Annotated in this window: 53 protein-coding genes and 1 riboswitch (2 of these 54 cut by a window edge); of the genes, 35 read left to right on the forward strand and 18 right to left on the reverse strand. The window is 45.7% G+C overall.

From position 1 onward, the window contains the following. The 3 genes in view from ASV53_RS00150 to ASV53_RS00160 are tightly spaced (at most 56 nt apart) and all read right to left on the reverse strand, a layout consistent with a single transcriptional unit that may run on beyond the window. On the reverse strand, window positions 1–976 hold the 5' end (the start) of the coding sequence (locus ASV53_RS00150; protein WP_094955656.1) for a non-ribosomal peptide synthetase. The gene continues 9,068 nt to the left of window position 1, outside the view; the window shows 976 of its 10,044 coding nt (coding positions 1–976); its start codon is at window positions 974–976; its stop codon lies off the left edge, out of view. Further along, window positions 973–2,379, reverse strand: a complete 1,407-nt coding sequence (locus ASV53_RS00155) for a salicylate synthase (RefSeq protein ID WP_094955657.1) — start codon at window positions 2,377–2,379, stop codon at window positions 973–975. The genes ASV53_RS00150 and ASV53_RS00155 overlap by 4 nt, the downstream gene beginning before the upstream one ends. A 56-nt stretch (window positions 2,380–2,435) precedes the next feature. Further along, complete coding sequence (locus ASV53_RS00160; RefSeq protein ID WP_094955658.1) at window positions 2,436–4,061, reverse strand: (2,3-dihydroxybenzoyl)adenylate synthase; 1,626 nt, start codon at window positions 4,059–4,061, stop codon at window positions 2,436–2,438. 236 nt (window positions 4,062–4,297) lie between these two features. On the opposite strand from ASV53_RS00160, the gene ASV53_RS00165 reads away from it, so the two are divergent. Together ASV53_RS00165 and ASV53_RS00170 are read left to right on the forward strand one after the other, a co-directional pair. After that, on the forward strand, window positions 4,298–6,115 hold the full coding sequence (locus ASV53_RS00165; RefSeq protein WP_094955659.1) for an ABC transporter ATP-binding protein: 1,818 nt from the start codon (window positions 4,298–4,300) through the stop codon (window positions 6,113–6,115). Beyond that, window positions 6,105–7,859, forward strand: a complete 1,755-nt coding sequence (locus tag ASV53_RS00170) for an ABC transporter ATP-binding protein (RefSeq protein ID WP_094955660.1) — start codon at window positions 6,105–6,107, stop codon at window positions 7,857–7,859. Before ASV53_RS00165 ends, ASV53_RS00170 begins: the two co-directional genes overlap by 11 nt. Here the strand turns inward: ASV53_RS00170 and ASV53_RS25350 are convergent. The 9 genes from ASV53_RS25350 to ASV53_RS00215 all read right to left on the reverse strand — a co-directional run bounded on the left by ASV53_RS25350 (window position 7,856) and on the right by ASV53_RS00215 (window position 14,421). Next, window positions 7,856–8,155 carry a hypothetical protein gene (locus tag ASV53_RS25350; protein ID WP_189337792.1) on the reverse strand — a complete coding sequence of 100 codons (300 nt, stop codon included), beginning with the start codon at window positions 8,153–8,155 and terminating at the stop codon, window positions 7,856–7,858. The genes ASV53_RS00170 and ASV53_RS25350 overlap by 4 nt on opposite strands. Window positions 8,156–8,270: 115 nt before the next feature. Next, window positions 8,271–8,558 carry a ribosome hibernation promoting factor gene (gene hpf, locus ASV53_RS00180; protein ID WP_062689610.1) on the reverse strand — a complete coding sequence of 96 codons (288 nt, stop codon included), beginning with the start codon at window positions 8,556–8,558 and terminating at the stop codon, window positions 8,271–8,273. 38 nt (window positions 8,559–8,596) lie between these two features. Then, entirely contained in the window at window positions 8,597–10,078 is a 1,482-nt protein-coding gene (locus ASV53_RS00185; RefSeq protein WP_094955661.1) for an RNA polymerase factor sigma-54, read from the reverse strand. A gap of 51 nt (window positions 10,079–10,129) precedes the next feature. Beyond that, window positions 10,130–10,855 carry an LPS export ABC transporter ATP-binding protein gene (lptB, locus tag ASV53_RS00190; RefSeq protein ID WP_094955662.1) on the reverse strand — a complete coding sequence of 242 codons (726 nt, stop codon included), beginning with the start codon at window positions 10,853–10,855 and terminating at the stop codon, window positions 10,130–10,132. An 8-nt stretch (window positions 10,856–10,863) separates the two neighbouring features. Beyond that, on the reverse strand, window positions 10,864–11,376 hold the full coding sequence (gene lptA, locus ASV53_RS00195) for a lipopolysaccharide transport periplasmic protein LptA (RefSeq protein ID WP_094955663.1): 513 nt from the start codon (window positions 11,374–11,376) through the stop codon (window positions 10,864–10,866). Beyond that, on the reverse strand, window positions 11,357–11,920 hold the full coding sequence (gene lptC, locus ASV53_RS00200; RefSeq protein ID WP_094955664.1) for an LPS export ABC transporter periplasmic protein LptC: 564 nt from the start codon (window positions 11,918–11,920) through the stop codon (window positions 11,357–11,359). The genes lptA and lptC overlap by 20 nt, the downstream gene beginning before the upstream one ends. Continuing rightward, window positions 11,917–12,471 (reverse strand): 3-deoxy-manno-octulosonate-8-phosphatase KdsC, encoded by a 555-nt coding sequence (kdsC, locus tag ASV53_RS00205; protein WP_062689613.1) that lies wholly within the window; start codon window positions 12,469–12,471, stop codon window positions 11,917–11,919. The genes lptC and kdsC overlap by 4 nt, the downstream gene beginning before the upstream one ends. After that, window positions 12,471–13,442, reverse strand: a complete 972-nt coding sequence (gene kdsD / locus ASV53_RS00210; RefSeq protein ID WP_094955701.1) for an arabinose-5-phosphate isomerase KdsD — start codon at window positions 13,440–13,442, stop codon at window positions 12,471–12,473. Before kdsD ends, kdsC begins: the two co-directional genes overlap by 1 nt. Before the next feature lie 13 nt (window positions 13,443–13,455). After that, complete coding sequence (locus ASV53_RS00215; protein ID WP_094955665.1) at window positions 13,456–14,421, reverse strand: calcium/sodium antiporter; 966 nt, start codon at window positions 14,419–14,421, stop codon at window positions 13,456–13,458. A gap of 382 nt (window positions 14,422–14,803) precedes the next feature. Here ASV53_RS00215 and mlaF point away from each other — a divergent pair, with 382 nt between their 5' ends. Genes mlaF through murA form a run of 7 tightly spaced genes read left to right on the forward strand, consistent with a single transcriptional unit; the run spans window position 14,804 to window position 19,427 of the window. After that, window positions 14,804–15,613, forward strand: a complete 810-nt coding sequence (gene mlaF, locus ASV53_RS00220) for a phospholipid ABC transporter ATP-binding protein MlaF (protein WP_094955666.1) — start codon at window positions 14,804–14,806, stop codon at window positions 15,611–15,613. Window positions 15,614–15,625: 12 nt separating this feature from the next. Further along, window positions 15,626–16,402 (forward strand): lipid asymmetry maintenance ABC transporter permease subunit MlaE, encoded by a 777-nt coding sequence (gene mlaE, locus ASV53_RS00225; protein ID WP_062689617.1) that lies wholly within the window; start codon window positions 15,626–15,628, stop codon window positions 16,400–16,402. A gap of 3 nt (window positions 16,403–16,405) precedes the next feature. After that, window positions 16,406–16,882, forward strand: a complete 477-nt coding sequence (mlaD, locus tag ASV53_RS00230; protein ID WP_062689619.1) for an outer membrane lipid asymmetry maintenance protein MlaD — start codon at window positions 16,406–16,408, stop codon at window positions 16,880–16,882. 41 nt (window positions 16,883–16,923) lie between these two features. Then, entirely contained in the window at window positions 16,924–17,565 is a 642-nt protein-coding gene (gene mlaC, locus ASV53_RS00235) for a phospholipid-binding protein MlaC (RefSeq protein WP_439126475.1), read from the forward strand. 5 nt (window positions 17,566–17,570) lie between these two features. After that, window positions 17,571–17,888 carry an STAS domain-containing protein gene (locus tag ASV53_RS00240; protein WP_062689731.1) on the forward strand — a complete coding sequence of 106 codons (318 nt, stop codon included), beginning with the start codon at window positions 17,571–17,573 and terminating at the stop codon, window positions 17,886–17,888. 19 nt (window positions 17,889–17,907) lie between these two features. Continuing rightward, entirely contained in the window at window positions 17,908–18,162 is a 255-nt protein-coding gene (gene ibaG, locus ASV53_RS00245) for a BolA family iron metabolism protein IbaG (RefSeq protein WP_062689622.1), read from the forward strand. Between the two features lie 8 nt (window positions 18,163–18,170). Next, window positions 18,171–19,427, forward strand: coding sequence for a UDP-N-acetylglucosamine 1-carboxyvinyltransferase (gene murA, locus ASV53_RS00250; protein WP_094955667.1), 1,257 nt, complete (start codon window positions 18,171–18,173; stop codon window positions 19,425–19,427). A gap of 67 nt (window positions 19,428–19,494) precedes the next feature. Here murA and ASV53_RS00255 read toward each other — a convergent pair whose 3' ends face one another. The 3 genes from ASV53_RS00255 to lysC are packed head-to-tail and all read right to left on the reverse strand — an operon-like array spanning window position 19,495 to window position 22,217. Then, window positions 19,495–20,325 carry an IS3 family transposase gene (locus tag ASV53_RS00255; RefSeq protein ID WP_239928692.1) on the reverse strand — a complete coding sequence of 277 codons (831 nt, stop codon included), beginning with the start codon at window positions 20,323–20,325 and terminating at the stop codon, window positions 19,495–19,497. An 11-nt stretch (window positions 20,326–20,336) separates the two neighbouring features. Next, window positions 20,337–20,828 (reverse strand): helix-turn-helix domain-containing protein, encoded by a 492-nt coding sequence (locus tag ASV53_RS26465; protein ID WP_094955669.1) that lies wholly within the window; start codon window positions 20,826–20,828, stop codon window positions 20,337–20,339. A gap of 6 nt (window positions 20,829–20,834) precedes the next feature. Next, on the reverse strand, window positions 20,835–22,217 hold the full coding sequence (lysC, locus tag ASV53_RS00265; protein WP_189337794.1) for a lysine-sensitive aspartokinase 3: 1,383 nt from the start codon (window positions 22,215–22,217) through the stop codon (window positions 20,835–20,837). Window positions 22,218–22,322: 105 nt separating this feature from the next. After that, window positions 22,323–22,521: riboswitch (Lysine riboswitch) on the reverse strand. 222 nt (window positions 22,522–22,743) lie between these two features. Here lysC and ASV53_RS00270 point away from each other — a divergent pair. After that, window positions 22,744–23,862: a pyridoxal-phosphate-dependent aminotransferase family protein gene (locus ASV53_RS00270; RefSeq protein ID WP_094955670.1), complete on the forward strand. Its 1,119-nt coding sequence runs from the start codon at window positions 22,744–22,746 to the stop codon at window positions 23,860–23,862. 85 nt (window positions 23,863–23,947) lie between these two features. On the opposite strand, the gene ASV53_RS00275 is transcribed toward ASV53_RS00270, so the two are convergent. Together ASV53_RS00275 and uvrA are read right to left on the reverse strand one after the other, a co-directional pair. Continuing rightward, on the reverse strand, window positions 23,948–25,717 hold the full coding sequence (locus tag ASV53_RS00275; RefSeq protein WP_094955671.1) for a PglL family O-oligosaccharyltransferase: 1,770 nt from the start codon (window positions 25,715–25,717) through the stop codon (window positions 23,948–23,950). Window positions 25,718–25,817: 100 nt separating this feature from the next. Next, the gene (uvrA, locus tag ASV53_RS00280) at window positions 25,818–28,652 is read right to left on the reverse strand and encodes an excinuclease ABC subunit UvrA (RefSeq protein WP_094955672.1); all 2,835 of its coding nucleotides are present in this window, start codon (window positions 28,650–28,652) and stop codon (window positions 25,818–25,820) included. 254 nt (window positions 28,653–28,906) lie between these two features. Here uvrA and ASV53_RS00285 point away from each other — a divergent pair, with 254 nt between their 5' ends. Then, window positions 28,907–29,467 carry a single-stranded DNA-binding protein gene (locus tag ASV53_RS00285; protein WP_062689569.1) on the forward strand — a complete coding sequence of 187 codons (561 nt, stop codon included), beginning with the start codon at window positions 28,907–28,909 and terminating at the stop codon, window positions 29,465–29,467. Between the two features lie 102 nt (window positions 29,468–29,569). Here ASV53_RS00285 and ASV53_RS00290 read toward each other — a convergent pair whose 3' ends face one another. After that, window positions 29,570–30,457: a LysR family transcriptional regulator gene (locus ASV53_RS00290; RefSeq protein WP_094955673.1), complete on the reverse strand. Its 888-nt coding sequence runs from the start codon at window positions 30,455–30,457 to the stop codon at window positions 29,570–29,572. A gap of 212 nt (window positions 30,458–30,669) precedes the next feature. Here ASV53_RS00290 and csrD point away from each other — a divergent pair, with 212 nt between their 5' ends. The 24 genes from csrD to ASV53_RS00410 form a co-directional block, all read left to right on the forward strand. Further along, complete coding sequence (gene csrD, locus ASV53_RS00295) at window positions 30,670–32,649, forward strand: RNase E specificity factor CsrD (RefSeq protein ID WP_094955674.1); 1,980 nt, start codon at window positions 30,670–30,672, stop codon at window positions 32,647–32,649. A gap of 106 nt (window positions 32,650–32,755) precedes the next feature. Further along, window positions 32,756–34,243, forward strand: a complete 1,488-nt coding sequence (locus ASV53_RS00300) for a PilN domain-containing protein (RefSeq protein ID WP_094955675.1) — start codon at window positions 32,756–32,758, stop codon at window positions 34,241–34,243. Continuing rightward, entirely contained in the window at window positions 34,240–34,878 is a 639-nt protein-coding gene (locus ASV53_RS00305; protein ID WP_239928691.1) for an MSHA biogenesis protein MshJ, read from the forward strand. Before ASV53_RS00300 ends, ASV53_RS00305 begins: the two co-directional genes overlap by 4 nt. Next, a complete protein-coding gene (locus ASV53_RS00310; RefSeq protein WP_338091399.1) occupies window positions 34,871–35,227 on the forward strand; it encodes an MSHA biogenesis protein MshK in 357 nt (118 codons plus the stop codon). Before ASV53_RS00305 ends, ASV53_RS00310 begins: the two co-directional genes overlap by 8 nt. A 15-nt stretch (window positions 35,228–35,242) precedes the next feature. Then, the gene (gene mshL, locus ASV53_RS00315) at window positions 35,243–36,922 is read left to right on the forward strand and encodes a pilus (MSHA type) biogenesis protein MshL (protein ID WP_094955676.1); all 1,680 of its coding nucleotides are present in this window, start codon (window positions 35,243–35,245) and stop codon (window positions 36,920–36,922) included. 11 nt (window positions 36,923–36,933) lie between these two features. Continuing rightward, window positions 36,934–37,782, forward strand: a complete 849-nt coding sequence (locus ASV53_RS00320; RefSeq protein WP_094955677.1) for an ExeA family protein — start codon at window positions 36,934–36,936, stop codon at window positions 37,780–37,782. Beyond that, window positions 37,779–39,032 carry a tetratricopeptide repeat protein gene (locus ASV53_RS00325; protein ID WP_094955678.1) on the forward strand — a complete coding sequence of 418 codons (1,254 nt, stop codon included), beginning with the start codon at window positions 37,779–37,781 and terminating at the stop codon, window positions 39,030–39,032. Before ASV53_RS00320 ends, ASV53_RS00325 begins: the two co-directional genes overlap by 4 nt. A 4-nt stretch (window positions 39,033–39,036) precedes the next feature. Beyond that, window positions 39,037–40,752, forward strand: a complete 1,716-nt coding sequence (locus tag ASV53_RS00330) for a GspE/PulE family protein (RefSeq protein ID WP_094955679.1) — start codon at window positions 39,037–39,039, stop codon at window positions 40,750–40,752. A gap of 11 nt (window positions 40,753–40,763) precedes the next feature. Continuing rightward, window positions 40,764–41,984 carry a type II secretion system F family protein gene (locus tag ASV53_RS00335; RefSeq protein WP_094955680.1) on the forward strand — a complete coding sequence of 407 codons (1,221 nt, stop codon included), beginning with the start codon at window positions 40,764–40,766 and terminating at the stop codon, window positions 41,982–41,984. An 88-nt stretch (window positions 41,985–42,072) separates the two neighbouring features. Continuing rightward, window positions 42,073–42,444: a hypothetical protein gene (locus ASV53_RS00340; RefSeq protein ID WP_141226215.1), complete on the forward strand. Its 372-nt coding sequence runs from the start codon at window positions 42,073–42,075 to the stop codon at window positions 42,442–42,444. Between the two features lie 31 nt (window positions 42,445–42,475). Then, complete coding sequence (locus ASV53_RS00345) at window positions 42,476–43,066, forward strand: prepilin-type N-terminal cleavage/methylation domain-containing protein (protein ID WP_094955704.1); 591 nt, start codon at window positions 42,476–42,478, stop codon at window positions 43,064–43,066. Between the two features lie 36 nt (window positions 43,067–43,102). Continuing rightward, complete coding sequence (locus tag ASV53_RS00350; protein ID WP_094955682.1) at window positions 43,103–43,591, forward strand: prepilin-type N-terminal cleavage/methylation domain-containing protein; 489 nt, start codon at window positions 43,103–43,105, stop codon at window positions 43,589–43,591. Between the two features lie 28 nt (window positions 43,592–43,619). Further along, entirely contained in the window at window positions 43,620–44,087 is a 468-nt protein-coding gene (locus ASV53_RS00355) for a type II secretion system protein (RefSeq protein WP_094955683.1), read from the forward strand. An 89-nt stretch (window positions 44,088–44,176) separates the two neighbouring features. Next, window positions 44,177–44,692, forward strand: coding sequence for a type II secretion system protein (locus ASV53_RS00360; protein WP_094955684.1), 516 nt, complete (start codon window positions 44,177–44,179; stop codon window positions 44,690–44,692). Continuing rightward, window positions 44,682–45,350 carry a type IV pilus modification PilV family protein gene (locus ASV53_RS00365; protein ID WP_094955685.1) on the forward strand — a complete coding sequence of 223 codons (669 nt, stop codon included), beginning with the start codon at window positions 44,682–44,684 and terminating at the stop codon, window positions 45,348–45,350. The genes ASV53_RS00360 and ASV53_RS00365 overlap by 11 nt, the downstream gene beginning before the upstream one ends. Next, window positions 45,350–46,120, forward strand: coding sequence for a PilW family protein (locus ASV53_RS00370; RefSeq protein WP_094955686.1), 771 nt, complete (start codon window positions 45,350–45,352; stop codon window positions 46,118–46,120). Before ASV53_RS00365 ends, ASV53_RS00370 begins: the two co-directional genes overlap by 1 nt. Further along, window positions 46,110–46,535: a hypothetical protein gene (locus ASV53_RS00375; protein WP_094955687.1), complete on the forward strand. Its 426-nt coding sequence runs from the start codon at window positions 46,110–46,112 to the stop codon at window positions 46,533–46,535. The genes ASV53_RS00370 and ASV53_RS00375 overlap by 11 nt, the downstream gene beginning before the upstream one ends. Next, window positions 46,535–50,557 carry a DUF6701 domain-containing protein gene (locus ASV53_RS00380; protein ID WP_094955688.1) on the forward strand — a complete coding sequence of 1,341 codons (4,023 nt, stop codon included), beginning with the start codon at window positions 46,535–46,537 and terminating at the stop codon, window positions 50,555–50,557. Before ASV53_RS00375 ends, ASV53_RS00380 begins: the two co-directional genes overlap by 1 nt. A gap of 127 nt (window positions 50,558–50,684) precedes the next feature. After that, window positions 50,685–51,728: a rod shape-determining protein gene (locus ASV53_RS00385; protein WP_048899201.1), complete on the forward strand. Its 1,044-nt coding sequence runs from the start codon at window positions 50,685–50,687 to the stop codon at window positions 51,726–51,728. A gap of 40 nt (window positions 51,729–51,768) precedes the next feature. Next, window positions 51,769–52,629 (forward strand): rod shape-determining protein MreC, encoded by an 861-nt coding sequence (gene mreC / locus ASV53_RS00390; RefSeq protein ID WP_094955689.1) that lies wholly within the window; start codon window positions 51,769–51,771, stop codon window positions 52,627–52,629. Continuing rightward, window positions 52,619–53,107 carry a rod shape-determining protein MreD gene (gene mreD, locus ASV53_RS00395; protein WP_094955690.1) on the forward strand — a complete coding sequence of 163 codons (489 nt, stop codon included), beginning with the start codon at window positions 52,619–52,621 and terminating at the stop codon, window positions 53,105–53,107. Before mreC ends, mreD begins: the two co-directional genes overlap by 11 nt. 150 nt (window positions 53,108–53,257) lie before the next feature. Further along, entirely contained in the window at window positions 53,258–53,833 is a 576-nt protein-coding gene (locus ASV53_RS00400) for a Maf family protein (protein WP_094955691.1), read from the forward strand. Window positions 53,834–53,841: 8 nt separating this feature from the next. After that, window positions 53,842–55,311, forward strand: coding sequence for a ribonuclease G (rng, locus tag ASV53_RS00405; RefSeq protein ID WP_062689600.1), 1,470 nt, complete (start codon window positions 53,842–53,844; stop codon window positions 55,309–55,311). A 12-nt stretch (window positions 55,312–55,323) separates the two neighbouring features. Beyond that, window positions 55,324–57,671, forward strand: the 5' portion of a protein-coding gene (locus ASV53_RS00410; protein WP_094955692.1) for a YhdP family protein. The gene runs 1,570 nt beyond the window's last position; only the first 2,348 of its 3,918 coding nucleotides appear in the window; the start codon lies at window positions 55,324–55,326; its stop codon lies beyond the right edge, outside the window.

Here is a 57,671-nt window from a genome sequence, read left to right on the forward strand (position 1 = left end):
CCAGTGGAAGTTGGGGACCGGATGGCAGATCAGGCATGCGCTTTTTCCAATAGGCTTTGTCGGCAGCCATGTTGTCCTGGTGGCGTGCTTGCTCGGTCGCGAGGTAATGAGAAAAACGCCATTGGGGATCGGCTTTCAGTACTTCTTTGAGGGGGCGATCCGGGTCTTGTTCAAGATCGTTGCCAATTGCATGGTAAGTCGACGCTAGATCACGAAGCAGGATATGTAGGCTTTGGACATCGGCCACCAATAGGTCAATGTCAAAATGAATACGGGTACTGCCGTTGGCAAACAGAGTCAGGACCAGCCCCATAACCTGGCCGTTTTCAATATCTAGTCTGCGGTGTGACAGGGTGTCGCGTATCGCCCGGGCTCGCAGCTTGGCCTGTTGCGGTGTTAGCTGACGCAAATCATGGACGTTGAGTACAGGAAGCGAGGCACTGTCGGGAATGTACTGTTGACCATTGTCGTTGAACCGAGCTCGTAACATGCTGTGCTGGTTTATCAGAGCGTGCCAGGCCCGCTCAAGCCGCTTTGGTTCGACAGCTTGACCATCGATCTCCAAATACGCATGACAACCTACACCTCCCAGCTCTTGATCGTCCTGGCGCCCGATCCAATAAGCATACTGAACGTCAGTTAGTGCAAAGGGGTCTTCGGAATAATGGATACCCTGGCGGGTCTGTTCAGCCAAGATGTTGATGCTTTCTTCTTGTGGTGCATCTTGCTGTTGCTCGGGCAGCAGCAGTTCAAGCCAGCGCGATAATACTGGTTGTTCAATTAGTTTTGCAAAGGTAACCCGGGATCCCTGACGACGCCACTGATTGGATAGACGCATAATGTGTAATGAGTCAAGGCCGAGTTCAATCAGGTTGGTGTTAGGGTGTTGGGCCACATCGGACCCAATCAAGGCCTGGATAGAGGCGATCACGCTCTCGCGGTCGAGGGGTTTCCGGCTACGGGCAGGCTTGTTCATTTGTAAGTCTCCAGTTCCTTGTTCTGGTCCGCAGTGGTCTTTGATCTACAGTCGGTTGCGGTTGCGGTTGCGGTTTTAGCGACAAGGTTGGTCATGATGCAAGTTAGTTTTTCAATGGTTTCTTCTAGCTCTCGATCAGGCTTTGATTGGTCAACAATACCGGCACCGGCCTGGAGCCATTGCTGGTTGTGCTGGTTATAGATAGAACGCAGAACCAAGGCGGCGTCCATGGAGCCTTGGCTGTCGGTAATCATGATGCATCCGCTGTACAGCCCACGGTTTTGGTGCTCGAGGCGCTGGATAGCTTCGATGGCTGGCTTTTTAGGGATACCAGAGGCGGTAACAGCTGGGAACAGGGCCTCAAAAGCATCCCAGCAGTTTTTCCCCTCAGCCAGTTGGCCTTTGACCCGGGATGCTAGGTGCTGGACTGAGCCTCGTCGGCGGATTGCCATAAATTCGCTCACTGACAGGCTATTTGCATCACAGACCAATTCCAGTTCCTCTATGGCCAGCTTGACCGATATTGCATGCTCGGCAATTTCTTTGGTATCCGCCAGTAGCTCTGCTTTTAGGCGGGCTTCTTCTGCTTTATTAGCACCGATGGCGCGCGTACCGGCCAGTGGCTGGGTGCTGACCCAGCCACTGGCTCCGACTTCCACCACCGTTTCAGGGCTGAAGCCAGCGGCCATAAAGCCGCCCTGGCTATAGATGAAAGAGCGAGCAGGGGTATTATTACGCCGACCGGTCTGGTAGCTTTCCAGAATATCCACAGGTTGTTTGAGCGGGATCTGGCGTGACATGATGACTTTCTGATATCGATGTTCTTTAATATCTAGCACCGCTTGCTGTACTGCCTGCCGGTATTGATCTTGTTGGTAAGCGGCAATGTTTTGGTAGGCTAATGTCATTTGATTGAGTGATGGCCGGGACGGATTGGTATCAACCTGTTCGATAAGGTGTTGCAGGGCTTCCAGTTTCTGCGGAGTCGTTGCGCGTAGCAGTAGGTGCTGTTGTTCGATGCGGATTTCGCACTGAGGTACAAACAGCTCCAATAGGGGTTGGTCGGTCGCAATACGGGTTGACTTGATACCATGGAAAATGTGGGACAGTTCGAACTGGGCACAGCCGTAGAGACGCCAGTCTTTCACGGGTAATGCAGCAGTAGCCTCAGCAATGGCATCACTCAGGCGTGGGCGACTAAAACGTTGGTACTGATCTTCAGAGAATAGTGTCACAGTATCGGCTGTTGCCCGAATCGATGCCAAATTCCCCAGAGCCATGGCCCATTCATGGGGTTGTTCATAGAGGGTGTAGTTGGTGTATAAGCCGCTGCGGGCGATTGCCATCAATAAGTCTATCGCTGGTGTTTGAATGTAGAGTTTTCGCTCAATGTAACTGATCATGTGGGAACCCTATCGATAATGGATATGTTGGTACAATGTGTGGCTGTTCATCCTGGTTAGTCGTTTTCAATGGCAAGTTGGCTTAGGGCCTGTTTGTTAACTTTGCTAACCGTAGTTAGTGGCCACATGGCTATGTGTTCAAGCTGGTCGGGTTGCTTGTAGCGGGGTAGTCCGTGTTGGGTCAGATACTGTTGGACTTGCTGTAGATCGAACGCTGGGTTATCGCTGATAACAAAAGCACAGCTGCGCTCACCTAGCCGTTCATCCGGAACTGGGATGAGAATGCAGTCAATTACATCTGGATGCTCGACCAGAAGTTCTTCAATCTCGGCAATCGCAATTTTCTCTCCGGCGCGGTTTATTTGTTCTTTCAGCCGCCCTTCTACTATCAGGTAACCATTGGCAGTCTGGCGTACTAAATCGCCAGACTGGTAGAACCCTTCTTGGGTAAAGGCTTTTTTGTTGTGTTCTTCGGCCAGATAATAGCCCTTGATGGTGTATGGACCTTTGGTGAGCAGCTCACCAGCTTCTCCTGGGCTGACCGGACTGCCGTCTGGGGCTAGGATTTGGATTTGATCGGCAGTAGACAGAGGTTTGCCCTGTGTTGTTGCTACGGTTTCGATATCGTCGTCAAGGCGGGTATAACATAGCAACCCCTCGGCCATGCCAAAAACTTGTTGTAATTGGCATCCAAGGATTGGTGTGATCTGGCGGGCCACTTTTTCTTCTAATCGAGATCCGCCGATTTGTAATAATTGCAGGCTTGATATATCGGTTTCATCCCATTCTTTGGTTTCCAGCCAGAGCTTGGCTAGCGGTGGAACCAGAGCTGTGATGGTCACTTTCTCTTGCTCTATTAAGGAAAAAGCCTCATCGTCACCAGCGGTTTTGGCCATCACGACTTTACCGCCGACACTAAGGGTGCCGAGAATACCCGGACAGGCCAACGGAAAGTTATGGCTGATCGGCAGGGCAGCAAGGTAGACACTTTGCGGACTCATTCTACATACCTTGGCAGATTCTATGGCATTGAAGGCGTAATCGGCATGGGTGCGTGGGATCAGTTTCGGAGTACCGGTGGTTCCTCCTGAGAGTAGCAGCAAAGCGATGTTGGTTGGACTGGGCTGCGGGGTGTCAGGGTCAAGAGGAGCTGAGTGGAGAAACTGCTCGAAGGTGAGATGGTTAGCACTTTTACCATCAATAATGACGGTTCGGATGCATGGGTGTTGCTGCGAGATATGATCAGCCAGCACTTGGTAGTTAAAGCCTAAGAAGTGATCCGGCACTACATAGGCAACCGGTTGGGCCTGTTGACATAGGGCGTTAATGTCTTTTTCCCTATGGGCTGGCATGGCCATAATAGGCTTGGCACCAAGGCGAAATAGGGCAAAGCATAGAACAACAAAATGGTTGCTGTTTGGAAGCTGTACAAGCACCGTATCCCCGGCGCCAATGCCTTGTTGCTGCAACCCAGCGGCAACGTACTCTGCGCTCTCTTTGAGACCCTGGTAGCTTAGGTATTCATCTCCATCAACCAGAGCTGTGTGTTGATGATAGTTTCGATCCCAGATTTCAAGCCATTGCCATAACGTCAGGGGGGGCAGTACTCCGTCATCAATATATGACTGTTTAGCATCAGCCAGTGCCGCGATGAAGCCAGATTCATTCTTTTCTTTAACCATACCAGCCTTCTTTTATTGGTAATGATTTTCATTTCCGGATTGGCGAGGGTAGAAAAAGTCACGAGGCTAAGCCACTCCTATCGGGATAGAAATGTCCGTATCGGGTTGAGTTATCCTAATTCTTTAATCCATTAATCCGATTGGGGTCGGCGGCTACTGATCTGGGTAGCTTGTGGCTAGGCGGAAAATTTATTATCTGTCGCATTGTTTCCTGTTGATACGAAGGAATGACGACTATGTCTAATGTGGAAGATGACACCGGCTGGTTGACCTTATGGCGACTGGTCAAGGTTCAACAGGGGTATCTTTCTGCCTCAATGATATTTGCCTGTTTTGCAGCGTTGCTCGAGGTACTGCCTTTCTGGCTTATTTTTCATGCAATGGAAGCTGTGCTCGGATACTACCAGTATGATATTTCTGCCCCTGAACTGGCAGCCTCGCTTTATCACTCGGCGCTATGGATGATGGTGGCTTTGGTGGCAAAGACGGTGGTGTATGCGCTGGCATATGGACTGAGCCATAAGGCTGCATTTGGCATTTTGACTCATACTCGTCGCCTTCTTGTTACTCGCCTTGCCTGGGCGCCGGTACATTGGTTGCAAAAATACCACTCCGGCCAGCTGAAGCTAGCTGTGCTCCAGGACGTCGAGCGGGTAGAGAACTTCGTTGCTCACCATACAGTTGAAGTGTCGGTGTCGGCCATTGGCCCGGTGGTGGTGACCGGCTATTTGGTTTGGGTGGATTGGCGTCTGGCTCTGGCAAGTTTGCTGGTTGCGCCGCTGGCGGTATTCAGTTCAATGTTGGTGATGCGAGGAATGGATCAACTCTATGACGAATATCATCAGGCATCGGTGAACCTCAATAACACTACGGTAGAGTACCTGCGCAATATGCCGGTAATGAAGCTATTTCAACAAGACCGCAGTCGCTTTAAAGCGATGGTGGACAGTCTTGACCAGTATTACGGCATGGTGAGGAAGATTACAAAGGTGACTGTGCCTAGGTGGGCGTTGTTTACCTGCTTGCTGGGGGCAAACCTGTTGGTGATTTTGCCCGCTGCGATGGTGCTTTATCAGGCAGGTGAAGTGCATTTACTCGATATTCTGATGGCGGTACTGCTTGGCGCCGGAATGCTACGCCCCTTGCTTAAGGTCAGCAATTTCTTCACCGAAATTAAAGAGGTGTTGGCCGGGGTTAAACGACTTGCCCCAATCATGGCTGCGCCAACGACCGAGAGTGCATCTCTACCAACGGTGCTGGAGACTCCTTTGCAAGTGTCATTTAGAGATGTTTCGTTTGGCTACGGTGATCTGCCGGTGCTGAATGGTATAAACCTGACCCTAGCACCGGGGACAACCACAGTACTGATGGGGCGATCCGGTGGCGGAAAATCGACACTGGCCCAGTTGCTGGCTGGTTTGCTGGTACCTGATAGCGGAGAAGTGCTGATCAATGGGGTACCAGTCTCGGCACTGGATAACCAACAGCGTGCGTCATTGATCGCAGTGGCCTCGCAGGATGTGTTTTTGTTCAAAGGAACAATTCGAGACAACTTGCAACTGGCTCGTGATGGTATTTCCGATCAAGATATACACCAAGCCGTTGCTGTAGCCCAAGCGGAGGATCTGATTCGACGTTTGCCGGAAGGTTACGATACGCAATTGCAGGAGCTGGGCGTTCGCCTATCTGGAGGTGAAAAACAGCGTATTGCATTGGCTCGGGCGTTGCTTGCCGAAACGCCTATCCTTGTGCTCGATGAGGCTACAGCTTTTGCCGATAGCCTGACCCAAAAGGCATTCTACCATGCATTGAAAAAGCACTATAAGGAGAAGACGGTATTGGTGATTGCCCATCGTACTTACGGTCTGGAAAGCGCTGATCTCATCGGCATCGTTGAAGACGGATTTATTCAGTCGAAGGGTGACCATGCTTATCTTCTGAGTGCCAGTGATTATTACCGGCAGATCTGGCAACTGCAAAATGACAGTGACAATTGGTCTATCGGTGCTGTCAAACGCCAACCTGTTGTAAAGGAGGTGGTCCATGAAGGTTGATAGTATTTGGAGCGTTATTCTGCGGGTGATTCAACGTAGTGAGCGGTCACCTTTGCAGTTGTTCAGCGGAATGGTGTGGCGTATTGCCGAGCGTTTGCTGGATGTGCTGCCGATGCTGGTCTGTTTCTGGTGGCTGCAGGAGGTATTAATGAAAGGTGGTGCTGGCACTGATTTTGTTACACCTTCGATCGCGATGGTAACGGCGTTACTGGTTGGTATTTTTGCCCTTCAGCTATTTTGTGCAATACATGGACAGAAAAACAGCTTCCTCGCCAGTTATTCGATCATGGGAGGCTACCGGGAGAAGCTGCTTGATCGGGTGCACCAGTTGCCGTTGGGCACATTGTATCGTTATCGTACAGGTCAGCTGACCGAGATGGTGACTGATGATGTGTTGCGGATCGAAAACATTTTCACTCATTTGGTGATTGAGGTAATGACTACCTTATTGATCCCCGTGGTGCTGGTGGCAGGTTTAATGTGGGTTGACTGGCAGCTGGCGCTCAGCTTGATTATGGGTATGCCATTTGCCTTCTGGGTGCTGCAGGCGACACGCAAACTGTTTGTCCAGATGAGCCAAGAAAAACAAGCGGTGTATCGTGATACATCGGGCCTGATTGTTGAGTTTGTTACCGGCATCAAGACATTGCGGCTCTATCATCGCGCTGAGCTATGGCTGACCAAGCTTTATCGCCACTTTGATGAGATGATCCGTTTATCGATAAAGGTTGAGCAATGGGGGGCCATCCCTGTTGTGCTCTACCGGCTGTTGCTCGAGCTAGGGTTGGTGGTGTTTTTCTTGATTGCTGCGAACAAGGTAGATGCCGGTAGCGCGAGTCCGTTGACATTGCTGCTGTTTATGTTGCTTGCCCACCGCGTGCTTTCTCCCCTGCTCGAAATGGGTCAGCATTTGACCATACTCCGTTATGCAGTACAGAGCGAAGGCAAGCTGAAAGCGCTTTATGATGAAGTATTACTGAATGAACCTGAGCAAGCTGCCGAGGTCAACGAATATTCAGTCTGCTTCGACGGCGTGAATTTTGGTTATGAGTCGACGCCAGTGCTGCATAATGTGAGCTTTACTGCTCGGCATCATGCCGTGACGGCGATTGTCGGGCCATCCGGGAGCGGTAAAAGTACCGTGATGAACCTGTTAGCCCGCTTTTACGACCCGTGTCAGGGGACTATCACGGTCGGAGGTAAAGACGTCAAGGCGTTAGGTTCCGAAGGACTTTACCAGTACATCAGCATGGTGTTCCAGCAGGTACAGTTGTTTGACGGCACCATTATGGATAATGTGCGTATTGGTCGGCCGATAGCCAGTGATGAAGAAGTGTTTGCTGCTTGTAAGATGGCACACTGTGACGAATTCATTAACCGATTACCGGCAGGCTACCTGACACTTATTGGCGAGAGTGGAGCCAGCTTGTCTGGTGGTGAAAGGCAGCGGCTTTCTATTGCCCGAGCACTGTTGAAAAATGCGCCAATTATCTTGCTTGACGAAGCCACAGCCTCTGTCGATGCGATTACCCAGTACTATATTCAGCAAGCAATTTCCGAGCTGGTGAAAGACAAAACCGTGATCATAATAGCCCATCGCCTGAGCACCATTAGGGATGCCGACCAAATTTTGGTGCTCGATAATGGGCAACTGGTTCAGCGAGGGTGTCATGATGAGTTACTCAAACAAGAGGGGCTATATCAGGAGTTGTGGTCTGCCCAGAGTGGTGTGTTGATGACTTAGCAAAGGAATCTTCGGTAGCAACGCCGACGCTTCGCAATAAAGTCTGAACCCCATAACATGGTGATCAGGCTTTTTGTTATGGCTAGATTGTCAGTGGCAGAAAGATAATACATCCATGGACCAATGATGACCAATAGACGTGAATCCTCACCAGAAATGATGTGCTTGATTTCTTCCCTCTGCGTTTTAATGAAGCCATATAGTTGCTTATCTAATGCAGCATTTGTTAACGACACGCTAAGATCGGGCAAAGGGGAGAATGATGAAGCATTTATGACGTTAGTGAGTGATTGCATGAGCATTTCCAAATCGATTTAATCATAGTTTTTATTGAAACTCACAATTGTAAGCTAGAGCAGTGGACTGCACTTTTAGTGCAGTCCAGGCTCAATACCGATCTCAGTTGCATGATTAATGACTATTGAGTTTATCTTTATGTTTATTTAATTGACGTACGAGTTTATCGGTCAACGCATCGATCGCGGTATACATATCATCTGCATCCGCTTTGGCGTGAATTTCGCCATTATTTATGTGCAAAGTCGCTTCCGCCACTTGCTGTAATTTTTCTACATTTAAAATCACATGGACATTATTAATTTTGTCAAAGAAACGTTCAAGCTTTTCAAACTTAGTGTTTACATAGTCACGCATAGAATCCGTAACTTCCACATGGTGTCCTGTGAGATTGATTTGCATAGACATCTTCCTTCTGTTGGGCGTTTGGAGCATTTACGCTATATCAAACGTTTACGTTGGTTCGATGGTGGGATCCCAAGAGATTCACGGTACTTCGCGATGGTACGTCGCGCTACCATGATGCCTTGTTCAGCCAGTAATGTTGCAATCTTACTATCACTTAATGGTTTCGCTTGGTTTTCAGCGGCAACCAGTTTCTTGACGAGTGCACGGATGGCGGTTGATGAACATTCGCCTCCATTATCCGTGCTTACATGGCTTGAGAAGAAATATTTTAATTCAAAAATGCCACGTGGGGTATGCATGTACTTTTGGGTGGTAACCCGTGAAATGGTGGACTCATGCATATCAACATCTAATGCAATATCATTAAGTACCATAGGTTTCATGGCTTCTTCACCGAATTCAAAGAAATCTTGTTGATGCTCTACAATGCATCGTGCCACTTTTAGTAGGGTTTCGTTACGGCTTTCTAAGCTTTTTATGAGCCACTTCGCATCCTGGAGGTGGGTACGAATAAATTGGCTATCAGCACTGTTACGGGTGTTTTTACTCAGAGCGGCGTACTGCTCGTTTACTTTAATGCGAGGAACGCTGTCTGGGTTGATCGTGACGATCCATTTGCCATGATCTTTAAAGACGGAAACATCAGGCACGACATACTCGGTCTCTGATGAAATGACCAAGTTCCCCGGGCGAGGGTCTAAACCGTGGATCAATTGCATCACGGCTTTTAATTCGGGCTCTTTTAGCTTGGTATCGCGCATCAGTTGGCGGTAATCACGGTTACCCAATAAACCGATGTGGTGCTCAAGAATGTGTTTGGATTCGCTCAACCACGGTGTGTCTTTCGGGTATGTTGCTAATTGAAGTAACAGGCATTCTTGTAGATTACGAGAGGCAACACCAAGAGGGTCAAATTGCTGTACGCGTTTTAGTACGGCTTCGACTTCATCGAGTTCGATTTCATCGACACCTAAGCTTTCAAGGATATCGTCGGCAGAACAGGTTAAATACCCTTTATCGTCGATGGCATCAATGATGGCGGTCGCGATAGCGAGGTCTGTTTCACTGAACGGTGTTAGCTGAACTTGCCACATCAAGTAATCTTGCAGCGACTCAGTGGTTTCACCTTGGTAAATCGGCATGTCATCATCCATGCTGATCCCTGTGCTTCCTGTGCCAGCGCTGTACACGTCTTCCCAAGTGGTATCGACAGGTAAATCTTCTGGCATTTCACGCTGCTCGATCACTTCAGATGTGTCATATGGATCGGGTTCAGAATCTTGGCTACTGTTGTCTTGTGCTGATGCGTCAATATCGTTGTTGTCAGACGATTTGTCATCGGCACTGTTCTCACTCTCACTCTCTTCCAGCTCTAGCAATGGGTTAGCATCTAAGGCTTCTTGGATTTCTTGTTGTAAATCCAACGTCGAAAGCTGCAGTAAGCGAATGGCTTGCTGCAGTTGAGGCGTCATTGCAAGTTGTTGGCCTAGCTTAAGCTGGAGCGAGGTTTTCATGAGTATCAATGCACCTTGTCGTTATTGTTGTGCGTGCCGATCTATTACTAACTATAGACGGAACTGGTCGCCCAGATAAACACGTTTTACATGTTCATCGTTAAGAACGTCGGTTGGCGAGCCGTGCGCAATCAATTGTCCTTGACTAACAATGTAGGCATGTTCACATACGTCGAGAGTTTCACGAACATTATGGTCGGTGATCAGAACCCCAAGGCCACGATCACGTAAATGCTCAATGACTTTTTTGATGTCGATCACGGATATCGGGTCAACACCGGCAAAAGGTTCATCGAGTAAAATGAATTTTGGATTGGCTGCTAGCGCGCGGGCAATTTCAACACGGCGGCGTTCGCCCCCTGATAATGCCATACCTAAGCTATTGCGTATGTGCTGTATGTTGAATTCATCCAATAATTCTTCAAGCTTGTCTTGGCGTTCTGAACGGCTAAGCTCTTTGCGAGTTTGTAATACGGCCATGAGGTTGTCATGTACGCTTAAACGGCGAAAGATTGAAGCCTCTTGGGGCAGGTAGCCAATCCCCATACGAGAGCGGTTGTGCATCGGCTGCAAGCTGATATCAGTATCATCAATACTGATGGTGCCTTCATCACGTGCGACTAGGCCGACGATCATGTAAAACGAGGTAGTTTTACCTGCACCGTTAGGGCCAAGTAAGCCAACAATTTCACCTGATTTCACTTCAATGCTTACATCAGACACGACTTTGCGGCCATTGTAGCTTTTTGCGAGATGTGCTGCTTTTAACGTTGCCATAGTCGTGCTTATTTCTTATTCGAGTTTAACTGGGCGGGCTGCAAGATGGTGGTTACACGTTTCTTATCGCCACTTTGTGCTGCCAGTTTTTGTTCATCGATTTTGTAAGTGATCACTTTACCGCGGATCTCACTGCCATCTTGGATCAGCAGTGCTTCATTGGTCATCTTCAAAAATTCAGTCGCGGTAAGGTAGCGCATTTCGAGTGATTCACCGTCGATAGGCTTACCGTCATCCATGATTTGATGGAAGGTCGCAGGCTTACCATAGGCATCAATCACTTCTTGGCCTTCTTGGCCTTCTTGCCCTTTAGGTCGTGTTACCACAACTTTGTCGGCACGAATGTCGATACTGCCTTGGCGTAAAACCACATTGCCCGTGAAGGTCACGATATTATTTTGAATATCGAGATTTTGCGTATCCGAATCAATGTAAATTGGTTGCTCGGTATCGTCACTCAGTGCCCAGCTCGATGTACTGATACAAAGGCAAAGTAGGGTACTAATTTTGAATAGATTCATATCTACCTTTCACGTTGTTGAGTAGGGTCGCAACACTGCGATCCATGTTCCCCGTCATACCGTCGCCTTCGTTAATAAAAGCATCGCCCGTCATTACGACGTGGTCAGGGGTATCAAAATCTTTGCTGACAAGATCAATACGCAGGTTGTCGGTTTGGATTACTTTTAGGGTTGAGTCTGGCAGTAAATTAAAAATCCGAACATTGCCTTTCATATATAAAATCTGGTCTTGATCGAGTGTTGCATCATTAGAACTAATACGCCACTCAGTTTCTGTGCCTTCTCGAAAGAGCCACAACACTGGTTTGACGAAATCAGTGTCACCACTTTTCTTAAAGTGTTCAAGATACTCAGAATCGACTTGATAACTGCGAATACCGGTTTCGGTATGTGAGGTGCTCGTAACGATACTGCCCGTAAAGATAGGCTTTTCATCGTCAGGTTTAACTTGAACATCACCTTGCCAGTAGTCATTAATTAAGTAAAAGCCAGCCGATACACACACTATAAAAGCGAGTGTATAGAGTAGCTTATGTAAGGTCATATGCTTAAGCCTTTATGTTTATCCAGTTCACCTTTTGCTTCAAGGATCAGATCACAAACTTCGCGTACTGCGCCATAGCCACCTTGAATGCGTGTAATGAAATCAGCACGCTGTGCGAGTAATGGGTGACCGTCGGCAACACATACGGATAGACCGACTTTTTCCATTACTGGCCAATCAATCAGATCATCACCAATGTATGCCGTGTGTTCTGGGGCGATATTCAGATTGTTATGAATATCGGCGTAAGCGGCCAGCTTGTTATCTTGCCCTTGGTAGACGTGTTTGATACCCAAGGCTGACATGCGGTTTTCAACAATGGCGGATTTACGGCCTGTGATAATCGCGATTTCAACGCCAGCGCCCATCAATGACTTAATGCCATAACCGTCACGTGTATGGAAGGTTTTTAATTCCTCTCCATCGTTACCCATGTAAATACGGCCATCGGAAAACACACCATCGACATCACAAATCAGTAAGCGAATCTGTTTCGCTTGCTGGTATACGTTTTGACAGACAGGACCATAAATAGTTTCGATTGTTGCCATTACATAACCCCTGCTTTTAGTAGGTCATGCATGTTTAAAGCGCCCACTAAGCGGTTATCTTCAGTGACAAGCAAGCCATTAATCTTCCTATCTTCCATCACTTTTAATCCTTCAGCGGCCAATATATTTGGCGAAATAGTTGAAGGGTTGCGTGTCATCACATCACCGATACTGGTGTTATGGATGTCGACACGGTTATCGAGTAAACGGCGCAGATCGCCATCAGTAAAAATACCCGTCAGCATTTCGCTATTATCGATGATCGCTGTCATCCCTAAGCCTTTGCGAGAGACTTCAAGTAGGGCATCTTTAATTGTGGCTTCTTCATTAACGATAGGCAGTAAGTCACCTTTGTGCATCACATCGCTAATACGCATTAACAGTTTGCGACCTAGCGCACCACCTGGGTGAGAAAGCGCGAAATCGTCAGCTGTAAAACCGCGCGCTTCCATTATTGCAATCGCTAGCGCATCGCCCATAACTAATGTCGCGGTGGTGCTAGAGGTGGGTGCTAAGTTTAATGGGCATGCTTCTTTCTCTACGGTAATTTGCAAGTGGATCTGAGCAAATTTCGCCATGCTTGATTCTGGCTTACCTGTCATGCTGATAAGCGGGATACCAAGGCGTTTGATCACGGGTAATAACGCCATGATCTCAGACGCTTCACCTGAGTTTGATATCGCTAATACCACATCGTCTTTTTTGATCATACCAAGATCACCATGGCTCGCTTCGCCTGGGTGAACAAAGAAGGCTGGAGTACCCGTGCTTGCAAACGTTGCGGCTATCTTGTTACCAATGTGGCCGGATTTACCCATGCCCATGACAATAACCTTGCCTTTGCATTGGCAAATAAGCTCACACGCAGCGGCAAATTCGCTATTAACATACTGCTGAATGTTTTGCAGGGCTGCGATTTCAGTTTCCATTACTTTGCGACCATGGGCGCAAAAATCAAACATGTGCGACATCATTTACTCTCCGTTAACCTGCAACATTATAAAACAGATATCCCTGATAGGCGATAAAGCAGCAGAGAAGTATACCACCTTCTATACGGTTGATTCGGCGACGTTTTCCAAGTGCCATCAGCATTAATAAGACAGAAACGGCTAGCATCACGTAGAAGTCACGACCCATCGCGAGTGGACTTAATACCGATGGGTTTAATAAACCAGGGATACCCATAACCGCCAGAATGTTGAAAACGTTAGAGCCGATGATATTACCCACCGCCATATCATCTTCACCTTTGAAGATACTCGCGATAGACGCTGCTAGTTCTGGCAAGCTGGTACCAATTGCGATGATGGTTAAGCCGATCACTAGATCGCTCATGCCATAGTATTTGGCAATAGTCACCGCAGATTCAACCACCATATCTGAAGAGTAAAGCAGCAGCACTAGGCCAATGACAATCCAAACACCTGCCGCGATGTTACTGACACCGTCGGGGATTTCTGATTCTTGTTCATCAGCCAGCGCATCGCCTTCTACTTTTGCTTTTTGGCTGATTTTAAACATCGCGAACAAGAAAAGGACAAACAATATAACCAGCAGTACACCTTCATGGAAGCCTAAGTGACTATCCCAGAGCAAAGCACCTGCAACCAGCGTAACGCCCAGCATAAGAGGTAATTCACGGCGAATAATGCCGGAACTGATACTCAGTGGCTTGATAATGGCAGTGAGACCGATGATAAGGGCAATGTTGGCAATATTAGAGCCAAGTACGTTGCCTACCGCTGTATCTGTTTTTCCCGCGAGAGCAGCAGTTGCTGATACCATCATTTCAGGGGCTGACGATCCCATGGCAAGGATGGTCATACCGATGATCAGCGGTGCGACGCCAAAGTTTTTAGCGAGCGCAGCAGCACCAAAAACGAGGCGGTCTGCACTCCACACCAGAAGAGTTAAACCGATACAAAGTAAGACAATGGCTTCAAGCATTGTTATCCCTTTCTAATTCAAATTAATTGTGAACATTAGTTAAGAGGACAATTTTGACGTTTAGCAACTCAAAAGGGAAGGATAAACGCAGTGAATTTAACGTGATTAACTAAAGCTTTCGGTGAAGACGTTGAAAACCTACCGCATTGTTGTGCCTGAATGAATAGGCTAAGAGGGAAGTGATTGCTCACAATTCGAGGGATATTCGATTGTTTTGACCTTAGCTTTGCGAGGAAATAACGGAAAACTGACAGTTATTTTCTTGAGTTGCATGTATTATCTTTATTATTATCTGTCGCTTAGCTCATTTATCTGCTTATTGTGAACCTCGTGAATCGACAGAATCAGGGTATTGCACCAGAGAATAATCAACAGGAATGTTATGGGGCCAACTAACTCGCTTGTTACAATTAACAACATGACTTTCATGCGTGGTGAACGCCGAATTTTCGACAATGTCTGTATTGAGGTGCCCAAAGGGAAGATTACCGCCATTATGGGGCCATCAGGCATAGGTAAAACGACTTTATTACGCTTAATTGGTGGACAGTTAGCGCCTGATAGCGGCGAGGTTTGGTTTGATGGTCACAATATTCCGACATTGAACCGCAAAACGTTATACCAAGTTCGAAAGCGCATGAGTATGTTGTTTCAGTCTGGTGCGTTGTTCACTGATATGACGGTATTCGACAATATTGCCTTTCCGCTACGTGAGCATACTGATTTACCTGAAGACTTGTTACGTACATTGGTGCTCTTGAAATTGGAAGCTGTGGGCTTACGGGGTGCTGCCCAGTTGATGCCAAATGAGTTATCCGGCGGGATGGCGAGACGGGCTGCGTTAGCCCGTGCAATTGCATTAGACCCTGAATTGATCATGTATGACGAACCGTTTGTTGGCCAAGACCCGATTACCATGGGAGTATTGGTTAAATTAATCCGCGACATGAATCAAGCTCTGGGTGTTACTGCTGTTATCGTATCGCACGATGTCCCCGAAGTGATGAGTATTGCTGACAAAGTGTATTTACTCTCGGGTGGGAAAATTATTGGCAGTGGTAGTCCTGACGAACTACGCGCAAACCAAGATCCTCAGATTCGTCAGTTTCTTGATGGGGATGCCGACGGCCCAGTGCCGTTTCAGTATCCAGCTCAGCCGTTGGCTGATGATCTTTTTTCTTCTCAATCCTAAGCGGTATTAAACATGGAATGGATTCGCCGTCTCGGACGATTCACCTTAGATAAATGTACGGCGATAGGGCGAGCAACCTTGATGTTGTTCGGCGCGATATGCTGTAAGCCGCAGCCGAAAAAAATGTGGCCGTTGTTATTGGCTCAATTGTATTCAGTGGGTGTGCGTTCGATTGCTATTATTTTGGTTTCTGGTTTGTTCATTGGCATGGTTTTAAGCTTACAAGGCTATATCGTGCTAGTGGATTTCGGTGCAGAAACCAGCCTTGGTCAAATGGTCGCTTTGTCGTTATTACGTGAACTGGGTCCGGTGGTGACAGCATTATTGTTTGCTGGTCGAGCGGGCTCGGCATTAACAGCTGAAATTGGGTTAATGAAAACCACAGAACAACTCTCCAGTATGGAAATGATGGCGGTCGATCCACTGCGTAGGGTTATTGCTCCACGTTTTTGGGCGGGTGTTATTTCTATGCCGCTGCTCGCGATGATGTTTGCTGCCATTGGTATATGGGGTGGACAGCTCGTCGGGGTCGACTGGAAAGGGATCGACTATGGTAGTTTTTGGTCGGTAATGCAGTCGTCGGTTGAATTGGGGTATGACATTGGTAATAGCATTATCAAGTCGGTCTTTTTCGCAATAACCGTGACATGGATTGCCGTATTTAATGGGTACGATGCAGTACCCACTTCAGAAGGAATTAGTCAGGCAACAACCCGCACCGTGGTGAATTCATCCTTGGCGGTATTGGGGCTAGACTTTGTACTGACCGCGCTTATGTTTGGGAATTAACAGATGCAGCAGACAAAAAAAACAGAATTATGGGTAGGTTCATTTGTATTAATGGGCATTATTGCTTTGTTAATCCTTATCTTTCAGGTTGCTGATGTGAAAAATATTGGCAGTCGAGATACGTACAGTTTGAGTGCGCACTTCGACAATATTGGCGGCTTGAAAGTTCGTTCACCGATCAAAGTTGGCGGTGTCACTGTTGGTCAAGTAAGCAGTATCACATTAGACGGCGAAAGCTATGTACCTGTCGTTGAATTGACGATTGATAAGCAATTTGGTTACTTCCCCGAAACGAGCTCTGCAGCCATTTTAACGTCAGGATTACTGGGGGAACAATATGTGGGTATTAGCCCTGGGTTTGTTGATGATGATATTGAAATGCTAGGTAATGGCGATTTGATTGAAGATACAAAATCCGCGCTAGTATTAGAAGATATGATTGGTCAGGTGCTCTATAGCATCGGCGGTGATCAGAAATAGTGCGAGCGACATTGCGTAGATCAGAGAGGGAACAAAGAATGATACGATCTTTTATGATCAGTGTGTTGGGTGTAGTACTGACATTAACCAGCGCAATAGCGGCACCAATGGTTGATAAAACGGATCCATATACAATGATGGCTGCGGTTTCGACCACCATGTTTGATCGCTTGAAAGCTGAGCAGGCCACGATAGCGCAAAACCCAGAACATTTGCGCGTGGTAGTACAGCAAGAGCTTTTACCGTATGTAAATAGTCGTTACGCTGCGTATAAAGTACTCGGTCCTCAACTAAAGAAAACGACGAAAGAACAACGTAACGCGTTTGTTGATGCGTTTACTGATTACTTAGTGGCATCTTACGCCCAAGTGCTTACGCAATACTCTGATCAAAATATTCAAATTGAGCCTGCCAAAGCGGTTCCAGCGGATCGCAGTATCGTGTCGGTACGGGTTGATATTATCGATAAGCAACGTCCACCGATTCGATTGGACTTTAAAATGCGTAAGAATAAGAAAACCAATGAGTGGCAAGGTTACGACATGGTGGCGGAAGGTGTCAGCATGATCTCGACCAAACAAAGTGAGTGGAGTGGCCAATTACGCACCGAAGGTGTAGACGCGGTAACTAACACGCTGAAAACATTAGCAGCGAAGCCTATTCGCCGTGAAACAGATAAGTAATGGCCATGTCGAGTGCTAATACTGAAGTAAAATGGCAAATGATCTCTGATGGTCATTATTGCTTGTCAGGTCGCTTAGAACATGACACAGTCTCGACATTTTGGCGACAAAGAGAAGAGTGGGTACCCCAACAATTGGCGGTCACACTTGATTTGTCAGCACTTGAGCGAGTTGATTCTGCTGGTATGGTAATGCTGTTGCATCTATGCCAATACATCGAACAATCTGGTGGTCAATTGACGCTATGTAAGATGCCTGAACAACTTAGCACTTTGCTTCGCCTAAGCCATGTGGATTCATTATTCGCTGCCAATATCGCCTGAGCAGCAAAGAGGATAGATTGTGGAAATCTCTGAAATTAAAAAACTTCTTGAAAATGCCTTAGAACTTGATGAAGTCATCGTTAAGGGTGAAGGTAGTCACTACGAAGTGATTGCTGTTGGCGCGATGTTCGATGGTATGAACCGCGTGAAAAAACAACAGGCCATCTACGCACCGCTAATGGCACAAATTTCTGCTAACGAAATTCATGCGTTAAGCATTAAAACATACACGCCAGCAGAATGGGCGCGTGATAAAAAATTGATGTCGCTGTAGAGGTTATGATGCAGAAGTTTCGAATCCAGGGCGGTGGCCCATTAAGTGGCGAAGTCTCCATTTCTGGTGCTAAGAATGCAGCATTGCCTATTTTGTTTTCTGCGCTATTAGCAGAAGGCCCTGTTGAAGTGGCGAACGTGCCTAAATTGCGCGATATCGATACGACAATGGAATTGCTGACCCGTTTAGGTGCAAAAGTATCGCGTAATGGTTCTGTCCACGTTGATGCTAGCGGTGTAAATGAGTTTTGTGCTCCGTATGATTTAGTAAAAACCATGCGCGCTTCTATTTGGGCGTTAGGTCCATTGGTGGCACGTTTTGGTAAAGGCCAAGTTTCACTACCTGGTGGCTGTGCGATTGGTGCGCGTCCTGTTGATCTTCATATCAGCGGCCTTGAGCAACTTGGCGCAAGCATTACGCTTGAAGAAGGTTATGTTAAAGCCAGCGTTGATGGTCGCCTGAAAGGTGCTCACATCGTTATGGATAAAGTCAGTGTTGGCGCAACAGTGACTATCATGTCAGCGGCAACCTTAGCTGAAGGCACAACGATCATTGAGAACGCTGCGCGTGAACCAGAGATTGTTGATACAGCCGATTTCTTGAATGCATTGGGCGCGAAAGTGACGGGTGCTGGTACAGATACCATCACGATTGAAGGTGTTGAGCGTTTAGGTGGCGGTTATCACCGAGTGGTTCCTGATCGCATTGAAACGGGTACTTTCTTGGTTGCAGCTGCGGTATCTGGTGGCAAGATCATGTGTCGTAACACGCGTCCGTCTTTGATGGAAGCTGCGTTAGCAAAACTAGAAGAAGCTGGTGCTGCGGTTGAAACCGGAGAAGATTGGATCAGTTTGGACATGACAGATCGTGAGTTGAAAGCGGTAAACATTCGCACTGCACCACACCCTGGTTTTCCGACAGATATGCAAGCACAGTTCTCGCTGCTAAACCTTGTTGCTAAAGGCACAGGCATTATCACTGAAACGATTTTTGAAAACCGTTTCATGCACATTCCTGAGCTTATTCGTATGGGCGCACATGCCGAGATTGAAGGTAACACGGTTATCTGTGGTGACACCGACGGTCTTAGTGGCGCTCAAGTGATGGCGACGGATTTACGTGCATCAGCAAGCCTTGTGATTGCGGGTAGCATTGCAGAAGGCGAGACAATTGTGGATCGTATTTACCACATCGATCGTGGTTACGAACACATTGAAGAAAAATTCAGTGGCTTAGGTATGAGCATCGAACGTATCGATGGTTAATCTTTAGTACTGTATTGAACAAAAAGCCTCGCTATTTGAAGTGACCCCATTAAGTTGGACATTTTAGTTAAGCGGCTTGTAAGGCCTGATTTCGATATTCTATCGGAGTCAGGCCTTTTAGTTTTACCTTTATACGTTTTGTATTGTAATACTCGATGTACCCTTTAATCTTTTCTATCAGTTCATCGGCATCTTTGAAGCTTTTCCCGTGATACATCTCTGTTTTCAGCAACGCGAAAAAGTTCTCGGCTACAGCATTATCGAGGCAATTCCCTTTTCGCGACATACTTTGGGCAAGACCACAGTTAGCGAGTTGCTTTTGATAAGCCTTATGCCGATATTGCCAGCCTTGGTCGCTATGTACAATTGGTCTTGAGTGTCCTCTAAGTTTCTTTATTGCATCTTTCAACATGCCCGTAACCAGTGGTAGTCGAGCATTTTTGGCCAGCCTAAACGAGATCACTTCTTGATTAAACAGGTCAACTATCGGCGACAAATAGACTTTCTGCCCTTTAACCTTGAACTCGGTGACATCTGTCACCCACTTTTCATCAGGTTTTGTCGCCTTGAAGTCTCTTTCAAGTATGTTTGGTGCCGCTCTCCCTGCTTCTCCTCTGTAAGCTCGATACTTCTTTGGCCTCATCGTGGATTTTAGCCCCTGCCGGGTCATCAGCCGTTGTACCGTCTTGTGATTGAGCTTGATACCGCGATTCCTTAATTCCAAGTGAATACGGCGGTAGCCATAACGCCCCTCATGCTCATGATAAATCGATCTAATAACTTCTAGCTCGTGCTCATAAGCGTCAGGCTTATGGCATGCTTGAATTTGATAGTAGAACACACTCCTTGCCATCTTCATGGCTCGAAGTAGGTGCTTTAATGAGTGCTTTTCTTTCAGAGCTGAGACGGCTAACGCTTTTTCTTTGTTTGTCGACGCTTTTGCTGCTTCAGCTCCTCCAACTTTTTTAGAACAGCATTCTCTGCCCGCAAGTACGCCAGTTCCTCTTTCAGCTCTTCAAGGGTCATTTCGTCATCAGGTTTTGGTGTAGCTTTGGATTGAGATTTCATGAGAGGTCTTCCTATAGGGCGGTTTTCTAGTCCTTCTAAACCAGCCTCATTGTACTTTTTAAGCCATGACGACAAGATGCCAGGAGAGGATAGGTTCAAAACAGCGCTAGTGTGACTGAGAGACCACCCACTCGTCCACATCAGATTCAATGCCTGCAATTTCTTACCCGCACTACTGCTATGTGAGGAAGGTAAGAAGGAGTTGATGCCATGTATCGAATAGACCTGAGTCCAGTACCTTATTTGTCTCGATGATATTGAATATTCACTAGATAGCTGTCTGCTGGATGCTGTTCCATGAAGATATTGCCTAGCAATAGTAATATCTATTATGAGAGCTTAATGTTCTTCAAATAATTGCTGATGTAGCTGTTGTACGATTGGCTTCGCATTGTCTTGATCAATCAAGAAACAGAGATTGTGCGGGCTGGCGCCATAGCACACCATCCGAAGCTGATAATCATCGAGAGAACCAAATACTTGACTCACAGAGCCTTGGGTATGGCTCATTTGGTTACCGATCAATGCGACTAAGCAGAGCCCTTGCTCTACTTCTACTCGGCACCATTCGTTCAGAGCTTCAATCGCTGCTTGTGGTAGTGTCGGAGCACCACCTGCCGTATCGGTTTGATCCAGAGTCAGTGAAACGCTGACTTCTGATGTAGTAATTAAATCAACCGATATTTTATGCTCAGCTAAAATACGAAAGACTTCAGCGAGAAAGCCATAAGCATGGAACATATTCAAACTAGTGAGCGTCACCATAGTTTGGTTGCAACGAAGTGCTACCGCTCGAAAAAGAGGTGCATTGCTAACTGTTTGTCGAATCCAAGTCCCTCCTTGCCCTGGTGCTTTTGACGAGCCAACAAAAACTGGAATTTGTTGGCGTATCGCAGGAACTAAGGTTGAGGGGTGGAGAATTTTCGCTCCGAAATTGGCCATTTCAGAGGCTTCGCTAAAGCTGATTTCTTTAATGGGTTGTGCTTTGGCGGTAATACGAGGATCTGTGGTGTACATGCCAGGAACATCGGTCCAGATTTCTAAGGTGGTTGCATTGATTGCCTCGGCCATTAATGCGGCACTGTAATCACTACCGCCACGACCTAGAGTTGTCGTGTGGTTGCTTTCATCAGAACCAATAAACCCTTGGCTAACGACAACGTGATGCTGTAATTGGCTGCGGAGGTGATCGTTACTGAGTTGACGAATCGCAGTGGGGTTAGGAATGGCTTTGCCGTGTTGACTGTCCGTTCGCATCACTTGGCGGATATCGAATCGAATTGCATCAATACCTTGCTCTCGAAGAATTTGTGTAAATAAATGGGTCGAGAGTAGTTCGCCATTCGCCACTAATTGATCGGTAATCGCCGCGCTCGGTTGATCAATGGCTTGCTCTGAAAGTGCAGTGATATTCTCTAATAGAACTTGGATAGCGGCGGCAGGGATTTCAGGTGACTGAAGTTGATCGAGCACTGATTGATGGGTATCGTTCAGGGTTTGGAGTCGCTGCTGACGTAATGCATTATCTGCAATGCCCTGAGATAATTCTACTAGCAAGTTGGTGACCCCAGAGCATGCGCTGATCAAGACAAGGCGTGTTGCTGGGCTATTTGCCACAATGTGAGCACTACGCTGCATCGCATTAAAGTCGGCAACACTAGTGCCACCAAACTTAGCGACGGTAAGGGCTGGTGATGTTGAGGGTGATACAGTCGGGCTCAAAACATGTCTCCTAAAAACAGCATAAAGTATAGGAATCGGATGAAATAAGCGGGAGGTGCTGCTAGTACTGTAGCAGTATCAAACGGTGAACGGATAAAAATCACGACAACCAGAAGCTCCCCATATCAGACCTTTTTGATTCCATTCAAAAGGCAAAATATGACAGCCAGAAGGATTCAACCTTCAAAGCCGATATAGCCGATCCCCTGCTCGGACATATCTCGGCGTTACTCCCCCTCTTAGCTTGGCATTGGGGTGGGGCCCCGCCAAACAAATACCTGGGTAACGCTCCTCTTCTGTTTTTACCTGCTGAGAATATCAGCAGGATGAACAAAAACTGAATAGCCATTCAATAGGATTTATGGTGGGGTTGTCAATACATCAATGATTGATTATGCAAATAAATTGAAATAACTTGTGTAGGTAAACCGAAATCGCGAGCTTTGAAACAAAGATAAACATCGACCTACATTATTCTGATATATAACTACACATAAGCGTCAGATACCTTTTAAGGAGAATTACAATGACAATAGGAAGCTTCTACCCACCTCAACGTACTTTGATGGGGCCTGGTCCATCCGATATCTACCCACAAGTATTACAAGCGTTAAGTCGTCCGACTGTTGGTCACCTTGATCCGAGTTTCATTGGTATGATGGATGAACTAAAGCAGTTATTGCAGTACGCATTTCAGACTAAAAATAGCTTTACGATTGCGGTCTCTGCGCCGGGAAGTGCGGGGATGGAAGCGTGTTTTGTTAACTTGGTTGAACCAGGCGATAAAGTCATTGTATGTCGTAATGGGGTATTTGGCGATCGTATGCGCGAGAACGTAATTCGCTGTGGTGGTGAGGCGGTTATTGTTGATAACGCATGGGGAGAGCCCGTTGATCCCGCATTGGTTGAACAAGCGTTGGTACAGCACCCCGACGCTAAAGTGGTCGCTTTTGTGCATGCCGAAACATCAACAGGGGCATTGAGTGATGCAAAGGCAATCGCAGAAATCGCACGTCAGCATGATTGTTTAACCATAGTTGATGCAGTGACATCTCTGGGTGGGGTTCCTTTGCTGGTGGATGAGTGGCAACTTGATGCTGTCTATTCTGGTAGTCAGAAATGTTTATCTTGTGTTCCTGGATTATCACCACTGACGTTCTCACAACGCGCTATCGATAAGATAGAAGCGCGTACGAACCCTGTTCAGAGCTGGTTTCTGGATCAAAGCTTAGTACTGGGATACTGGAGTGGGGAAGGTAAGCGTAGCTACCACCATACCGCGCCAGTGAATAGCCTTTATGCATTACATGAAGCGTTAGTATTATTGCAGCAAGAAGGCTTAGAAAATGCTTGGCAGCGTCATCAAGATGCACACTTAGCTTTACGTGAAGGTCTTGAGCAACTCGGTATTCAATTTGTGGTGGCAGAAGAACACCGCTTACCGCAATTAAACGCGATTTATATTCCTGATGGTGTAGATGATGCCGAAGTCAGAAAGACCTTACTGATGCGATATAACCTTGAAATAGGGGCAGGCCTAGGTGCATTAGCGGGTAAAGCATGGCGCATTGGCTTGATGGGGTATGCAGCACGGAACGAGAATGTCGCTCTGTGTTTAAAAGCATTAGAAAGTACCTTGAAATAGTAGGATGAGACAGTGATGTAGAAATGGCGACCGTTATGGTCGCCATTTTTATATATTAAATGATCGATAGGTGGCGAAAAGAGGGTTATTCAACGGCAGGTTTAGCTGCTGATGTGACATCTGATAGCTCACTCAACGATTGAACCGCGAGTGCATCACTGAAATCACCCTCAGGAAATAAGAACTTAGCCTCTTGATAGATCTGTTCGGCATGAGCGTTATCTCCAAGTAAGCGATAAGACAATATCAAGTTGCCATACAGTTGTTCCCGTGGCCATGTTTTTGCCTTCACGGTCGCCCAGCGAATATATTCTTCAATCAATTCGGGTTTATTCAGCGTTTGAGCCAGTTCAAGCTGGGGCTGATGTAATGCCCACTCATAGCGGTGTTTCCAGGCCCAAGGGTTATTAACCTTCATTAAATAATCGATATTTAGCGGTAACGTTGTTTCAAACTTTGTCAGCATACGACCTGAATATAGGGTGGTGATCATATAACTACTAACGAGTAGCGGAATGAGCAAGGCACTGACCTTTATTCCTAATACGTAATTCAGTCCTTTTTTATGGTATTTCGCGGTGAGGTTATCCACCCAGTAGATCAGAATAATAAAGATCACCCAATGTACCAGCGAGTGATAAAACGGATACTCTAATTGGGTATGCAGTGTGATTGGGAAAAACAGAGCGACAAGTGCTAACTGCGTGCCATCACGGGCTTTTTTGATTTTAAATATAACCGCAGCGGCGGCAATCAGTAATGCGATAAGTGGCACTATGCCACCTTCCGCAGCCCAAAAGGTTAACTCATTGTGTGGATGATCAAGTGCCGGTAACCCCGCGGGTTGCGATGGATCTGCGTGATGCCAACGGGCTGTTTGGGTAAGGTAAGACACTTCAAAAGTGCCGTAGCCATAGCCTGTAAGAGGCTCAGTGGTAAACATCTTAAATGATTGTGGAATATGGATTGAGCGTGGGCTTTTTAGGCTAACTCTATCTTCTTGTGCTGACCAATCTGTGGACTGATTGATGGCATAAGACGTCGTTAGCCCTAGTATGATCATTAACAACCACATCCGCCACTGTGCTTTAGCGGCGAATTGTTTGAGGTATGGAATAAGTAATGCGACGCCAATAATCGCGCCAAGCCAACCCGTGCGAGAACTCAGCACGATAAGAATTGGAATAACCAGTACAGGCGTAATAAGTAGCAGCAGTTGTTGGAACGACCATTTACCACGGTACATCGGCATACGCGCAAGTAAGTATCCTGAAAGCACGAGTCCTGTCGCTAAGAAGCTGGCCATGACATTAGGCTGTTGGAAAATACCGTGCGGACGACTTTGGGTTGGATCAAAGCCAAAGGCGTTATTCGGTTCTATCCATAAGTATTGATACCAGCCAAATAAGGTCTGAGTCAGAATGCCTAACAGGATAAACCATAAAATGAGTTGGCGGCGACTTGGGGTGAACGCGAATTGTTGCAGGGCAACAAAGAACAAAAAACCGGCCCATAAACCAACGATGCGATCACTGACCGCTGCAATATCTGCGTTGTCGTATAGCATCGGAATCGACAAAAAAATGCAGCAAATGAACAATACGATCGTTAAGCGAGTGTAGCGCCAAATACGTTGGCGGCTGATTTCAAGTAAACCTACACCAATTGCAAAGCTAAAGGGCATCCAGCTGGTGGCATTAAAGGGGAGTTCTAACCCTGCTCCCCCTGGGTTGTGTTGGAAATATAACAACGCATGTACGAACAGCGCACAAAGGGCCGCGAGAAAAGGTTTAACCAAAGGTTTACTGATCCCTGGTTGAGCAAGCCGGGTTCCTTGGATATGTAGCACTGTCATGTTGCGTCCATTAATAATGATTCAAAAAAACGATCCAGTTTTATAAATAAAAAGCAGGTAACCATGTGATCACCTGCTTTGGCTGACAACATTATAAATGCTATTGGAGTGCGGGTAGCATAGGTTTTAAGAACCGTGCGGTATGTGAGCCTTCCACTAATGCCACCTCTTCTGGTGTGCCAGTTGCAATAATTTTACCACCGCCGCTGCCACCTTCTGGGCCCAAATCGATGATCCAATCAGCCGTTTTAATGACATCGAGATTATGCTCGATAACCACTATGGTATTGCCGTGCTCTCGTAAGCGGTGCAGAACCACTAACAGCTGCTGGATATCATGGAAATGAAGGCCGGTTGTCGGCTCATCCAGAATATATAATGTTTTGCCTGTATCGCGTTTAGATAGCTCGCGTGCCAACTTAACGCGTTGTGCTTCACCACCGGAAAGGGTTGTGGCAGCTTGACCTAAGCGAATGTACGATAAGCCTACATCCATTAAGGTTTGCAACTTTCTTGCAATTGCTGGCACAGGGTCAAAAAATTGGCGAGCATCTTCGACGGTCAAGTCTAACACCTCATCAATGGTTTTTCCCTTGTATTTCACTTCCAACGTTTCACGGTTATAACGCTTGCCTTTACACATGTCACACGGTACATAAACATCAGGTAAAAAGTGCATTTCGACTTTGATAACACCATCTCCCTGACATGCTTCACAGCGTCCACCTTTTACATTAAAGCTAAATCGGCCGGGCTTATAGCCTCGCGCTCGTGATTCTTGCGTTCCTGCAAAGAGCTCTCGGATAGGGGTGAATATCCCAGTGTAAGTGGCAGGGTTCGATCTCGGGGTACGACCAATAGGGCTTTGATCGATATCGATGACTTTATCGAAGTGTTCGAGATCTTGAATTTCACGATAAGGTGCAATCTCCCCTGTGGTTGCACCATTGAGCTGGTGATGTGCAATACGGAAAAAAGTGTCATTGATCAGGGTTGATTTACCTGAACCAGATACCCCCGTGATACAAGTAAACAGACCAACTGGAATTTCGACATCGACGCTATTGAGGTTGTTACCACTTGCGCCAAGTAACTTCACTGTCTTGGCTGGATCCATCGCAATGCGTTGCTCTGGGATCGCAATAGATTGCTTGCCACTTAAATACTGGCCTGTGAGCGATTCTGGCGCTTTTAGAATATCTTCCATAGTGCCTTCGGCAATAATCTGGCCACCGTGAACGCCAGCGCCAGGGCCAATATCAATCACGTGATCGGCTGCACGAATCGCATCTTCATCGTGTTCAACCACAATCACGGTATTACCTAAATCACGAAGATGTGTCAGGGTTTTGAGTAAGCGTTCGTTATCACGTTGGTGTAAACCGATTGAGGGTTCATCCAGCACATACATCACCCCGACTAAACCAGCACCAATTTGACTCGCTAAGCGGATACGTTGTGCTTCACCACCAGAGAGCGTATCAGCACCACGGGAAAGGTTAAGGTAATTCAGGCCGACATTGACTAAGAACGATAAACGATCGCGGATCTCTTTTAAGATCTTTTCGGCAATTTTTGCTCGTTGACCTATAAGGTTTAATTGTTCAAAGAAAGTCAGTGCTTCTTGAATACTGAATTCACAGATTTCAGGCAGCGTGGTTTCGGTGATGAACACATTACGGGCTTCTTGGCGAAGGCGAGAGCCATCGCAACTGGCACAGGGCTTTTTCGAGACAAACTTACTGAGTTCTTCACGCACCGCGTTTGATTCTGTTTCGCGATAGCGACGCTCCATATTATTGAGGATCCCCTCAAAGGGGTGACGACGTACCGTGATATCACCGCGATCATTGATGTACTTAAACTCAATATCCGTTTTGCCTGAACCATTTAAAATGATGGTTTGGATTTTTTTCGGTAAGCCATTGAACGGGCTTTCAACATCGAAGCCATAATGATCAGCTAAAGAGTTGAGCATTTGGAAGTAATAGAAATTGCGTTTATCCCAGCCTCGGATTGCTCCGCCTGAAAGACTGAGCTCTTCATTCTGTACTACACGGTCGGGATCAAAATATTGCTGAACACCCAGTCCATCACAAGTACCACAGGCGCCCGCCGGGTTATTGAAAGAGAACAGGCGAGGCTCTAGCTCCTGCATGCTATAGCCGCAATGTGGGCAAGCGAAGTTGGCAGAGAAAACGATATTTTCATGTTCGCCTTCGGTCATCGGGATTACCGTAACAGTACCGCCAGAAAGCTCTAACGCGGTTTCAAATGACTCAGCCAAACGCTGCTGAAGATCATCTCGCACCTTAAAGCGATCCACGACCACTTCAATGGTGTGCTTCTTGTGGAGTTCTAATGTTGGAGGATCGGATAGATCGCAGACCTCGCCATCAATGCGTGCACGGATATAACCTTGTGCGGCAAGATTGGCGAGCGTTTTAACATGTTCACCCTTACGGTCTTGTACGATTGGCGCGAGCAGCATCATTTTGCTGCCTTCAGGTAGCGATAATACTTTATCAACCATTTGACTCACGGTTTGTGCCGCAAGGGTAACATTATGAGTAGGGCAGCGAGGTTCTCCGACACGGGCATACAATAGACGCAAATAATCGTAGATCTCAGTGATGGTACCCACTGTCGAACGTGGATTGTGGGATGTTGATTTTTGTTCGATAGAAATCGCAGGAGAGAGGCCTTCGATGTGATCAACATCGGGCTTTTCCATTAATGATAAAAACTGACGCGCGTAGGCAGATAATGACTCAACATAGCGGCGCTGTCCTTCCGCATAGAGAGTATCGAAGGCAAGCGAGGATTTACCTGAACCAGATAGTCCTGTGATAACAATCAGCTTGTCACGTGGAATAGTAAGATTGATATTCTTGAGGTTGTGCGTACGCGCCCCCCTGACTTCGATTTGATCCATAATCTACCGACTAATTATTGATGACAATTAAGACAATGATTATGGCATAGGGTTTTGGGGCTTGAAAGAGTAAGCTGTATAAAGATACAGTAATATGAAGAGACTATTTGATTGCTATCGCAGTGCAACACTACCTATTTCGGTGAAGCGTAGCCGTAAGATAGTTATCCGTGATAGACTTCGCGATCACATCTAAACTTACATTTGTAGCAGCGACGAATAGACGCTGCGTCTGAAGAAATTTGGAGCTAACTATGGCCAGTCGTGGCGTAAATAAAGTTATCCTAGTCGGTAACTTAGGTAATGACCCAGAGATCCGTTACATGCCAAGCGGCGGTGCAGTAGCAAACATCACTATTGCTACTTCAGAGTCATGGCGTGATAAAAACACTGGCGAACAACGTGAGAAAACAGAATGGCACCGTGTGGCGCTATTCGGTAAAGTTGCAGAAGTTGCTGGTGAATACCTACGTAAAGGCTCACAAGTTTACATTGAAGGCCAACTACAAACGCGTAAGTGGCAAGACCAAAACGGCCAAGAACGTTACACAACAGAAGTTGTTGTTCAAGGCTTTAACGGCACAATGCAAATGCTTGGTGGTCGTCAAGGCGGCGGTCAAGGTATGGGTGCTCCTTCACAGGGTGGCGGTCAGCAGCAAGGTAACTGGGGTCAACCTCAACAACCTGCAGCGCAACAGCAGAATAACTTTGCACCACAGCAACAGTCTGCACCGCAACAACAAGCGCCGGCTCAACAGCCACAGCAGCAATACAATGAGCCACCAATGGACTTTGATGACGATATCCCGTTCTAAGGATCTTCGTACTGAAAGTCGATTATGATAATTGGCAAATGACAATAAAAAGGCAGCGTATATAGCTGCTTTTTTTGTGTCTGTTATTTGGCGTGATGTTTATTAGGTTGTTGGTGGCGTTGCTTTTTCTTTAATAAAATCAATGAATAGCTTGGTTTTGACGTGATTGTAATCCAGCTTAGGATAGTAAGCGTAAGCGGTACCTGTTGCCTGTTTTAATTCGGGTAATACCGGAACTAATAAGCCTTTACCTAACTCGCGTTTAATGGTGTTTTCACCTGTTAGGATGATGCCCATCCCAGCGACCGCTGCGGCCACTAACGCTTCGGGATTTTGAGTGGTAAAATTACCACGTAAGCGAAGCTGAATGTCATTTTCAAACATATGCACTTGTTCATGACCATAAACGCCAAACAACAGGCAATTATGCTGAGTCAGTTGTTCTGCTGTTTCAATTAACGGCTTACTCGCCAAGTAAGATGGTGCAGCATAAAAACACGGCTGGAAATTAAAGAGCTTAGTTGCGATGTAGCTCGAAGAATTAAAATCAGTCAGCTCGCGAGTGATAAATACATCCAAATTCAAATCGGGTAATTGCCCCGCTGTAATGGTGTGCAGCTCGACTTGAATATTAGGGTAGCGCTTCATAAATTCAGCAAGGTAGTGGACTAATACTCGGCTCCCTGTCGCTAACGGAGCGCCAATACGAAGCACACCGCGGACTTCGCCATAAGCCGATGTTGTTTCTGCCAGCATCTGGTGCCAATCATCCAGTAACCGAGTACTTCTTTGATAGAACAATTCTCCTGCATCTGTCACGGTTAAACTACGCGTTGTGCGTTTTAATAACTGGACTCCTAGTTGTTTTTCTAACCATGAAAGGCGTTTCGAGAGGGCTGAACTCGACGTGTTGAGCTGAGTCGCGGCTTGTGCCAGCGAGCCTTGGTCAACCACAGTCACGAAACTTTTGGTGCAGGTAATCCAATCCATAAAAATCCAGTGATGAAAGATGCGAAATAGCGTAGTAGCAGTTCACATTGTATGTGGAACAAGTGATAATCATTACAAATAGGCAACATAAACGATCATAACAGTCTGTATGTGAAGGCAGCACACTGTTTTCGATACTTGTAGGGTGGCGCATTGTAATCATCTAGCAACCCTTTATATTTTATTCAGAACGTTATGTGAAGCAGGAAGTTATGAGAAAAGCCTCAGGGATGAAGTTAACTAATCGACTGGTTACTTTTGTCACGCTTATAGTGATTTGTGCCATCTTCGTCATTTTTATCGGCGGGGCACTGAGTTTTCGAAAATTAGGTCAAGATTACCTCACGCACTACCTTGATGGTGTCGTCGAGGTGATAGATCAAGAGTTAGCCGATCCACAAGGCTCGCAAGCTATTTCTCGTTGGTTACCCAAGTTACTTAAAGCCAGTAATGTGGTGGAGTTGGATGTCAGTAGTGATGCTGGGGTGATTTACTCTTTTAGGGGGCTTCAAAAAATTAATGATCCTAACATTCTTCATCAGGGACATTATCAACTAGAAAAAAACTCCGGCTTTTACATTGATCTGAAATCACTGCCACCATATACCGAATTTACCTACTCTTTAGGGGCGATGTCATCGATTAGCCTCGCGATTGCCATGATCATTATGGGGCTCGTTTGGGGGATGAATTGGCTGCGCTTGCAACTGTATGGTTCTGAGTTACTGGAAGAGCGTGGCCGGATGATATTAGCCGGTCGGGTTGAAGATTATGAAGTCGGTGATGAAAAAGAATGGCCCGCAACGGCAAGCTTAGCACTTGATCAAATGGTCGCTGAGCTGAAAGATGCCCGCCAAGAACGCAGCCGCTTTGATACTTTTATCCGAACTCATACTTTCCTTGATCAGTTAACGGGCGCAGCAAATCGAGTGTTATTTGATAGCCGTTTAGAATCGGCAGTACAAGATCAAGAAACACACGGCGCTGTCATATTGATCCGTATTGCGGATTGGGATGAGCTCTTAGCGGAAAAAGGTAAAGAGGCCGCTGATGAACTTATCCATGATGTGGGTATGATTTTATCTAACTTGGTTCAGCGTTACCCTGATACGGTTTTATCCCGATATTTTGATGCTGAGTTTGCAATCATGCTCCCTCAGCAATCAGCAAAAGACGTTCGTTTGTTTACCAACCAGATGTTAAATGCATTAGAGCGCCTGGTACCACCTGCACCGCTAGAACTAGATAATTGGTGTCACATAGGGATGACATCTTTTGTGAGTGGTGAACGCCGTGGGCGAATTATGGATGAAGCGGATATGGCGCTCCGAAGCGCCCAATTGCAGGGTTCAAATAATTGGTTTGCGTTTAAAAAAGAGCAGCAAACGGAAGATGCCCGTGGTAGTGTGCGATGGCGAACCTTGTTGGATGCGGTTCTCGATGCAGATGCAATTCAGCTTCATCAGCAACCCGTGATAAGTGCCAGTGATGGTCATATTTTACAGCGAGAGTTGTTGGCTCGAATTCGAGATGAAAATGGCGTACAAATCAAGGCATCAAGATTTTTGCCTGCAGTCGAACAGGTTGGCTTTACCATTAGGATGGATAAGCAAGTCGTTAGTCAGGCGTTAGCGACATTAAAGCTGATGCCTTCCAGTGAGGTCTTTTCTGTTAATCTCAATGTGGCTTCATTGCTAGAGCGCAGCTTTGTCAGATGGTTACGAGATGAGTTATTACAAACCCCTCGAACAGTGTTGAACCGTTTATCATTTGAAGTGACTGAAGGCGCTTTAGTGAAGCATTTAGATGCTATGCGGCCGATTGCTCGGATGATGATTGGATTGGGCTGTAAGCTAGTCGTTGATCAGGCTGGGCGTACCATAGTCAGTACTCACTACATCAAGGATTTAAATATTGATTATATCAAACTGCATCGCAGCTTAGTTCGTGAAATTAATTTGCGACAAGAAAATCAACTTTTTGTTCGTTCAATGCTTGGCGCTTGTGGTGATAGTCGGGCAAAAGTTATTGCGGTTGGCGTTGAAAATGAAAAAGAATGGGAGGTATTGAAATCCCTGGGCGTCTATGCCGGACAAGGCCGCTACTTCTCTCCAGAAATGAGCTTAGAAAAGCATTTAATCGCTGACAGGAAAGAAACTCGCTCTGTATTTCACAATAATACCAAAAAGTAATTTATCAATATTCTTATTGTGAATGATTTAATATAAAATAGTCAAACTATTGACGAGATGGCGCTGCCACTAGTTGTACTGTTTATAGCCGTCGAATTGGAAAATCATGAAAAAACATCCTTTTTTCAGCCGTTTTACTAAAAACAAAAAGCAGACTCCAGTCCTCTGTTTGGCTGTGTTTCCAGAATCGATTACCTTAGCGTTTGAATCAAAATCATTATGGATAGTTGATAACCATGATGCCGTTAATACCGCTCAGCGTGAATCTGCTATTCAGGCGTTATTAGCGAAACATCAATTAGTTGGTTTCCAAGTGAAGCTCGTAATAGGGCACGGTTTATATCAATCTTTACTGATTGAAAAACCAGAAATTCCACAGGATGAACTATCTACAGCGTTACCTTTTTTGATCAAAGATTTGGTCAATGAGTCACCAATGGAGTTGGTTGCCGATGGCTTTCCTGCGCCATTAAAAGAGCGTTTACAAGTTTTTGCTGCTGGACGGAAAAACCTTGAACCATTGATTAAGGTTATAGCCAAAGCAGGCAGTGAAGTTTCCTCTATCTCAACAGAGGAAGTGCAATGGGGGGCGTTAACTTCGCCATCCATGAGTCAATTAATATTGCATCGCCGTGAAAATGCAGGGTTACAGTTAACCGCATTTAAACAACAGGTGATGTGCTTCCAACGCCAGTTGCGAGGGGTGAGTTTCCCGCTGATGGTGGAAAATGGCAGTGATCAGCAGGTTGCCTTGCAACTAGATAGCCTCGCCCTTGAACTACAACGGTCATTAGACTTTTTAAGCGCTCAGCTACGGAACCATCCCATATCTCAATTATTGATTTCGTGTGATGGAGAAGATGACACAGCATTAGCGCAGGCTTTGAGTCAACGTTTAAACGTAAAAGTCGTCGCAATTGTACCGCCGTCAGACGTTTTGCTGTCGAATGCCTCGCGTATTGCATGGGCAGCGAGCCACGAAATTAAAGGGGCTGCTCTCGACCTGTATACCGATAGCCTGAAACCAAAAACGCAGTTACTAACGTTACGTAACATTATGGCGAGTTGGTTAATGGGCGGCATCTTGATGACCTCGTTATTTGGTTGGCAGCAGTGGCAAAGCTATGTGGTTGAGCAACAATTGGCAGCGGAGCAAAGTCGATTATCGCTAAAACAAGGCGAAATCAATCGGTTGAAAGAATCGTTATCTCAGCACCTCCCAAGTGAGGTGAAAGTTGAGTTAGCGGGTAACCTTGAGCAGCATGTAGCGACGCAACAAGCGACATTAAATGCAATTGAAGGCCATGATAGTAGCCTGCGAGTGGGGTTTTCTGGCATGTTGCGAGAGCTCTCTGATGCTGCAAATGGTGATATTTCACTGAGTCATATTCATGCGACAGGACAGTCACTTGATTTATCTGGTGTTGCGCGTAGCCCTGAATCAGTGCCGAGTTGGATTCAAGCTTTCAAAGATTACGAACACCTGATGGATCGCCGTTTTCAAGTGATGTCATTAGGCCGTAATGACAAAAATATCGTCACGTTTGAGTTACAAGCCCGACGGGTCAGTAAAGCGGTAGGAGAAGTGAAATGATGAACCTATGGCATCAACTGTCTGATCGTTTTGATGAGCTTAGCCAGCGTGAGCAAATATTGATTTTTGTCTCTGGCTGGATAGCGCTGCTTTTTGTGGGATATTTACTGTTCCTTGAACCACAAATGAAGCAGTTGTCGAGTATTAAGCTTGCGGTTATCAATACCAGTAATCAGCTAATCAATAGTGAAAATCAAGTTCTGGTGATGGAGCGCAAGCTCAATGTTGATCCAGATGCAGAAGTGGATCAACGCATCGCGAACCTAAGAGTGCAAAATCGTCAGTTGAATGCTCAGCTTGAAGGGCGCGTGGGTAGCTTAGTCACGCCAATGCAAATGTCGACGCTAATGGAAGATGTATTGCGTCGTAGTGACCGGTTGAAGTTGGTTAGTTTGCAGTCTCAAGCACCAGCTCAATTGCTCAGTGGTGAAGATGAAGGCTATTACATTCACCCTGTGCGCCTTAGTTTACGTGGTCGATATTTTGATGTGGTTAATTATTTGCAGCAGCTTGAAGCCTTACCGGTTAAGTATTACTGGCAGAGCTTAAATTATCAGGTCGATACATACCCGTGGGCAGACATCCAACTCAATGTGTACACCTTGGGTGAAAGTAAGGACTTTATCGGTGGGTAATCACTTGGTAGCGAATAAATCAGTGGTGAAAGGTATTTTTATCATTTCATTGGGGTTGGGCATGCTGACTAACAATGTGTATGCAAATCAAGATCCAACAGCCCCGCTTGGGTGGCAAGCACCCGCGAAAAAACACACGGCAACACGTGCTCGGTTACCACAGTTACAAAGCATTCTTTGTGATGAGCAAAGTACTTGCACTGCTATTTTGAATAATACCGTGGTTAGTGTGGGCGGGCGAGTGAGCGGTTACACCTTATCGGCAATACAAGATGAGAGCGTCACGATTCGTCGCGGAAATAAACAGTGGCGATTGGATATGTTCGCTGAAAATATAAAAATAGATTAAGGGTTAGTAGTTAAGATGCGTAGATTAGTTATTGGAGTACTTTTAGCGTCGTTACTTGGCTGCTCAACTAACATGGGACACCGCGATCCTGTTGAGATCAAGCAAGAGCTAAATACCGCAGCGAATGAAGCCAGTAGCCGCCCGTTGACGGATTTGCCTTCTGCGGTAAACGACGACTTGATGCCGAGCCTTGACGGAAAAGATTTTGCGTCGATGTCGTCATTAGAAAAACGCTTCCGTGTTAATGCCCGTAATGTTGATGCGCGTGTGTTTTTTGGCAGCTTAGTAAAGGGTACGCCGTTTAATATGGTGATCCACCCAAAAGTCGCTGGTCGCATCTCGTTAACGTTACGCGATGTCACTTTGGACGAAGTATTAGCCGTCGTGTCAGATATCTACGGCTATAACGCGACACGTCAAGGCAATATCATCAAAGTATTCCCTGCCACTTTACGCACGGAAGTGATCCCTGTTGATTACTTGCAACTGCAACGTCGTGGGGTTTCTCTTACTTCCTTAACGACAGGGTCGATGACCAGCAATAGTCAGAATTCAAATTCGAATTCAGGTTCAAATAATAAAAATAGTGATAACAAAAACAATAATTCCAATAGCAATTCTAATAAGAAAACGAGTACACCAACCGGTGGCAGTAGCATTGAAACGGTGTCAGAAAGTGATTTTTGGCAGCAGTTAGAAAAAGCAGTCACCGCGATGATCGGCAACGGTCAGGGACGAAGCATTGTGGTTTCACCACAAGCGAGTTTGATCAGTGTTCGTGCTTACCCTAACGAACTACGTGAAGTGAAAGAGTTCTTGAATATTTCGCAAGAACGACTTAAACGCCAAGTGGTACTTGAAGCAAAAATTATGGAAGTCACGTTAAACGATGGTTACCAGCAAGGGGTTAACTGGAGCAACATAACTTCCAGTATTGGCGGCACTGACATCATCTTTGGGCGAACTGCTGCTAACGCGGCGGCTGGCATTGTTCCTCTTCCTGGTGGCGACGCTATTGCTGCAGCCCTTGGGGGGCAAACCAACATCACGATTAAAGACGGTAACTTTGAAGCGGTATTGAGCTTCTTAGAAACCCAGGGTGATCTTAATGTGCTATCAAGCCCTCGAGTCACCGCAGCCAATAACCAAAAAGCGATCATTAAAGTTGGTGGTGATGAGTATTTCGTGACAGATATTTCTGGCGGTGAAGTGAATGGTGATAACAGCACAGCGTCACCCGATATTGAACTTACCCCATTTTTCTCCGGGATTTCATTAGATGTCACACCACAAATTAATGATAGTGACGAAGTGCTATTGCATGTGCATCCTGCGGTTGTTGATGTTGTTACCGAATCGAAAGAGATTGATTTAGGTAATACATTTGGGGTGTATAAATTACCGCTCGCGAAAAGCTCTATCCGCGAATCTGATTCTGTGATCCACGCACGTAGCGGGGATGTGGTGGTGATTGGTGGTTTGATGAAATCACAAACCGCAGATCAAGTCTCTAAAGTACCTGTACTTGGCGATATTCCAATGCTTGGGCATTTATTCCGTAACGTTAATAAGATCACGCAAAAGACCGAGCTGGTGATTTTACTGAAGCCTACCGTGGTAGGTGAGCAAACATGGCAAAATGAAATTGAACGCTCACGTGCACTTGTAACGGAATGGTTCCCTGAAGATAACTAAGCAGTGGCAGTATGTATGAATCGTACTTCGGCTGTCAGCAGTCGCCCTTTACCCTAACACCGAATACGGCAATGTTTCATGCATTGCCACCGCACCTTGAGGCGATCCAAACGGCCTTGGCTGCGTTGGATATGGGTGAGGGTATAGTGCATATTTCGGGTGAAGTAGGCACAGGGAAAACATTGGTCTGTCGCATGTTGATCAACCAACTGCCTGATCATTTTGACTTGGCTTATTTACCTACGCCAGCGGCATCAGCGCAAGAGTTACGTGTAGCGATTGCCAATGAATTAAATATTGCCAGCGATGGCGATATGACTACCCTGACGGCACGTTTACACCGTGAGTTGATTGCCCGTAAAGAAAAGGGGCAATCAGTGGTAGTGATTCTGGATGAGGCCCAAGCTTTACCCGATGAAGCACTCGAAGCTATTCGTTTACTGGGTAACCTAGAAACCGAACAAGAAAAACTGCTGCATATTGTGCTGATTGGTCAACCAGAGTTGGATGCCCGACTACAGCTACATCATTTACGTCAGTTTCAACAACGCGTGACATTCAGAGCGGCTCTACGGCCTCTGAATTTAGCTGAAACTATAGCTTATATCGAATTTCGTTTAGCCTGCGCTGGCTGCCATCGAACGCTATTCACTTTGCCCTTGTATAAGGCATTGTGGCAATCGAGCCAAGGTATTCCGCGTGTTGTTAACTTGCTGTGTCATAAAGCGTTGTTAGCAACGTACAGCCGAAAATTACCTGTTGTGGGTCAGCAAGAATTGTTGCTGGCAATGAAAGAAACCAATGGTGCCCGTCAGCCCCTATGGACATATCCAGTACTGTGGGGATGGAAATTAGCATGAGTGAACTAAATAAAATGCTCTCGCGTTTAGCCGAGAAGCAACAAACCCGCGGTAATCAACACGCAAAACACAAACAGCAAGCGCCATTAGTTGCTGCGAAAATTCGGCCTGTTCCGTCATCTAAAGCGCCACGTGCCATTTTTGGAACGTGTTGCGCAGTGCTGCTGGCCGGAGGTATTGGCTGGTGGTTTGGACAACAACCAGATACGAACATGGCACAAAAATCCACATCAGGGGATAGTTTTTCTCCTGTCATGGCGGCGAATGCGGCGGAGTTAGCGCTTGAAGAACCGACGACAGCTATCGTTGTAGGTTTAAGTCTTTCTCCTGAAGCGACTGTACCTAAAATGACAACACCTGTACTACGTCAGAATGATGAAGCTTTATTGTCATCGGCCTCCCCATCAGTACCAGTCGAGAATGATCGCTTGGCGTCCTCAGAGGCTGTGAACAAGTCGAATTTACCAGTACCTCAAACCGTCGCTATACCTGTTGTGGAGCAACGCCAACCAGAGATGACAAAAGCGTTAAAGATTACTGCAGTTTCAAATCCGCCAGTGACGCAATCTCGGGCGATAGCTAAGCGTGCTCCATCAGTAGTACAAGCCCCTACAGTGGAAGATGATGCTTTACAGGAAGACGCAAGCTTAAGTATTGAAGCGGTTGAATTAACGGGGCCTGAGTTAGCTAAAATTGAGTACTCACGAGCAATGAAAGCCGTCAAAGCGGGTGACAGTAAGAAAGCCGTTGAGTTTTTAACTAAGGCGATCCAATACCATCCCGATTGGATTGATGCCCGCCAGCGTTTGTCGGCTTTGCATTATGGCCGCGGTGAAGTACGCCAAGCCATTTTGGTTTTACAGCGTGGTTTGGCCCGTGATAGTGAACAACCAGAATTACGTCTAACAATGGCCAAGCTGTTAGTGAACGAGTCACAACCTCAAGCAGCATTAACAGTATTAAGTGATCTACCGACAGATGCCCCAAGCAAATACATAGCAATGCGAGGTGCGCTAGCACAGCAGCTTAAAGACAACCCGCGCGCACTTGAAAGTTATCAGCACTTAGTGAAAAGCGAGCCGTTTGATGGACGCTGGTGGTTAGGGTTAGGGATTGCACTTGAGCGAACTAATGATGCAGAAAAAGCATTACATGCCTACCAACAAGCCTTGGTAATGGGGCAAATATCAGCCCAAACACAGCAGTTTATTCAACAGCGTGTGTCATACCTTCAGTCGCAGGGGAGCTAAAACCATGCAAATCCGATTACGTAAACGTCTTGGTGATTTGTTGGTTGAGGAAGACATTATTTCTCAGCAACAGCTGGAGCATGCGCTTGATCAACAACAAGTATCAGGCCGAAAGCTAGGTGATACCTTAATTAGCTTAGGCTTTTTGACTGAAAAACAGATGCTGGAATTTTTGGCGCGCCAGCTTGATATTCCACTGGTCGATTTGAACCGCGCCAATATTGATGCAGAAGCGGTTGCCCTATTGGGTGAAGTTCATGCACGTCGCTTACGTGCCTTGGTGATCAGCCATCGCGGCGATACTGTGCGTGTTGCGATGAGTGATCCCGCGGATCTTGCGGCTCAGGAAGCGGTTTATGATCAGTTGCAGGATTACCGTGTTGAGCTGGTGATCACCCGTGAAGGTCAATTAATTAATGCATTTGATCGTTACTACCGACGTACTAAAGAAATTGTCTCGTTTGCTGAGCAATTACAAGCTGAGCATCAAAGCGACTCTGATTACACCTTTGGTTTAGAAGATACTGAAAACGACGAAGTAACCGTCGTTAAACTGATTAACTCTTTATTTGAAGATGCGATCCAAGTGGGCGCTTCAGATATTCATATTGAACCGGATACAAACGTATTACGTATTCGCCAACGGATCGATGGTGTCCTTCATGAAACCTTACTTAATGAAGCGAGCGTAGCGTCTGCGCTAGTACTGCGCTTAAAGCTCATGGGTGGGTTAGACATTTCAGAAAAACGTCTTCCGCAAGATGGTCGCTTTAATGTCAAAGTACGTGGCCATTCGGTTGATGTGCGTGTTTCGACCATGCCTATACAGCATGGAGAGTCGGTCGTGATGCGTTTGCTCGATCAGTCTGCGGGGATTTTAAGCCTTGACGAAGTCGGAATGCCTGCCGATATTCTGGTACGTTTTCGTCGTCAACTTAAACGTCCACACGGCATGATATTAGTCACTGGGCCTACGGGCTCGGGTAAAACGACCACACTCTACGGCGCATTGAGTGAGCTGAATAAGCCTGGGAAAAAACTGATCACCGCAGAAGACCCTGTGGAATATCGATTGCCGCGCGTTAACCAAGTTCAAGTGAATGCCAAGATTGGCCTGACATTTTCATCGATTCTACGGACTTTCTTACGCCAAGATCCCGATATCATTTTGGTGGGGGAAATGCGAGATCAAGAAACGGTCGAAATTGGCCTACGCTCAGCACTAACAGGACATCTTGTATTATCGACGTTACATACCAATGACGCGATTGATAGTGCACTGCGAATGATGGATATGGAAGCGCCGGGTTACCTTGTTGCCAGTGGTGTGCGTGCCGTTTTAGCACAGCGTTTAGTGCGAAAAGTCTGCGCGGACTGTGGTGAGCCCGAGCAACTTGATGACGCCAAAGCACAGTGGTTGAAAGCACGCTTTCCTGATGCACAGGAAGAAGTATTCCAACAAGGCCGAGGGTGTCAAAGCTGTAACTTTACGGGGTATCGTGGACGTATCGGTGTCTTCGAGTTACTTGAATTTGATCAATCTATGATGGACGCTTTGCGAGATAACAATGCCGTACTATTTAGCCAAATTGCCCGTATGAGTAAAGGTTATAAGCCACTGATTAATTCTGCGTTAGAACTCGCATTAGCGGGAAGAACGAGTTTAGATGAAGTGATCCAGCTTGGCGAAGGGGATTTTATCGATGATAGCTTGTTATAGAGAGCGAAAGCATGCCGATTTTTAACTATCGAGGACGTGACAGCCAAGGCAAGATGCTGCGGGGTCAATTGGATGCGGCGTCGCAAGAAGCGGCAGCTGATATATTGATGCGCCAAGGTGTAATTCCACTCGACATTCGTCAAGGTAGGGCGAAGTCTGCTGGCCTCGATGTGAAAGCGCTTTTCCAAAGTACAGTGCCACTCGATATGCTGGTTATCTTTTGCCGTCAGATGTTCAGTTTGACGAAAGCGGGTGTTCCACTGCTGCGTTCAATAAATGGATTGGCTCAGAGTGCGAATAATCCATTGATGAAAGAAACGTTAGAGAGTGTTGCCACGGAAGTGACAAATGGGCGTTCATTGTCATCATCAATGGGCCAGCACCCTCGCGTTTTCTCCGAACTTTTTGTGTCGATGATCCATATTGGTGAAAATACTGGCCGTTTAGACGATTCGTTATATCAGCTCGCACTTTATTATGAGCAAGAAATGGAAACCCGCCGTCGGATTAAATCCGCGATGCGTTATCCTATTTTTGTTTTATCGGCCATCATGATTGCGATGACAGTGCTGAATATTAAAGTGATCCCGCAGTTCGCTTCCATGTTTGAACGTTTCGGTGTAGAGCTGCCACTGCCAACGCGGATTTTGATTGGTACCTCTAACTTCTTTGTTAACTATTGGCCGTTAATGTTCGGTGGGCTTGCTATTACTTGGATTGTTGTACGTTTGTGGCGTAATACCGCAGAGGGTAAAGAAAAGTGGGATGGCTGGCGTTTAAAAGTACCGATCATCGGCACTATAGTTAATCGCGCGCAGTTATCACGTTTTTCTCGCACCTTCTCATTGATGATCCGGGCGGGTGTTCCTCTTAACCAAGCGTTGCAAATGGCAGCGGAAGCGTTAGGTAATCGTTATTTAGAAAAGCGCCTCATTGACATGAAAAATGGCATCGAGGGCGGTAACAGTATTTCACAAACAGCCACTCAGTCTGGGGTATTTACGCCTTTAGTACTGCAGATGATAGCGGTAGGCGAAGAAACCGGCCAAGTCGACGAGTTACTGCTTGAGGCGTCTGATTTCTATGATCGTGAAGTGGATTACGACCTCAAAACGCTAACCGCACGTATCGAGCCACTTCTATTGGTGGTGGTTGCTGCGATGGTGCTAGTCCTAGCTTTGGGGATCTTTGTCCCAATGTGGAGCATGCTTGATGTTGCCCGAGGCGTTTAATGTACGCCAAGTTGGGCGCTATAAATTTTTCATATGGTTTGTCTTGATACTAACGCTGGTTTTTGTGCTGCAAAATGAGTGGCGAAAAGTGAATGCGAAGGCGGAAGATGTTGCCTTGAAACTGACCATCAATTCATTGTATGAAAGTGCGTCTTCGTTACGGCAATCATGGGAGTTAAACAACCGGCCTGATCACATGGAAATTGATGGTGTGGATCTCCACTTTACCAAGCTAGGTTGGCCTCTTATTGAGCAAAATAATAACCTCGATTGTTATCAATTATGGCGAATATTAACCCCCGTCAATATTCCGCCACCCCATATTTCTTTGCTGTATACAAAAGAAGCTAAATCTGTGACTTATGAATCATGCGTCTACCAAATAAGTACAGGGAAATGGCTGGAATTATTTTATGAAAATGAGACAATAAAGTTTAACGACTTTGTGGCAATAAAATAGTCGTAAAGTTGACGCTTTGCGTGGGGTGGGTATGAAAAAACAAGTAGGCTTTTCATTAGTCGAATTAGTGATTGTGATTATTGTTGTCGGTTTACTGGCAGTTGCAGCACTTCCTCGCTTTTTGAATGTGACGGATGAAGCAAAAAAGGCTTCAATTCAAGGCGTTGCGGGTGGTTATGCGACGGCTGCGTTATCTGCGAGGGCGCAATGGGAAGCTTATGGTCGTCCCGTTGAGGGCTCTGGTGCAAGTCGCGTGCAAAAAGTAAATTATGATGGCACTGAATTTTACCTAACAGTTGCAACGACAGATGGCACTGTTAGTGATGGTTACCCAGTATCTTTGAGTGACAAAAAAATTACAGCTGTGGACAGTTCAGATTGTGTGGATTTAATGCGAAACCTATTGCAAAACCCACCTTTGGTAACCAGTAGCAGTGCAGAAGCAGAAACAGGGAAATACCTGTTTTATGTAACGAAAGAAACAGCAGATGCGCAAAGTGCCTGTCGTTATTATCAGTTAGCGTCAGCTAACTCTCAAGGTGATGTCGTGAGTAATTTAACCTCCGGACATTCATTCATTTATAAGCCTGCAAAAGGGCAAGTAGAAGTAGTGCTTAATTAGCCTATAACCAAGTTATTAAAAAGGTAGGAGTTATTTATGAAGCGTCAAGGTGGTTTCACGCTTATAGAGTTAGTGGTTGTTATTGTTATTCTGGGTATTTTAGCGGTGACCGCGGCACCTCGATTCTTGAATCTGCAAGGCGATGCGCGTAATGCTTCGCTGCAAGGCTTAAAAGGCGCAATCAATGGCGGCGCGGGTATCGTTTACGGTAAAGCGGCGATTGCGGGTAAAGAGGGTAGTAGTAGTGCAGTTGATATTGGTAGCGGCAGTGATGCTGTAAAAACAATTTTTGGTTACCCGACAGCTACTTCTGCTGGCATTGTTGCAACATTATCAAACTTTAGTGATGACTGGGTAATTGTAAGTGGTACTGGAACTAGCAATGATGCGGGTGAAACAGTTCAGTTGACCTTTAAGCAATACGCGAATGGTGTACCTGCTAATTCAAATTGTTTTGTGGAATACACAGCAGCTACTGCAGCAGCTGCTGCAAAAGTAACGGTTGCTGATAACGCTTGTAAGTAAGCTTTATTAATATAAAAGAGTGAATATTATGAAACGTCAAAATGGTTTTACCCTAATAGAGCTAGTGGTTGTTATTGTTATTTTAGGTATTTTAGCGGTTACAGCTGCCCCTCGATTCCTTAACTTGCAAGATGATGCTCGTGACGCATCACTGGAAGGCCTTAAAGGTGCCATTAATGGTGCTGCTGGTATCGTCTATGGTAAGTCTGCAATCGAAGGTAAAGAAAGAAAAGATTCAGATACAATTACTGTTGATAACGAAACCTTGAATGTTGCATATGGCTACCCGAAAGCAACTGATATCGAAAAAGCGGTACAACTTGACTTGACCTCAGAGTGGAAAGTAGCAACATCTGTTTCAGGTGCAAGTGGTACTAAAAAAGCGTTTACGTTAAAGAACTATGCTGAAGATCCCGTAACGAAGTGTTACGTACTTTATACAGAAGCAACATCAGCAACGTCTGGTGCTGTAACGACTGTTGAAGGTTGTAAGTAACCACTTATATAGAGCCTCTTTTTGAGGCTCTATTTCATAAAAGCATACCGTGTTTTTATGAAATAGAGTCAGCTATCGCAAGGCAATGTATGACCCACCGTAATAGAGGTTTCACCCTCGTTGAACTCATTGTCGTGATTTTACTAATAGGTATCGTTAGTGGAACGGTTGCTTCTCGATTTGTTGGTCGTGATAGCTTCGATGCTTTCCTTAATCGCGATGTTAGTATTTCTTTAGCGCGCCAAATCCAAATTATGGCGATGAACCAATCAATATCCTCATCAGGTTCTTGTTACGCATTAATCATCGAGCAAGATTATTTTGGCAGCCCGAATACGGCGACATGCCACCAACAATTTCCAGATTTGTTGCCGCCATTAACCGCTGATGATCAGTTGAATATTCGTTTTGACGAGCTAGGAAGTTCCTCAAAAATGGAATTGTATTTTGATATCACGGGTAAACCTTTTTATTTTACTGGTAAAGGGGTGACTGCCAAGAAGGTACAGGCGTGTACTACAATCTGTCAGTTTGATTTTTTAAATAGTAATAACCAAAAAAGCAGTATGTGTATCAACAAAGAAGGGTACATATATGCCTGCTAAATTATCATCGAATAGACAAGCGGGTTTTACCCTTATCGAAGGCGTGATTACCATTGTCATTCTGGGGATTGCTATGGTGACCATGACCAGTTTTATCTTCCCGCAAGTTGAGCGTTCCGCCACGCCGCATTACCAAGCCCGAGCAGCTGCAATCAGTAATGCTTTTTTGAATGAAATTTTGTCACGCAAGTTTGACCATAATTCTGAACCTGTACGTGATGTACATTTACGTTGTGGTGAGAGTGGTATTGCTTGTACCGTGCCTGATGTTGTAACTGGCCGCTGGCCCGAAGATGATCCGCTGGAATATACCGATATTGTAGATGCGAACGGTGATGTCATTGGTCAGCGTTTAAACGTCGAGTTTGCCGATGATGTCGATGATTTTCATGGTTGCTGGGGAGATGCCAAGCTGTGCCGTCAGCGCTATTTATCTTATCAATGGCAGGGGTTGATTGAGAATTTATTAGACCCAAGCCGCACCCCAGATGAAGATGTTGGCTATAACAATATGACGCTGCGGGTTGATGTGAGTTACGGCTCACCTTCGAATGGGGTGGGAGACCCAGCTCAACAAACCTTTAAGCGGATTGCAATTGAAGTTGATACTGGGCGCTATGGTCTGTATGACTTTGTTGCCTATCGAGGGAATTATTAATGAAGCTCTCTCGTGGTTTTACGCTATTAGAGATGGTGATATCACTGGTCGTGCTAGGGGTGATCTCTTTAGCGGTTGGTAGTTACTTTCAATTAGGTGTGCAAGGATATACCGATACGGTCAATCGTGATCGTGCGCAAACGGAACTGCGCTTTGCGGTAGAGAAGATCACCCGTGAAGTCCGTCATGCTGCACCTAATAGTGTCTTTCTAGATTCAAATACTGCTGGTGAAGCAAATACCTGTCTATCGTTTTATCCTGTTACTCAATCGGGCTTTTACTTGAGGCAGCCACAAGGAAGAAGCGTCGACTTTATTTTGAGTGGCTCAGACCAAGAATCAAAAGCGTTAGTTACGGATATTAACAAACAGCTAAGCAATTATTTTTTGGCTATTGGGTTTGGCTCTTCATCACAATATATCAATGGCAATAAAGTCACTAAGGCCGCAGCGGATCCCGCTGGTCATATTGAGCTAACGACTCAAGATGACTTAACGGTTACCTCACCAGCGAATCGAGCTTACTTGTACAGAGAACAAGTATCATATTGTTATTTTCAAAATAAAATTTATCGATTTACTGGTGATAAGAAGCCATTAGCAAAGTATATGCCTGAGAATCTCATTGCGGGGGGCGTATCGAATATGGATATCTCGGCGCAAGCACCTGGATTAAGCCGCAATGGGATGATTCATATTAGCCTTTCTGCTGACGTTGATGGTGAGATAACGAGTTATGATCATACAGTGCAGGTGTTGAATGTCTTATAAAAAACAACAAGGTAGTGCACTGGTTCTGTCTCTGGTAGTCATTACTGTCATGGCGGTGTTTGCGGCTGCCATGGTCAAACTGGATTGGTCGAATCAAGAGATGACCAGCCGTGAAGTGTTTGCCACACAAGCGTGGTTTGCGGCCCATAGTGCCAATGAGTATGCGCTTACTCAGTTGTTTCCGCTAGGCAGTAAGCAGTCGAATCCAAAGGCTTGTATATCTAATTATCCAATATCAGCAGATAAGTTTTCTTGTTCGTCAGTATCGGCATCTTGCACTGCCACAACAATTACAGAAAACGGTAAGACGATTAATCGCTATCAGCTGGAAGCGACAGCAACATGTGGTACGGGTAAGTATGCGGTGACACGGATCCAAGAAACTTGGGCAAAAGATCTGAGTGAGAATGAATAATGAAAATAATAAAATATTTGATCAGTATTTGCCTTATTGCGTTTAGTTTTTCACTGCAAGCGGCCGAGCCACAGTTTGAATTTGGTGAGTTGAATGTTAGCGATTGCTTTAATCATGAATGTGAAATTACCTTTAAAAAGACGTATGCAAAAAAACCATTGGTTTTTGTTATGTCGACCATTACACGCAATGGCTTAGATGCACCGTCTGCATTGAATATCGTGAATATCACTAATAAGTCGGCTAAAATTCGTCAATTCTTGGCTCCTTATGACAGTAGCTTAGTGCAAATAAAGCCTGAAAGTAGCGTATGTTCTTCGAGTTATTGTTTAAAAAAAATAGCCAACAAAAAAATATATTATTTTGTTATAGAGGAAGGTGAGGTTAATTTTGGGTCCAAAGGTCGAATAAAGGCTGGACTAGCAAAGGTAGATCGTTATGTGGTGAGTGGAGGCCGACCATCATATTCCGAACTTAATCAAGTTGATTTTGGTAGTGGCTTTGGCTCACCAGGTGTGATTGTTTCACTACAAGGGAATCGAAGTGATATGACAACTCGTCCCAAATGGATTACGCCTGTCGTTCCTTATATCGAAAATAATTCATCTAATCATGCTTTCTATGTCGGGCTTGATCATTCTGAAGTTAATCAGTGGAATCATCGATATCAGAATAACTATAAGGGCGGTAAGCGAGATGTTGCTTATTTAGTCGCAGAAGGTACCGGGGTTTATAAGGGCCTTCAATTTACTATGGGCTCTGGTACGACCCCTAATACACTTGATAACTCGCTAAAGTGGTTTCAGAAAGTAACTCAGCCGGTTCTTGATCAATGCGATGGCATGATGACGATTCCTAGTTCAAGTGCATTTACAGAAGAACCTTTTATTCTGGCTTCAAAAGCGTCACGTCAAGGGCCTAACGGTGGTTGGCTACGAATGTGCCAACTAAAGAAAAAGAATGGTAACTATGCAGTTAGCTTTGTTAATGATGAAGATTTAAATGAAGCAAAGCAAAAACAATTAGAACGAAAACATGCCGATGAAGAAGTGGGCTTTATGGCTTTTCAGCGCAAAGTCAGCGAAGAGGTTTGCGATATTTTTACTGGGCCCGCGCAGACATGGAGCCATAGTGCGGAAGCTGAAGTAAAAGAACACTCGAAAATTTATAATGCGATGAGTGGCTACCAGCTTGGTTTTCCTCAAAATGGTGACATGAAATTTAGCTACGATAGCTGTGTTAATCGAGCCTGTGAGCCTACACCTAGTTTAATGATTCCATCGCCATCTTTAGAAACTTTCCGTTATGGTAATAAAGAAGTTAAATTAAGTACCGGTAGTAAAACTATTTCGCCTGACCGATATAAAGAGATAAAAGTCGAAGGTTCTTCAAATTTAACTTTAAATTCTGGTGAATATTGGGTGCAAGAGTTTAAGTTGGAAGGGAGTTCTAAGCTTATTGTCAATGGTCAAGTTACCGTTCATATTTTAGATGAATTTAAAGTGAGTGGCTCAGGGTTTATTAACTATGAACAAGGTAGCAAGCCTGATAATTTAATTATTCTTGGTCATAATTCAGATTCTGAAGTCAAAATGGATGCGGGAAGTGCAGGTCAAGATAATCGCCAGGGAATTGTCGCTAAAGCGTTGATATTCACTGGCGATGAGGTTTTATTAAAAAATACCGTGTTGTATGGCGCCGTCACTACTCGTGAATTAAAAATGGAGTCTTATGCCAAAATTATTGGCGATAGTGACTGTTTTGATTCTGGCCCGACTTATCGCTTAGAAATATCGCCAGATAAAAAAGATAAAGTATTGGCCTGTGATGGTGAAGAAATTACTTTCTCCATCATTGATGAAACCACCAATAAAGTAGCGCAAAACTTTACAGGCACGATGGCAATCACAGCGCCATCAACAACACCCAATAACGCCGATGTTTGTTGGTTTGATAGTGCCTCTGCACCTATAGGCACTTGTCCGTCATCTGTTACCCATACATTTACCAATGCGACTGGCTCGGTTAAATATAAGCTATCGAGTAAAGATCTCGCATCAATCAATATTCAAGCCAAACTCACCAGTCATGGTGATGTTACTAAAACAGCTGGTGCTTACACTTTTGTGCCTTTTGCATTAGCCATTGAGAATAAAGACTTTGTCGATAATGTCCCGTTTGGCCAAATTGCTGGGCGCGAATTTAGCTGGGATATTGTCGCTAAGGCTAGATCGGGGAATAGTCGACGTTGTGATGTGATGGAAGATTATACGGGGGAGCGTAAATTAACGGTTTCTCATAGCCAATTGCCTAATACTGCTGGTGTGAAACTTAAAATCAAAGCGAACAAAAGCGGCTCAGCGCTACGTGAAGCAAAAGGTGATTTCGACTTTACCTTCGAGAAAGGTAAAGCGGCGGGCAATAAAGGCATATATCCGGAGGCGGGACGTGTAACGTTAGCGTTAAAAGATAAAGCATTTGAAGGTAAACCGTCAGAGATGACTGCCAGTGAAGACTTTTATTTCCGCCCATTTGCATTGGCGCTATGTGATTGGAAAGATAAAAATCACTCTTTGTTTAAAGGCGATGCAACCAGTGGCGCTGGGTTAGCTAAATCCGGTGAGCACATTAATTTTTATGCTAAGCCGCTTGCATGGCTGGGTAATAGCTATGCATCGAATGATGATTTTAAAACCCCAATAGTTAATCAAAATGAAGATTATTACTGTGCTGCGGCTCGTCCTGAGTTAACTCAGTTTGTTGATGATACCGTTCAAACGAATTTAAACGTGGGGGTTTATTCGTTAGATACCCCGACTAATGGGCAACTTGGGGGCAATGTTTTTGGTGTTGATGCTAAATTCAAAGCGGGCTCTGAATATGGTAAAGGTATTGTTGGCTGGGGCGATGTCGGTAGTTTTAAGGTGGGTTTAGGATCTGATGACTACCTGAAAAAAGGAGTGGCTGTTCCTCCTGCACCGTTTAGAGTTGGCCGTATTTACCCTGCGTATTTTGAGTTAACCTCAAGCGCAGTGAAAAATGCCCATCCTGCAAATTCGCTGACAGGGTTCACCTACATGAATCAAGGGTGGAGTTATGATTTTACGCTAACGGCAAAAGCGAATGGTTACACCGAAGCAACAACCAATTACAGTAAGTTTGCTGAGTCGCTAAAAGCTAAAGTGAATGTGGCCTTAGTGGATGGTGATGCTGCGCTAAAAGCTAATAATGACTGGCGTTCACGCGTTACACCGACGATGTCGACTGGGTTAATTAATTGGAATAAGGCAACGATTTCTAAGTCTGTGTCTGATGTTAACTTTACTCGCCGGATTGATCCAAAGAAAAGCTCTACAACGGTGACAGACAATCGCACTTTTCCAAATATGAAAGTAGTGCTCTATAGCAAAGGAAGTGATCATACCGATCCTATTGATTATCGTTCATCACCGCAAAATCTAATCACTGACAATGAAACCTTTGTCGGTTCAGCGTTAGCTGGTCGACTTGATGCCCGTTATGGTCGAATGGCTTTGGATGATGTTGGCACTGCATTTGATAAAACGGTTACTGTGCCGATGCGTGTTGAGTACTGGGATGGCCAGAAATTCATATTAAATACTGATGATAGCTATTCGCCATTTGATGGTGGCAATTACTGTAAGCAAATGATTTGGCCTGCTGATAGTGCGAATTCTAAGTCGGTTCTACAAGGTAACGGTACGCATGTCACTACGGGTAAGACACTAGATATTCAGGCTAACCCAAATCGCACTGATTATTACCGAGAGCAAGTGCGTTTCTGGCATAAGTTAGTATCCACTCCACCAAAGGCAAAAGCTGGAGAGCAAACTATTGCTTGCCCTGCAGGCCTTGGTGTTACTAAGTTGCCTTGGTTGACGTATAACTGGCGGGGAGAAGGTGACGAAAGCCCTTCAACTGTCGTGACCTTTGGGGTTTATCGAGGTAATGACCGAATTATCTATCGAGGCGAAAAAGGTATGACAGCCTTGCCGAATTAAGGTGATTGTGAAATAAAATGCCGATCTGTGGCAGGTTTGACAAAGCATACCTTGTGTCACTTCCTGCCCCTTGGTACATTTAGCGCAATTTAACGAATTTGTAAGCTTGCAGGATTAGCCGAAGACTATGTTTAAAAAACTTCGTGGCATGTTTTCTAATGACCTGTCTATTGACTTGGGTACAGCCAATACTCTTATTTATGTCAAAGGACAGGGCATCGTACTTGATGAACCATCTGTTGTTGCTATTCGCCAAGATCGTGCGGGTGGTACAAAAAGTGTTGCCGCTGTTGGCCACGATGCGAAGCAAATGCTTGGTCGTACACCGGGCAACATTGCAGCTATTCGTCCGATGAAAGACGGTGTTATCGCTGACTTCTACGTGACAGAAAAAATGTTGCAGCACTTTATTAAGCAAGTGCATGACAACAGCATTCTTCGCCCTAGCCCTCGCGTGCTAGTGGCTGTTCCTTGTGGTTCTACCCAAGTTGAGCGCCGTGCAATCCGTGAATCAGCACAAGGTGCTGGTGCGCGTGAAGTCTACCTAATCGATGAGCCAATGGCAGCTGCTATTGGTGCTGGTATGCCAGTGTCTGAAGCGACAGGCTGCATGGTGATCGATATCGGTGGTGGTACAACGGAAGTTGCGGTTATCTCACTAAATGGTGTGGTTTACTCATCGTCTGTTCGCATTGGTGGTGACCGCTTCGATGAAGCTGTGATCAACTACGTTCGCCGTAACTACGGTAGCCTAATTGGTGAAGCAACGGCAGAACGTATTAAGCACGAAATTGGTTCAGCTTACCCTGGCGATGAAGTACGTGAAATTGAAGTGCGCGGTCGCAACCTTGCTGAAGGTGTACCACGTAGCTTTACGCTGAACTCAAACGAAATCCTAGAGGCGCTACAAGAGCCGCTAACAGGTATCGTATCAGCAGTCATGGTTGCACTAGAGCAATGTCCACCAGAACTAGCATCTGATATCTCAGAGCGCGGTATGGTATTGACTGGCGGTGGTGCACTACTACGTGACTTAGATCGTCTATTAACTGAAGAAACAGGCATTCCTGTTGTTGTTGCTGAAGATCCACTAACGTGTGTTGCTCGTGGGGGCGGTAAAGCGCTTGAAATGATCGATATGCACGGTGGCGACTTATTCAGCGAAGAATAATGCCAGCAATGGCAATTTTAAAAACAGGTTATAGCGTTACATGAAACCTATCTTTGGCAGAGGCCCCTCTCTGCAACTGCGCCTGTTTCTAGCCATATTACTATCGGTCAGCCTTATGCTGGCCGATAGTCGCCTTGATGCTTTTGCCAATATCCGTTACCTGCTTAACTCCGCGATAGCGCCGCTGCAATATGCTGCGAATATTCCTCGCGCGATGCTCGATAATGTGTCTGGTCAACTCAGCTCGCATCAGCAATTATTGGCTGAAAACAACAGTCTAAAACGCGATATATTGGTTCAACAAAGCGATGTATTGTTACTTGAGCAACTAAAGCAAGAAAACAAACGTCTGCGTGATTTACTTGGTTCGCCCTTTATTCGGGATGAACGAAAAATGATCACCGAGGTGATGGCTGTCGATTCAGATCCTTACAGTCACCAAGTGATGATTGATAAAGGGCGTACTGATGGTGTCTACGAAGGCCAGCCTGTTATCAATGATAAAGGCATTGTGGGGCAGGTGTCTTATGTGGGCGCCCATAATAGTCGCGTGTTATTGCTGATCGATCCGACGCATGGTATTCCTGTTCAGGTTGTGCGTAACGATATACGCGTGATCGCATCGGGTAGTGGGCAGATTGATCAAATCCAGCTAGAGCATGTGCCAAGCAGTACTGATATTGAAGTGGGTGATTTACTGGTGACATCAGGCTTAGGTGGCCGTTATCCAGAAGGTTATCCGGTTGCAAATGTGACGGAGTTTTCGTTCGACAACAAACGCCCTTTTGCTCAGATCAAAGCGCGTCCAACGGTGCAGTTCGACCGTTTACGTTATTTGTTGCTGGTATGGCCGACACCACAAGAACTGAATAATACGGGAGGGCTAAGCGATGGCTTATAGTCGCTCTAATGGGCGTATCTGGATATGGCTGTCCATTACCGTAGCCTTGATATTACAAGCTGCGCCATGGCCCGGAGAGTTAGACCCATTTCGCCCATCTTTGGTATTGTTAGTCACCTTTTACTGGGTGCTCGCCTTACCTCATCGCGTGAATGTGGGGAGTGCGTTATTTATCGGCTTATTGTGGGATCTTATGCTAGGTTCCACGCTAGGTGTTCGTGGTTTAATGATGGCGATTGTATGCTATTTAGTGGCACTCAACTTCCAAGTCTTACGTAATCTATCCTTACTACAGCAGGCACTTTTGATTGCCATGTTGACGTTACTTGGAAAGTTAATTGAGTTTTGGGCGGAATACTTAGTCTCAGAAGTCACGTTTGAGCCGCAACGCACTTGGGCTATTTTACTTAATTTTATCTTGTGGCCTTGGGTGTTTTTGTTATTACGAAGGATGCGACGTAAGTTCTCAATTCGTTAATAATGTGCAGTGTGGGTGCAAAAATAAAAGTAAAAACACGGTATATACGTATATTTAGCAGAGCTCCAGATGGAGCTCTGTTTGTCTGATTTAGCCTAAAAGCCCACTCTTTGAAGGCGTTTTTAGGTGGATAATAGAAAGAAGGTTTTCATGTCAGCGATACAACTGCTTTTAGCTTCGGGATCACCACGTCGACAAGAATTATTAGCACAGCTCGGTTATACCTTTAAGCGAATCGTTGTCGATGTAGAAGAGCAGCATCAAGCTCATGAAAGCCCAGCGCAGTATGTACAGCGTCTCTCACAAGATAAAGCGTTGGCTGGCGTCGCCGCTAGTGAGGGAAATAAGCCCGTTTTAGGGGCTGATACCATCGTTGTCGTTGACGATATTATTTTAGAAAAACCTGCTGACTTCGCAGATTCCCATCGCATGCTGCGTATGCTATCTGGTCGCGAGCATCAGGTTTTAACCGCCGTGACGCTTGCAAAAGCGGGTCATATTGAAACCCAGTTAGTTACCACGAAAGTCTGGTTTAAAACCCTGTCAGAGCAAGAAATAGAACTATATTGGCAGAGTGGTGAGCCGCAAGATAAAGCGGGTAGCTACGGCATTCAAGGTATTGGTGGCAAATTCATTGAGCGTATCGATGGCAGTTATTACGCTGTGATGGGGTTACCTTTAGTAGAAACCGACATCATGGTTACAGCATTTTTAGAATTAGATTAGAGGCAATAATGAGTACAGAATTGCTAATTAATGTAACGCCAAGTGAAACACGCGTTGCAATGATTGAAGCCGGAACATTACAAGAAGTCCATGTTGAGCGTGAATCTAAGCGCGGCATTGTGGGTAATATTTACAAAGGCCGAGTAAGCCGCGTTTTACCGGGGATGCAAGCCGCATTTGTTGATATTGGTTTAGATAAAGCCGCCTTCTTGCATGCGTCTGATATTGTTCCGCATACTGAATGTGTTGCTGAAAATGAAAAAAAACAATTTCAGGTACTGGATATATCAGAGCTTGTTCGCCAAGGCCAAGATCTTGTAGTTCAAGTTGTCAAAGATCCTCTCGGGACCAAAGGTGCTCGCCTGACGACGGATGTTACATTACCGTCGCGTTACCTTGTCTTTATGCCTGGGGCTGGCCATGTTGGTGTTTCTCAGCGCATTGAAAGTGAAAAAGAGCGTGATCGTCTAAAGAAAGTGGTTTCTCACCATTGTGATGATTTGGGTGGCTTTATTATTCGTACTGCAGCGGAAGGTGCAACGGAAGATGAAGTGGCACAAGACGCAGCCTTCTTGAAGCACTTATGGCGCAAAGTATTAGAGCGTCGTGTCAAGAATAAGCCTAAATCTATGTTGTACGGTGAGCTTGGTTTAGCACAACGTATTTTACGTGACTTTGTTGGTACTGAATTAGACAGTATTCAAGTGGATTCGCGTTTAGGCTTCGAAAAACTAAAAGAGTTTACCGATGAGTTTGTACCTGAGCTCAGTGATAAGCTGCAGTATTACGCTGGCGAACAGCCAATTTTCGATTTGTTTGACACCGAAAGTGAAATTCAACGTTCACTGGATCGTAAAGTAGAGCTTAAATCGGGCGGCTACTTGATTATTGATCAGACTGAAGCCATGACGACAGTTGATATCAATACCGGTGCGTTTGTTGGTCGTCGTAATCTCGAAGAGACTATCTTCAACACCAATATTGAAGCGACTAAAGCCATTGCTCGTCAGCTACGTTTACGTAACTTGGGTGGCATTATCATTATCGATTTTATCGATATGGCCTCAGAGGATCACCAACGTCGGGTGTTACTTGCGCTTGAACAAGCATTGTCTTACGACCGAGTGAAGACCAACATTAATGGTTTCACTCAGTTAGGTTTAATCGAGATGACACGTAAGCGTACGCGTGAAAGCATTGAACACGTACTTTGCGGGACTTGTCCTACATGTGAAGGTCGAGGTTCGGTTAAAACGGTAGAAAGCGTGTGTTATGAAATACTACGCGAGATCACGCGTGTAAACCGCGCTTACGATGCCGATCGCTTTGTCGTATATGTTGCCCCAGCAGTAGCGGAAGCATTGGCGGGTGATGAGTCTCATGCATTGGCAGAGCTGGAAGTTTTCATTGGTAAGCAAGTGAAGATCAAAGGCGAGCCGTTATATGTGCAAGAGCAGTTTGATGTAGTCATGATGTAAGTGAGGCTCTGCGTGACAAACGTTACCGTTCGTCTGGCGAGAGGGATGATGTGGCTGGTACTAATTATGTTAGTACTGGCTTCGATTGCTGTTAGTGGTTTACGTCTTCTTCTTCCTCAGCTTAACGAATATCGCGAACCCATTCGTCAATGGGTTTCTGCGCAGGTCGACATGGACCTGCAAATTGAACAAGTCGAAGGGCACTGGCGCACATTTGGTCCTTCTTTGATGTTGCAGGGGATCAGTGTTGGTTCATCTGACCTAACTCCATCTTTGGTTAAAGTGGGTGATGTTGAAGTCCGCTTTGATTTATGGCGATCTGCATTTCAATTACGTCCAGTTTTTAAAGATGTCAGCATTCATGGTCTTGCTGTCGATCTGACTCAAATCCCCAGTTTAAACCCAAACTTGCCTGACGTAGAGGTAGATCAAGCGACACCTGAACATCAAGATAAATTGTCGATTGCCCAGCAATTAGAGCAAGTGTTTTTTGTTCGTCTGGGGCACTTTTCATTGAAAGATGCCAAAGTGAAAACGTGGACGCCATCGGGTGAAATTGTCCAAATCGATATTAACCAACTTAAATGGGCGAATAATAAAGGCGATCATCGTGCGGAAGGCGTGATTAGCATTGTTGGCACCCATTTAAGTGAGCTTGATGTTAGTGCCAATTTATCGGAACAGGGCGATCTTGAATCGTTATCAGGGCAGATTTATGCCAACGGCAAGAAGTTGTCGTTTACCCCGTGGTTGCGCAAGCAGCTGACTGGTGGTGTCGACATTACCAGTAGTGAAGTGAATGCGGAGCTTTGGCTCTCGTTACAAAACGGTGATGTGACTAATGGCCAAGTGCAACTGACAGACAGTAGCTTATCCTGGCATCAGAACAAACAAAGCCACCAAATGGGTATTAAGAACGGGATCATTACGGTTAAGCCTGATCGCGAAGATGATGGCTCAGTCTCGTGGCGGGTTGATACGAATGCGATGTCATGGCAAAGCGATAATACGAGCTGGCCAGCATTGAAGCTTGCTGCTGAATGGCAAATGGGTAAGTGGCAGTTAGCGGTTAATACGATCAAACTCGATCATTTGCAGCCATTGATGGATTTTTTACCTGACAACGAAGGGATGGATGTATTACGTAAGTTATCACCCTCAGGCTTTGTCAGTGATATCCGTGTTGCTCAAGTGGGTGAGCAGTCTCCGCGCTTTTCTTTGAAGCTTGAGCAGTTTGGTATTAAGCAATGGGAACTGATTCCAGGCATACACAAACTGGACGCAAATGTCAGCGGCGATTTGCATTCAGGCCGAGCCATTTTGAGCGTGCAAAATGATGTGCTGCCGTTTGGCGATGTGTTCCAAGCGCCGCTAGCGGTTGATAGTGGTGATGTTACAGCTTATTGGCAAGTGAACGATGGTGGTTGGCGACTTTGGAGCGATAGCTTAAAAGTGACCACACCACACCTAGCGATTAATGGTGAGTTTCGGATTGATTTCCCAGCAGATAAACCAAGTTGGTTATCATTTTATGGTGAAGCTTCTGCGTATGAAGTAGGTGAAACGTGGCGCTATTTACCGACGTTGTCGTTGGGAAGAGAACTCACTGATTATCTATCTGCCGCCATTCGCGGTGGGCAGGCGAAAGGCGCTCAACTGCTGTGGTATGGCGATCTGCAAGATTACCCATACAGCGATCATAGCGGGATCTTTCAAGCAAAAGTACCACTGAAAAATGCAAAATTCAGCTTTGATACGGAATGGCCCGAGCTGACTGATTTGCAGCTGGACCTATTGTTTGAGAATGATTTCATGTATCTCGATTCTCGCCATGCTAAAACCATGAGAGCGACAGCGAAAAAGGTCACTGGCGTCTCAGAGCTGAGTGAAAATGGCCATTTGGAGCTCAACGTTGCTGTTGCTGCTGAAGGTGAAGCTGTTCGCGATTACATGATGGCAACGCCATTAGTTGATTCTGTCGGAGCGGCATTATCAACAGTACAAGTTTCGGGGCCTGTTACTGCTGATTTTAAATTGGATATTCCTTTTGATGGCACTGATGTTCGAGCGTGGGGTTCCGCCAAACTAGATAACAATACTGTTCTTATTGATGCGCCACCACTTGCGCTAGCACAGGTAAGCGGCAGTATTGGTTTTGATAACGATGTAATTTCAGCGAAAGGGTTGAGTGGCAAGTTACTGGATCAAAAAGTCGATATTGGTTTTGACGGTAAAAGTCTTGAAACGGGTTATCAGGTTGATATTGGTGTGAAAGGTAATTGGCAAGTTGCACCGCTTCAGATGCAACTTAATGATCCTTTGCTAGCACATGTTGATGGCCACAGTGAATGGCAAGCGGA

The organism is Photobacterium sanguinicancri (assembly GCF_002265265.1).
In the GTDB taxonomy this organism is placed as follows: domain Bacteria; phylum Pseudomonadota; class Gammaproteobacteria; order Enterobacterales; family Vibrionaceae; genus Photobacterium; species Photobacterium sanguinicancri.

Coding starts and splice junctions, on each gene's coding strand:
- ASV53_RS00155 (WP_094955657.1), bottom strand. CDS start 2,379: ATGATCAGTTACATTGAGCGAAAACTCTACATTCAAACACCAGCGATA.
- ASV53_RS00160 (WP_094955658.1), bottom strand. CDS start 4,061: ATGGTTAAAGAAAAGAATGAATCTGGCTTCATCGCGGCACTGGCTGAT.
- ASV53_RS00165 (WP_094955659.1), top strand. CDS start 4,298: ATGTCTAATGTGGAAGATGACACCGGCTGGTTGACCTTATGGCGACTG.
- ASV53_RS00170 (WP_094955660.1), top strand. CDS start 6,105: ATGAAGGTTGATAGTATTTGGAGCGTTATTCTGCGGGTGATTCAACGT.
- ASV53_RS25350 (WP_189337792.1), bottom strand. CDS start 8,155: ATGCAATCACTCACTAACGTCATAAATGCTTCATCATTCTCCCCTTTG.
- hpf (WP_062689610.1), bottom strand. CDS start 8,558: ATGCAAATCAATCTCACAGGACACCATGTGGAAGTTACGGATTCTATG.
- ASV53_RS00185 (WP_094955661.1), bottom strand. CDS start 10,078: ATGAAAACCTCGCTCCAGCTTAAGCTAGGCCAACAACTTGCAATGACG.
- lptB (WP_094955662.1), bottom strand. CDS start 10,855: ATGGCAACGTTAAAAGCAGCACATCTCGCAAAAAGCTACAATGGCCGC.
- lptA (WP_094955663.1), bottom strand. CDS start 11,376: ATGAATCTATTCAAAATTAGTACCCTACTTTGCCTTTGTATCAGTACA.
- lptC (WP_094955664.1), bottom strand. CDS start 11,920: ATGACCTTACATAAGCTACTCTATACACTCGCTTTTATAGTGTGTGTA.
- kdsC (WP_062689613.1), bottom strand. CDS start 12,471: ATGGCAACAATCGAAACTATTTATGGTCCTGTCTGTCAAAACGTATAC.
- kdsD (WP_094955701.1), bottom strand. CDS start 13,442: ATGTCGCACATGTTTGATTTTTGCGCCCATGGTCGCAAAGTAATGGAA.
- ASV53_RS00215 (WP_094955665.1), bottom strand. CDS start 14,421: ATGCTTGAAGCCATTGTCTTACTTTGTATCGGTTTAACTCTTCTGGTG.
- mlaF (WP_094955666.1), top strand. CDS start 14,804: ATGGGGCCAACTAACTCGCTTGTTACAATTAACAACATGACTTTCATG.
- mlaE (WP_062689617.1), top strand. CDS start 15,626: ATGGAATGGATTCGCCGTCTCGGACGATTCACCTTAGATAAATGTACG.
- mlaD (WP_062689619.1), top strand. CDS start 16,406: ATGCAGCAGACAAAAAAAACAGAATTATGGGTAGGTTCATTTGTATTA.
- ASV53_RS00240 (WP_062689731.1), top strand. CDS start 17,571: ATGTCGAGTGCTAATACTGAAGTAAAATGGCAAATGATCTCTGATGGT.
- murA (WP_094955667.1), top strand. CDS start 18,171: ATGCAGAAGTTTCGAATCCAGGGCGGTGGCCCATTAAGTGGCGAAGTC.
- ASV53_RS00270 (WP_094955670.1), top strand. CDS start 22,744: ATGACAATAGGAAGCTTCTACCCACCTCAACGTACTTTGATGGGGCCT.
- ASV53_RS00275 (WP_094955671.1), bottom strand. CDS start 25,717: ATGACAGTGCTACATATCCAAGGAACCCGGCTTGCTCAACCAGGGATC.
- uvrA (WP_094955672.1), bottom strand. CDS start 28,652: ATGGATCAAATCGAAGTCAGGGGGGCGCGTACGCACAACCTCAAGAAT.
- ASV53_RS00285 (WP_062689569.1), top strand. CDS start 28,907: ATGGCCAGTCGTGGCGTAAATAAAGTTATCCTAGTCGGTAACTTAGGT.
- ASV53_RS00290 (WP_094955673.1), bottom strand. CDS start 30,457: ATGGATTGGATTACCTGCACCAAAAGTTTCGTGACTGTGGTTGACCAA.
- csrD (WP_094955674.1), top strand. CDS start 30,670: ATGAGAAAAGCCTCAGGGATGAAGTTAACTAATCGACTGGTTACTTTT.
- ASV53_RS00300 (WP_094955675.1), top strand. CDS start 32,756: ATGAAAAAACATCCTTTTTTCAGCCGTTTTACTAAAAACAAAAAGCAG.
- ASV53_RS00305 (WP_239928691.1), top strand. CDS start 34,240: ATGATGAACCTATGGCATCAACTGTCTGATCGTTTTGATGAGCTTAGC.
- mshL (WP_094955676.1), top strand. CDS start 35,243: ATGCGTAGATTAGTTATTGGAGTACTTTTAGCGTCGTTACTTGGCTGC.
- ASV53_RS00320 (WP_094955677.1), top strand. CDS start 36,934: ATGTATGAATCGTACTTCGGCTGTCAGCAGTCGCCCTTTACCCTAACA.
- ASV53_RS00325 (WP_094955678.1), top strand. CDS start 37,779: ATGAGTGAACTAAATAAAATGCTCTCGCGTTTAGCCGAGAAGCAACAA.
- ASV53_RS00330 (WP_094955679.1), top strand. CDS start 39,037: ATGCAAATCCGATTACGTAAACGTCTTGGTGATTTGTTGGTTGAGGAA.
- ASV53_RS00335 (WP_094955680.1), top strand. CDS start 40,764: ATGCCGATTTTTAACTATCGAGGACGTGACAGCCAAGGCAAGATGCTG.
- ASV53_RS00345 (WP_094955704.1), top strand. CDS start 42,476: ATGAAAAAACAAGTAGGCTTTTCATTAGTCGAATTAGTGATTGTGATT.
- ASV53_RS00350 (WP_094955682.1), top strand. CDS start 43,103: ATGAAGCGTCAAGGTGGTTTCACGCTTATAGAGTTAGTGGTTGTTATT.
- ASV53_RS00355 (WP_094955683.1), top strand. CDS start 43,620: ATGAAACGTCAAAATGGTTTTACCCTAATAGAGCTAGTGGTTGTTATT.
- ASV53_RS00360 (WP_094955684.1), top strand. CDS start 44,177: ATGACCCACCGTAATAGAGGTTTCACCCTCGTTGAACTCATTGTCGTG.
- ASV53_RS00365 (WP_094955685.1), top strand. CDS start 44,682: ATGCCTGCTAAATTATCATCGAATAGACAAGCGGGTTTTACCCTTATC.
- ASV53_RS00370 (WP_094955686.1), top strand. CDS start 45,350: ATGAAGCTCTCTCGTGGTTTTACGCTATTAGAGATGGTGATATCACTG.
- ASV53_RS00375 (WP_094955687.1), top strand. CDS start 46,110: ATGTCTTATAAAAAACAACAAGGTAGTGCACTGGTTCTGTCTCTGGTA.
- ASV53_RS00380 (WP_094955688.1), top strand. CDS start 46,535: ATGAAAATAATAAAATATTTGATCAGTATTTGCCTTATTGCGTTTAGT.
- ASV53_RS00385 (WP_048899201.1), top strand. CDS start 50,685: ATGTTTAAAAAACTTCGTGGCATGTTTTCTAATGACCTGTCTATTGAC.
- mreC (WP_094955689.1), top strand. CDS start 51,769: ATGAAACCTATCTTTGGCAGAGGCCCCTCTCTGCAACTGCGCCTGTTT.
- mreD (WP_094955690.1), top strand. CDS start 52,619: ATGGCTTATAGTCGCTCTAATGGGCGTATCTGGATATGGCTGTCCATT.
- ASV53_RS00400 (WP_094955691.1), top strand. CDS start 53,258: ATGTCAGCGATACAACTGCTTTTAGCTTCGGGATCACCACGTCGACAA.
- rng (WP_062689600.1), top strand. CDS start 53,842: ATGAGTACAGAATTGCTAATTAATGTAACGCCAAGTGAAACACGCGTT.